Origin of the sequence: Roseibium aquae, from assembly GCF_008711285.1 — a bacterium.
Lineage (GTDB): Bacteria > Pseudomonadota > Alphaproteobacteria > Rhizobiales > Stappiaceae > Roseibium > Roseibium aquae.
The window spans coordinates 1-57,671 of record NZ_VXDC01000005.1 but is presented as its reverse complement, the minus strand read 5'-3'; the positions used below and the strand labels follow the sequence as shown (position 1 = coordinate 57,671).

Sequence of the window (57,671 nt, the reverse complement as noted above, 5' to 3'; positions counted from 1 at the left end):
CGGTATCCACGAACCGGATTTTGCGCTGCGCCGGAATATTCTCTCGTCACGGGTGGCGTTGGCCCAAGCGAACTATCCAAACTTTGCCGTGCCCGAAGAAGTCCTGGACTATATCGCCCGGCACGTCGCCTCCTCCGGAAGGGATCTGGAAGGGGCACTTAATCGATTGATTGCGCATAATCAGCTCACCAACCAGCCGATCACCCAGGACATGGCGGAACTCACCTTGCGCGACCTCGTTCGCTCGTCCGAGCCGCGCCGCGTCAAGATCGAAGACATCCAGCGGATTGTCTCCAAGCACTACAATGTCACCAAAGCCGATCTGCTGTCGGCTCGCCGGACACGCACGATCGTCCGCCCACGGCAGATTGCCATGTATCTCGCCAAAGTCATGACACCCCGCTCTTTGCCCGAAATCGGCCGGCGGTTCGGCAACCGCGATCACACGACGGTTCTCCACGCCGTTCGCAAGGTCGAGGAACTGGCGCGTGCCGATTATGCGCTGGCCCAGGAAATCGAACTGCTGAAGCGAATGCTGGACGCCTAACCCACGGTTTCACAACCAGGAAAAACTCAGGGGCGTCTGCCAGGGCGCCCCTTGCTTTTCTGCCCCATTAAGGGCAGTGTCAGGCCCCCGCTCCACGCCGGTGGAGCCCATGACGACAAACATCGCCGGCTTCGATTTTACCTTCCTGAAGCCCGGCCTCACGAGTGCGGATCTTGCGAATGAAAGCGACCCTCGAGCGGACAGATCTTCTCAAGTCCCTGACCCATGTTCACAGGGTGGTCGAACGTCGGAATACCATCCCGATCCTGTCGAACGTCCTTTTGCGTGCCCAGGGCGGGGACATTCAGCTCAAGGCCACCGACCTCGATCTCGAGATCGTCGAAACGGTTCCCGCGATGGTCGATGTGCCCGGGGCTACGACAGTCCCCGCGCACATGTTCTACGACATCGTCCGCAAGCTGCCCGATGGCTCCCAGGTCGTTCTGGAAACCACCAGCGACGAGGCGACACTCGAAATCCGGGCAGGCCGGTCGCGCTTCACCCTCCAGATGCTTCCAGAGTCGGACTTCCCCGACTTGACCGCAGGCGATTTCAGCCACGGTTTTTCGCTGACGGCGGGCGATATCCGGAAACTGATCGACACCACACAGTTCGCGATTTCAACCGAGGAGACCCGCTACTATCTGAACGGGATCTACCTGCACACGGTGGATACGCCGGGCGGAACAAAGTTCCGGGCAGTCGCGACGGACGGACATCGGCTGGCTCAAGCCGAAGTGCCCGCACCCAACGGCGCGCAGGGCATGCCGGGCATTATCGTGCCGCGCAAGACAGTGGGTGAACTCCAGAAACTGCTCGAAAACCCGGACAGCGAGGTCAAGATCGAGCTTTCGGAAACCAAGTTCCGGATCACAACCGGGCCGGTCATTCTCACGTCAAAGCTGATCGACGGAACTTTCCCCGACTACGGGCGCGTTATTCCAAAGGCGAACGACAAGGAAATGCGGGTCGACCGTGACGAGTTCAAGGAAGCCGTCGACCGCGTTTCGACGATATCCTCGGAGCGCGGCCGCGCGGTGAAATTGTCCCTCGCCGAAGGGCGGATGGTCCTGACCGTGAACAACCCGGATTCAGGCAGCGCGACCGAGGAAGTGGCCGTTGAATATGCGGCCGATGCCATGGATATCGGTTTCAATTCCCGCTACCTGCTCGATATCGCGAACCAGCTTTCAAGCGATACGGCATTGTTCCGGCTTGCGGATTCAGGGTCTCCGACGTTGATCCAGGACAACACCGTGGACGACTGCCTGTTCGTGCTGATGCCGATGCGGGTATGACCCGGGCTGGCCGCGCGACTGGGATGGCATGGCTTTGGTAAGAGCGTCCCGGATCGATCGGCTGACCCTGACGGGCTTTCGAAACTATGCCAGCCTGGACATTGGTTTTTTGAAGTCGCTCGTGGCGCTTGTCGGCAACAACGGGGCCGGCAAGACGAACATTCTGGAGGCCATTTCCTATCTGACCGCCGGGCGTGGTTTGCGCCGTGCGGCTTTGTCGGACATTGCGCGCCGCGGTGGGGATGGCAGCTGGGCCGTGACGGCTCGGACACGGCAGGATGGTGTGGACGTGGCTCTTGGCACCGGCTTTCAGCCCGGGGAGCCAGGGCGCCGCGTGCGGATCGACCGTGTCGAACAGCGCTCGTCGGAGCCTTTGCTCGACTACATCCGCATCCTATGGCTGATCCCGGCCATGGATGGGTTGTTCACCGGTCCAGGGTCCGACAGGCGCCGGTTTCTCGACCGGCTCACCCTCTCCCTCAATCCAGCCCATGGCCGGCATGTCAGCGCTTTTGAAAAGGCCTTGCGGCAAAGGAACCGGTTGCTTGAGCAAGGCGGAAATCCGGCATTTCTCGACGCTCTGGAAAGCCAGGTGGCCGAATTCGGGACGGCAGTGGCGCTCTCCCGGCGCGAAACGGTCAGCCTGCTGTCGCAAACCCTTGCCGATCAGGATGCTCTCGGCCTCCCCTTTCCGGCCGCCACCGTGGGATTGAGCGGTCCCTTCGAGGATGAAACCAGGCACCTGGCGGCGGCGGATCAAGAGGACCGGTTCCGCAAAGTTCTCAAAGACGGTCGGGGCCGTGACCGGGCGGCCGGACGGACCCTCGCCGGACCGCATCTTTCGGATATGGCCGTCCGCCATATCACCAAGGATATGCCGGCGGCCCAATCCTCGACGGGAGAGCAGAAAGCCCTTCTCATCGGACTGATCCTTGCCCATGCCAACCTTACCGCCTCGGTCACCGGCATGACGCCAATCCTCTTGCTCGACGAAGTGGCGGCTCATCTGGACCCCAACCGCAGAAGCGCCTTGTTTTCCCGGCTTCACGCGCTTGGATGCCAGGTGTTCATGACCGGCACCGACGAGGCGCTATTCGAAACCCTGCCCGCCACCGGCGAAATCTTTGCCATTGAAGAAAACGCGGCGCGGCCGATCCCGGCCGGCCACCCTTAAATTGGCCGGATTTCTATGGTTTTCCACCGATCAGGGTGGTTGGCGCCATCGGATGATCCAGCGCTGTTGAACGACCCAAACAACCCCGTATAACGGGGTATCTATTCTCAAGATGACCGGTGACTGATTCGCATGAGCGATACTCCAAATCCCGACGCTGTTTCCCCCGAAGCCCAAGGCCAGAATAGCGATTATGGAGCCGACTCCATCAAGGTGCTCAAGGGTCTAGACGCTGTCCGCAAACGGCCGGGAATGTATATCGGCGACACGGATGATGGGTCTGGCCTTCATCACATGGTCTATGAGGTGGTGGACAACGCGATCGACGAAGCGCTGGCGGGACACGCCGACCTGGTCACTGTCACATTGAACGCGGACGGATCCGTCACTGTCACAGACAACGGGCGCGGGATCCCGACCGATGTCCACCAGGAGGAAGGGGTGTCCGCCGCCGAGGTCATCATGACCCAGCTCCACGCTGGCGGCAAATTCGACCAGAACTCCTACAAGGTGTCCGGCGGTCTGCACGGCGTGGGCGTTTCGGTCGTGAATGCCCTGTCGACCCGGCTTGAACTGCGGATCTGGCGGAACAATCAGGAACACCGGATGGTCTTCGCCCATGGCGAAGCCCAGGCTCCGCTGGAAATTGTGGGGCCGGCGAACGGACGCAAGGGAACCGAGGTGACGTTCCTGCCCTCGCCGAAAACCTTCACGAAAACCGACTTCGATCTCCCGACGCTCGAGCACCGTCTTCGGGAGCTGGCCTTCCTGAACTCGGGTGTCCGGATCGTGCTGACCGACAAGCGCGGCGTCGAGGCCGTGGTTGAAGAACTGTTCTATGAAGGCGGCCTGGAAGCTTTCGTGCGCTATCTCGACCGGGCCAAACATCCTTTGATTGATGCGCCGATCACAGTTCGCGCCGAGCGCGACGGGATTACGGTCGAGGCATCGATGTGGTGGAACGACAGCTATCACGAAAACGTCCTTTGTTTCACCAACAACATTCCTCAACGTGACGGCGGAACCCATCTGGCCGGCTTTCGCGCAGCGCTGACCCGGCAGGTCACCGGCTATGCGGAAAGCGCCGGCCTTTTGAAGAAAGAAAAAGTGTCCCTGACCGGCGACGATTGCAGGGAGGGGCTGACCTGCGTGCTATCGGTGAAAGTTCCCGATCCGAAATTCTCGTCGCAGACAAAAGACAAGCTCGTCTCTTCCGAAGTTCGGCCGGTGGTTGAAAATCTCATTTCGCAAGCCCTGAACGACTGGCTGGAAGAAAACCCCACGCCGGCCCGCGCGGTCGTGTCCAAGGTTGTCGAGGCCGCTTCGGCCCGCGAAGCCGCTCGAAAAGCCCGCGAACTGACACGGCGGAAGGGCGCTCTCGACGTGGCATCCTTGCCAGGAAAGCTGGCCGACTGTCAGGAACGCGACGCCTCCAAAGCGGAATTGTTCCTGGTCGAGGGTGATTCCGCTGGCGGATCCGCCAAACAGGGCCGGCACCGAGAAAACCAGGCGGTTCTTCCCTTGCGCGGCAAGATCCTGAACGTGGAGCGCGCGCGTTTCGACAAGATGCTGTCCTCGAATGAAATCGGCACGCTGATCACAGCGCTGGGAACCGGGATCGGCAAGGAAGAGTTCAATATCGAAAAGCTGCGTTATCACAAAATCATCGTGATGACGGACGCCGATGTCGATGGTGCCCACATCCGGACCCTGCTTCTCACCTTCTTCTTCCGGCAGATGCCGGAGCTGATCGAGAAAGGATACATCTACATTGCCCAGCCGCCGCTTTATAAGGTCAAACGGGGACAATCCGAGCAGTATCTCAAGGATCAGGCAGCCCTTGAAAACTATCTCATCTCGACCGGGCTAGAGGACGCGTCCTTGACGCTGGCAAGCGGCGAAGTGCGCACCGGGCAGGACTTGAGAGCGGTCGCGGACACCGCGCAGACCATCTGCGCGATCTTCGACGGGCTGCACTCACGCTACAGCCGGGCCGTTGTGGAACAGGCCGCGATCGCGGGCGCGTTGAGCCCGGAAATCCTCGACGACCGCCAGAAGGCCGAGGACGCAGCCGCCTATATCGCCCGCCGGCTGGACATTCTGGCCGATGAGTTCGAACGCGGCTGGACCGGAGAGGCCCGTGATGACGGGAGCCTGATTTTCAAACGGACCGTGCGCGGGGTCGAAGAGGCCGCGATCATCGATGCGGCCCTTCTGAGCTCCTCGGATGCGCGCCGGCTCGATGCCTATAGCCCGCACCTGCAGGAAGTTTATGGCAAGGCGGCCATCTTGCGCCGGAAGGATACGCAGAGCGAAGTCCGCGGGCCTCGTGCGTTGCTCGAGCACATCTTCACCTTTGGCCACAAGGGCATTTCCATGCAACGCTACAAGGGGCTTGGCGAGATGAACCCCGAGCAGCTTTGGGAAACGACACTCGACCCCAACGCCAGGTCGCTTTTGCAGGTGAAAGTGCGCGAAGCGGACGATGCGGACGATATCTTCACGAAACTGATGGGCGATGAAGTCGAGCCGCGAAGGGAGTTCATTCAGGCCAACGCCCTGAGTGTCGCAAATCTGGATATCTGAACCGCGTTTCCGCCGCGAAGATCGGGGCGTCCACCATCCCTGGCCAGAGCTCGCAGATCCGGATTGTCTTTGTTCTATCTATCTTGGCGGGCCGGCGCGCACGGCCAGGCCTGAGGTCGGCCGTAATGATATCCTTGGGCCGCTGCGATCTTCATGGTCTTCAGCAGAGCCGCCGCGTCGGCCGATTCCACATGCTTGGCGATCACGCGACTGCCAAGGTCGTCAAGTGCGTTGGCAAGCACATCTAACAATTGCGCTTTCACCTCATCGGACTCAATGCCCCGCACAAGACCGGCATCAAGCTTGATCCAGTCCGGCCTGATACGGGCGACCCGGGCCAGCAAGGGCCAATTGCCGCTAAAATCATCGATCGCCGTTTGACATCCGAACCCCTTGATAAAATGAAAAAAAGACTCGACCGTAGATGGCTCTCGCAAGAAATCCCGTTCCGATATCTCCAAACAAAGGCGTGAGGCGAGCAGCGGGTTCATCCGGAGACGGTAGGCAAGCACGCGCCGGAATACCGGATCTGCCGCGGATAGCACCGAAACGTTGACGGTCAGCCATCGCCGGCCCGTTCGTTCGCTGGCCGCGTCCATGACCTGATCCAATGTCCAGCTGTCGACTTGGGCGATGTAACCATCCCGTTCGGCGGCAGACACAAGCGACCGCGCCGAATACTCCTCCTGCTCCTGCTCGCCGCCGATCCGCAGCAGGATTTCTTCGCCGCAGATATCGTTCCGCTTCAGGCACACAACGGGCAAACAATAAAGAGCCAGATCACCCGTTTGGAAGTGGGAAGATTCAATTGGCCGGTGGGTGACTTCCCGCGCCTGGTTGGGCAATTGCTGGCTGTCAACCGTGATGACATGCGCTGTGCGTCCGCCCAGACGTTTGCCTTTCAAACACGCGGCATCCGCAAGTTTGAGTATTTGAGCCAAGTCGACATTTTCGACCTCTTGCCGCCGGTCGAGATAGGCCGCTCCGACGGAGGCCCCGATGGTGAAAACGCGGCTTCCGACCTCAACCCGGATCCGGTCGAGCCCATCCAGGATCTCACTGGCCCTTCTGGTGACTTCGGCCTTGCTTTTGACCGAGAGCGCAAGTGCGAATTCATCGCCGCCAATCCGAGCCGCGATTTCCCCGGGGCCAGCTATGTGGCGCAGACAAGCCGCGACTTTCAACAGCATCGTATCGCCAGCTTCATGACCTCCGATGTCATTTACCTTCTTGAATTCATCCAGATCTATATAAAGAACCGCCAGATCCCGGCTGGACCTGGGGCGATCGGCGGAAGACAGCGCTCTTTTCAAGAACCGCAAAAAGGCCCTCCGGTTCGCAAGTTCCGTCAAGGAGTCGAGAGCGGCGAGACGACGGTTTTCCTCGATCTCGACCGGGCAAGGCACCTCTCCCCTGGCAATCGCCATGACGGGGCGCGGCTCTTCGCCCGGAGACCCGAAGGGAACGAGACGAACCTCCCAAACGAGCGTCGGGCCTTCTTCCATGTCCGTGTTCGGTTCGACGGGGGCCATGTGGAGGATCGCAAGATCGCCCGCCCGGCTGCGGATGAGGCACTGCTCCACCTCGGCGAAGGGCACGCGCCCTCCTGTCTCCCTCTGCAGCATTTTCCAAACCGTTTCGGCGCAATTTGTCCCGCCGATGAAAATTGCCTTGTCCGGGAAATGGCCAAGCCAAGCCGCTTCGTGGCCGCCAGGGGTTATCGCGGGCAGGCGCGGCGGCCGGTCTTCGACCGCACCATCAAACTGGATCAGAACATGAGCCTGCTCAGCGCCGTGAAAGCGAAGGGGCGTAAGGCTTGCCCCTTTGGCGAACAGGCAAACGCCTTCATGGAAAAGCGGCCTATCGAACGAAGATAGGACGCCAGCCCTGGCGGCCCTGAAGACCGGCTCGATTTCCTCCCAGCTTTTGCCGGCGAAAACGGATTTCAAGGGATCGCCCGGCCGCAGCGCACTTACCTGCGAAAACCTCGCGTTCATGACCTTGATGGAAGCGTCCGGCGCGACCAGGACCGCCGGCTCCGGCAAATGCTCGATCAAGGTCACATAGTAGTCCGGAACGGGTTGGCCCGGGCGGCATGCCACGCCTGCGTTCTCGTCAACATCACGCACTGACCGCTGACTGTTGCGCAACAGACCATCCCCTTCGTCAATTTGACCGATTTTCAAAGACGCCTAACGAAAACAGAAAACGTCCGGTGTACTGAGTAAGGGATAACACGGTATCTGCGTGAAATTTTCATTTGTGAATTCTACCCACAGCTCTTGAAAACTTTCTGGTTAACAAAGTCTTAATTGGAATATATAATTTTACTTAATACGTTTGTAGCTCTGCTTTTCGCTTTTCAATCAGCGCTGTAAACATGAGACGAGATCGGATCTTCGCATCGCAGGGTAACCGCACCGTTGAGAGCCAGGAAAACCATCAGCAGCTTGAACCACAGCCATCACACATTCGGCCGTCACATGCGCAGGCTGGCCGCGGCTATCTTGCTCATGGGCAGCACCCATCCGGCCAGCGCCGCAAGCGACGGCGCATTTCGCGAATGCGGGCTGGCGTCCTGGTACAATTTGCGCGGCGTCACGGCCAGCGGCACCCGCGCCGACCCGTCCACGCTGACGGCCGCGCACCGCAGCCTGCCCTTTGGAACCCGGGTTACGGTTCGGGACTTGGCCACCGACAAGACCGTCGTGGTCACAATCGATGACCGGGGCCCGTTCGTGCGCAATCGCATCATCGATGTCTCGGAAGCGGCGGCACGCGAGCTTGGCTTTCTGGCAAAAGGCGTGACCCGCGTCGAAATCTCGGCCGCCGGGGACACAGGCCGCACTGAAATCATGTTTCCATGCGAGGGCTGAGAAGGAGCCACAAAATTGGCGCTCAAACCAGGGCTGGACGCCTGCTTCGGGTTGCGCTGAAACTGATTTCACAATTCATTAAGCATGAAAACCGATCAGTCCACCTGTCGTGAATCACAAATTATAATATTTAACGGTAATGACAAATTCGAAATCGCGCAGTAGGATCCCGGCGTGGTCGATGGGGCCACGTGCACAGTAACTTATCCGCGCGATCCCAAAATGGGTCGCGCGTTTTTTTTGAGTTGCGAAAACGGTCACGTCGGACCGGGAACCGGCCAGCCAGGCTGTTTTTGATGCTGGGCGGTCCTTGCCGGGCTCTTTTCAACGTGATGTGTTTCACGCCCGCTCTTCGCCTAAGCCTCCCCCTTAGAACACCACCACCCCTACGGCCCCGCCTTGGAAACGCCCGCCCCACCGCGCTTGAAATCCCTTCCTGCCCGGCCTGCGGGTCCGGCCGCGGGATTACGGTAATCTCCCGCTGATTAACGATCGGAATAACCAGAGACTGGCGGCCAAGGGGTCACTTTTTCCGCCGCCCCGTGCGCTGACCGCGGCCCGGCCTTCAAACCCGCAGGCTGTTGTCGAGGCGCGTCAGAAAGGCCTCCGCGGTGCGAAGATACTCGGCTTGCCGCTCGCCCCCCATTTTCTCCCAGGTCCGGTAGACCTGCGCCAAGCGCGGATTGGCTCGCAGCTTGGTCGCGTTGCGGTCCAGAAAATGCCAGTAAAGGGAGTTGAACGGACAGGCGTCCGGTCCCGTCTTGGTTTTCACATCGTACCGGCAGGACGCACAGTAATCCGACATTTTGTGAATGTAGTTGCCGCCCGAGACATAGGGTTTGGAGCCCAGGAGGCCGCCATCGGCGAACTGGCTCATGCCGAGCGTATTCGGCAACTCGACCCATTCATAGGCATCGGCGTAAACGCTCAGATACCACTCGTGAACCGCCTTGGGGGCGATCCCGGCCAGTAAAGCGAAATTCCCCGTCACCATGAGCCGCTGGATATGATGGGCATAGGCTTCGTCCCGGGTCTGGCCGACCGCCTCCGCGAGGCAGAGCATGTCGCTTTCGCCAGTCCAATAGAAATCGGGAAGCGGACGGTCTGCTCCGAAAAAATTGCTCTCGGCGTAGTCCGGCATCTTGAGCCAGTAAATACCGCGCACATACTCCCGCCATCCGAGGATTTGGCGGATGAAACCCTCGACCGCGTTCAAGGGGGCATGGCCGCGGATATAGGCGTCCTCCGCTTTCCGGCACAGGTCCAATGGATCGAGCAGGCCGGCATTCAGATAAAGTGAAATGACCGAGTGATACAGAAATTTTTCGCCGCGCAGCATGGCGTCCTGATAGTCCCCGAAGCGCGGCAAAGCGGTCTTGCAAAAATGATCGAAAGCCATCCGGGCCTGGTCCGGCGTCACGGCGAACCAGAACGGCTGCAAATCGCCGAAATGACCTGAAAAGCGCGCCTCGACCAGATCCAGAACCGTCCGCGTAAGGGGATCCGGGTCGAAGCGCAGGGGGGCGGGCATGAAAAGATCGGCCCGTGCCGGTTTGCGGTTGTCCGCATCAAAGTTCCACTTGCCGCCAGCCGGTTGCCCGTCTTCCATCAAGAGGCCGGTCTTCTTCCGCATCTCCCGGTAAAAATACTCCATGCGCAGCTGTTTGCGGCCCTCCGCCCAGCTGGCGAATTCCGCGCGCGAACACACGAACCGTTTGTCCGGGCGGACCTCCAGAGGCCGGCCGAGCGCCGCGCGGGATGTGTTGATCACCTGCTGAACCCGCCATTCTCCCGGTTCGGTCATAATCACCTTGTCCGCTTTCAAGGCGTGACAGGCCCGCGCCAGTTCGCCGGACAAGGACCTGCTGTTTCCGGCGTCGTCCAGCTTGGAATAGGTGACCTCGAAGCCCTTGGCACGCAGCGCGTCCGCAAAATGACGCATGGCCGCGAACACAAACGCGATCTTCTTCTTGTGATGCGGCACATAGGTGGCCTCATCCGCCACCTCGGCCATCAGGATGTGATCCCGGTCCGGGTCCGCGCCCTCCAGGGACGTGATGCCGAAGGAAAGCTGGTCACCGAGAATGAAGATCAGATTGCGCAAGGGGACGGGTCCTTTTTGTCAAGTGGATGGCCCCTCTACGCAGGACACGGGGGGCGGTATCACATTCAAAGGACAAATTGGCCGGCGCAGGCCTGGCCCTGATCCAACGCTGCGGGAAAACGCCGCCGCGCGAAGCGCAAAACAACCCCGGGCCTCAAAAAGGCCATTGCCCGATCCCGTATGATCAGATATCAGGACGTCTTGACGCTGCTGCGCATCATTTGCGCGGCCCCGCACCCGTAGCTCAGCTGGATAGAGCGCTGCCCTCCGAAGGCAGAGGTCACAGGTTCGAATCCTGTCGGGTGCGCCATTTCATCTCGGTCCATTCTCGTCACATGGTTCACATTTGATGCCGGAGAGAAAGTTATCGGTTTCTCTGGATCGGGTGACGTGTTCCGCGAAAGCACCGCAGGTCACCCGCAGGTCGCGTTGCATCGGTGAGCCGGGGCGCTTCCCGTCGGGCGCATTCTGGCTTGGCTAGCTCAGAAGCTCGGGCAGAATGGTGCGCATGGCCGATTGAAACTCTCCCTGCCGTCCATTGCCCGGAAAGGGAACCACGTGCAGGCTGCAGGCCGTTCCGGAGACCGCGATCGCCGTTTGAACCGGGGCCGCGATGGCTTTCATGAAGGCGACCACGCGCGGCGCCTTGTAGTCTTTCAACCGCCGTGCGAGCGAGGGAATGCCGGCGGCATGGCTGGCCCGCCGCTCTGATCTGGATAGCCAGTTCACCGGGTCCAGCACCAGATCATCCAGATAGAACCCGGCTTGCCGGAACGCTTCGACAAAGGACGGACTTTCGCCGATATGCGGAGCGAGAGCTCGGCGAAGCTGGCTGTGAACCTGGCCGGTCTGCTTGTAAAAGAACGCACCCCCTGCCGGCGCGCTCTCCCCGAGAAAAAGCACCTTGATCATCGCCGGCCGATATCTTGCCCTCAATGGCTCGACGTCTTCCTGCGTCATGGCGTGCCCCATCCTTCCTGATGACACCTTAAACAAGCGCAGGACCGTCCGGGGGCCGGCGGCAGCGGGTCAAAACACCGCATGGTCGCGCAAATCGGCGGCTGTTTCCCCGCTGATCAACCGCCGATAATGATCCTCCAGGGTCCGGGACCCGAAGCCGGGTGTCAGATCCGCATCGTAACAGCCCCTCGCCTCGTTCCAAACAAGCATCGATTCGGTGGCGTAATAGAGCCCGATCCGGGCGAGTTCGGCCTTGGCCCGCAGGGCGCCATGGACCCGGCCCGCCGCGCCCAGACCGGCGCAAATCGTCCGCAGCAGCGCGACGGGAACCCGCCGGGTGGCCACCGGGCGGTCCAGCAGCGCAAACAGCATCTCGGCCTGCTCCAAGGGCGTGATCGCCGGGCCGGGCCCGCCGATGGGCAGGGTGCGGTTGTAGCGATCCGGATCCTCAAGGCAGTCGGCAAGATAAACAGCCAGATCCTCGTCGCCGATCGGCTTGCATGCCGTCAGCCGGCCATCGCCAAAGACAAGGAACGGCTTTCCCGCCTTGACGCGCTCCACCTGGCCCGAGAGGGATTTGAAAAATGCGGTGGGACGGACGATGGAATGGGTCACCTCCGACTGGCGCAAGTCCTGTTCAAAGGCCAGCTTGGCACGCTGAAAGGCAAGGCGCGGGCGCTGAACGCAAATTGCGGACAGAAGAACGAAATGTTCGACACCCAGGACCCCGGCTTGCATCAAAAGATCCCGGTGCACCTGATAGTCTATGGCCCAGGCATCGTCCGGCACACCCGTTCGCGAAGCAAGGCAGGACAGGATCGCATCGAACCGGAGCCCGGAAAGCTGGCGCTTGACCAGGCCATCGATGTCGAGCAGATCCGCGTAAACACACCGTAGCCGCCCGTCTCCTGCCGGACGCGGCGCACTGCCGTTTGGCGTGCCGGGGCGGACAAGCGCGGTCACGTCATATCCGCGGCTTATCAGTTCGCCCAGCGCGGCGCGGCCGATGGTACCGGTCGCCCCCAGCAGCAGGATGCGGCGGGGGGTGTCCGCTCGTTTTTCGATCCCGGGACCGGTTGCCATGGTCATCCGCCGTTCGGCCTCGCTTGTTGCAGCGTCAAGGGGGCAGTTGGCTGCCGCCCGCCCGGCGCCCAAACGCACGCCTTGAAGTCTATGACACTTTTTTGCCCTCTCACAACCGGATCGTGCCACCGGCAGCGGGGAGGATTTGTGATGGCCGCAAAACACCTTACGGTGTGATGCGTATTGTCAGGACTGGCGGTGTTCCCCAATCTCAAAGTCCCAATCGAACCAGGGGAACAGGCATGCCGAGCGAAATGAAAGCCGCCGTTGTGCGCGAATTTGGAAAGCCGTTGGATGTGTCGGCGGTGATCCGGCCAACCGTCGCGCCGGGGAAAATCGTCGTGAAAATCACGGCAAGCGGCGTCTGTCATACAGACCTGCACGCCGCGGAGGGCGATTGGCCGGTCAAGCCGAAACCGCCTTTCATCCCGGGCCACGAGGGCGTGGGCTTTGTGTGCGAAGTGGGTGAAGGCGTCACCTCCGTCAAGGAAGGGGACCGGGTCGGCATTCCCTGGCTTCACACCGCCTGTGGCCACTGCCGGCACTGCGTCGGAGGCTGGGAAACCCTGTGCCACGACCAGCAAAACACCGGCTACAGCGTCAACGGGGGGTTCGCCGAGTACGTTCTGGCCGATCCCAATTACGTCGGCCACCTTCCGGACAAACTGGATTTCGCACCGGCGGCGCCGATTCTGTGCGCCGGGGTAACCGTTTACAAGGGCTTGAAGGAAACCGACACGAAACCGGGCGACACCGTGGTGATTGTCGGAATCGGCGGACTTGGGCACCTTGCGGTTCAATACGCCAAGGCCATGGGGCGCCATGTCATTGCGGTGGACATATCGGAAAGCAAGCTCAATCTGGCGGCCAAGCTGGGCGCGGACATGACCATCAACGCCGCCGAGGTGGACCCTGTCGCCGAGGTCCAGAAGGGGGGCGGCGCGGAAGGCGCCCTTGTCACCGCGGTGTCCACCAAGTCCTTCTCGCAGGCCTTTGGCATGCTGGCCCGCCATGGAACCATGTCATTGGTCGGCCTGCCGCCGGGCGATTTTCCGCTGCCGATCTTCGAAACGGTGTTGACCCGCAAAACCATCCGTGGATCGATCGTCGGGACGCGCAACGATCTCAGCGAAGCCCTGCAATTTGCCGCGGACGGCGCAGTGGCATCCACCTACACGGAAGACAGTCTCGACAACATCAACGCGATCTTCGACAAGATGCGGGCCGGCGAGATCGACGGCCGGATTGTCATGTCCTTGTGACACAGACCTGTCCGGGCGGCGGTCCTCGCTGCCGCCCGTCCCGTCAATCCGTGATTTTGATGTCCGCCATGAGATCGCCCGCCGTTTCTTCAAGCGCGGCGCTCACGGCAGCGGCCGTCACACCTTCCGGCAGTCTCAATTCGGCCCGCGCCGTGAACAGTCGTTCGCCTTGCATGGAGCCCGCCGCGACAGAAGTCTCGAGCGTTTCAATGCTGATCCCAAGGCCGGTCAGAACCTGCGTAACGTCCCGCAAGATGCCCGGGTGGTCTTGGCAGACAACCTCAAGGCTTGCCGATATGCCGGCCACCTCTTCCGCGGCCTGAGGCTCCGAGCGCAGCGTGATCGCGATGCCGTCGGCAATGAGCCGGTCGAAATGCTGGTGCAAGTCGCCAAGGCGTCCGGCCGGTATCTCGATACTCACGATCCCGGCAAATTCACCTCCAAGGCGGGACATTGAACTGTCCACCCAATTCCCGCCCGATTCGGCAATTGCGTCTGCGAGCCGCTCAACCAGACCGGGACGATCGGTCGCAATCACGGTAAAAACCAGATGATGCTCACCCATCATGGCAGGCCCGCCTTGCCGGCTCCGGCGCACTTGGGGCGCGGGCCACCCTTGTCGATTGATCCCTTTTTAAAATCATTGGTCTAAGGCCTTTTTCTTGCTTCTTCAAAACACTATCCAACTTTTGCCTGGCCCAGAATTGCAATGCCGGTTCACAAATGCAAACGAATTGGCCCCGACCCCCAGCAAAACCGGACCGCTCGGCCGCGCTTGCCGCCACGGCCCGCCAGCGACGAAAAATGCGCGGTCAACGGTTGCCGTCTGATCTGGCATGACTATCCTGCCGCTCAAGCAGCAATCACGCCCGGATCATCCATGCTGAAAGCGACCGAGAACACGCCCACGAAACCTGCGTCTTGGAGCAAAGCCATCGAACGCCCCTGGGTGTTCGCTGGCGTCGTCGTACTTGGCCTTGCCCTTCTTCCGGTCGCGGTCTGGTTCGACCTGCGCACCATATCCGACGCGTCCTTGCGGGTTCAGGCCGAAGACCTGGACAAGGCACTCGCGGAAATCCGGGACTACTATGCGCGCAACGTGGTCGGCCGCGCCCTCGCCGCCGACGGCACCGTGACCGCGACGCACGCCTATATGGAAACCGAAGGGGGCATTCCCATCCCGGCCACCTTGTCGATCGAATTGGGGGACGTGATCGGAAGTCAATCCGGATCGCTGAATTACCGCTTTGTCTCGGATTACCCCTTCACAAACCGGGCGTCGCATAATCTGAGCGCGTTCGAGAAAAACGCGCTGGCCGATTTTCGAGCGTCTCCCGACGAAAACAGCATCAAAACCTCATATGAAGGGTCGATTTTTGATCGCAGGATTGAAATCGCATCTCCGGTCCTGATGGGCGAGGCCTGTGTCGCATGCCACAACACCCACCCCGAAAGCCCGAAGACGGATTGGTCCGCAGGGGATGTCCGGGGCCTTCAGACCATCACCGTTTCCCAGCCGATTTCCAACAACCTCTTCGCCTTCAAATACCTCATGCTGTATTTCGCGGGCGCTGGTGCCTTCGGGGCCACATTTGCCGGGCTTCAGTGGCGCCAGGCCCGCCGGTTCGCTGTGATGAATTCGGATCTGGAAAAAGCCAACGGCGAGATTGTCCACCTGAACCGCCAGCTGGCTTCGGAAAACCTGCGGCTGGGCGCGGAGATCGAAGTGGCCCGCCAGATCCAGATGATGGTTCTTCCGACCAAGGATGAATTGGGCGGCCTGCAGCATCTGGAAATCGCAGCTTTCATGGAACCGGCCGATGAGGTGGGCGGTGACTATTACGACGTCCTGCAGCTCAACGGCCGGGTCAAGGTGGGTATCGGCGACGTGACGGGCCATGGCCTGGAAAGCGGTGTCTTGATGCTCATGGTGCAATCCGTCGCAACGGCCTTGCAGGAGCAGGGAATAAATGATCCGAAACAATTCCTGATCGCGTTGAACGGCGCCATTTGCCGCAACATCCGGCGCACAGGAACCGACAAGCATCTGACCTTGTCGTTCCTGGATTTCGATGCAGACAAAATCACGCTTTCAGGGCAGCACGAAGACTTGATTGTTCTGCGCTCCGACGGTGGCTGCGAGATTGTCGACACGATGGATCTCGGGCTTCCGATCGGCCTCGAAGCCGACATCGAGACCTTCGTTGCAACGCATTCCATCGCCTTTGGAACAGGCGATATGGTGGTTCTGTATACGGATGGCGTGACGGAAGCCGAAAGCCCGGCGGGTGACCTTTACGGTCTGGAGCGGCTGGTCGAAAGCGCCAAACGTCGTCGCGCTCATGAGGTCTCAGTCATGCTCGAGCATATGCTGACGGACTTGAAAACGCATATCGGCACGCAAACCATCCATGACGACATCACGCTTCTTGTCATCCGGCACCGTTGACCAATCGGCACCATTCGTCCCCGGGGCCGCGTTGCCACTGACGTCTGTCAAGGGCGCAGCTTCACCGAAAACGCATCGTTAGGTGCGCAACGCTGCGAAGGATCGAAAAAACGCAGCAGGGTTTAAAGAAAGGCCAACGATCCTTCGAGACGGTCCTGCAACCTTCTCCCGATGAGGTGTAAACTGGCTTTGCCATCAGGGCGCGGCCGAAGGCCGCGTCCCGACGGTCGCAATGCGGGGTCAAGCGAACGCTTTGCGCAAAAGCGGGACCCGTTTCACGATGAGATAGTCCATGGTCAGAACAGTTAGCAAGGTGATCCCCACCAGAGGGAATGCCAGCGACAGGAGGAGCATGACGATCATCGCGCCGCGCCAATGCGGAAGGTGCTCCGGGGTCTTCGGCGCGAAGACGCGCAAGGCGCCGCCCTTGGGCCGGCGGAGCCACCACATCACCAGACCGCTGACACTCAAGAAGATCACCCCGAGGCAGACGATGGTGTTGAGAACCAGGTTCCAAAGGCCCATCAGCCCCATGTGGAACGGGATGCCCACGGCCATGGATTTGCCGGCAAGCGAGTAGTCCGCGAACCGGACATCCGCCAGGATCTGGCCCGAGAACCGGTCAATATGGACGGTGCGGTCGCCGAATGGGTTTTCGGCGTCCGAACTCATTGTGTCCTGATTGATGGTCCAAACACCGGTTTGCCCACGTGGATACGCGATCCGGTAACGCCCATCTAGACCAAGACGAACCGCGAGATCAGCGACCGCGTCAATGGTGACCGGAACGCCGGGTTGCGTGCCGGCGGCGCCTGCCGACGAGCCGGATGCCGGCATCGGCGTTTGTTCCAGCGCCCACGGGACATCCGACAGGTTTCCATGGTTCATGCTGGCATGGGTGTCGTCTGACAATGGAACGTTGTCCCACTTCTCTGCTGGAAAGGTGCTCCAGGCCTGAACCAGCTTCGCGCCCCAGACCCCCGTCCAGGCCATCCCCGTGATCAGGAACAGGACAAGAAAGACCGACAGCCAGACCCCAACGGACATATGCAGGCTTTTCCAGAATTGGCGGCCGGATGCCGCAAGGTCCGGAACGAGAACGGACAGGGCGCCTCGATCGCGGGGCCACCAAAGGTAAAGCCCTGTCACCAAGAGGATGAAGCCGAACCCGGCCGCGATTTCGAGCAAGCGATCTCCGGTCGTGCCGATCAACAGGTCGCTATGAAGACCGTCGGCAAAATCGTACCAGCCGCTTCTGCGAATCCAGGTGTCGACAACGGCACCCGTATACGGGTCGACCGCCACCATTGTTTGCGTGTCGCCGTTGCGGATCCGAAACACGGATACGTTGTCGTCGGCCCGTGGCTTGAGCCATTCGACTATGGCCCCGCCGGGGACGGCCCCCACGGCGGCATCTGCCTGGACCGAAACGGGCAGGACTTGAGCATTCTGGGCGACGGGAATGGTGATCTTCTCGCCGTCCCTGCCACCGAAATATCCGATGAACATCATCATCATGCCGGTTACGGCCAGAAGGATGAAAAACGGAGCGACAAAAAGCCCGGCATAAAAGTGCCAGCGCCACGCGGCGCGGTAAAACTGATCGGTTGCGGTGACCTTTGGTGGTGCACCGGCGACTTGCTGCGTCATGATTCTCTCCAAACGCGTCACGACCGAACCAGGGTGGTTCGGCAAGGTGTGTCGTTTTCAACAAATGTGCGGATGTCAGGAGAAAGGAGGTGGCCCGCGGGCGTTTCGCAGTCCGAGTTGGCCCGGAGTCAGCGCATGGTCGAACCTGGCCGTCCAGAGCTCAGGTCCCCTTAGCGGATGCACGACCGCCGTTTGCACCCAAAGCTGCACATAGGCGGCGGTGAAAGCAAATGCACAAACGTTGGACGCGCGCTCGTTTTCCGGCAGCGGGTCATCGGGAAGGTGCTTGCCCTCGGCATCGTAGCGAATGACCTGGGGACCGTCCGCGGTACAGATGGTGATCGTCCAGGTTCCATCGGCATGAACCGCCGGCATGAAGCCGGATGGAATCAAGGCGGCGAACAACATGGCCGGCAGCAGAATTGCCGCAACCATCCGCCTGATTTGAGCTTTTTTCAAAGACACCAATCGCCCGCCCCCATTGTTAAAAGCACCTATCTTTTTCCCGAGGCGGAGGCAATTCTTATCTTTCGATTTCCCGGCTTGCCCTTCGTCCGGCTTCCGCCAATGCGAGGAGCGGGCCGAAGCTTCCAGGCGAATTCGGCCCCGCAAGCAGAGCCGTAGGCACGCATTTTCCGCCGTTTCAAGCGGTTTGGCTCCTGCCGTTTCACGCCTTCGATCATGTCGCTTTCAGGCTTGATCCGCTTATCCCGCTCTTCTACGGTGCGCCGACTTGGACGGCGTCCCAACAGGGGACTGAAAGCGATTCCGGCAAGCGGTCGACCCAAACCGGGGATGCGCGCCGGAGCTGTCATTGGTTTTTCTGGCGCGCTTCACTCTATCGCCGGACGGCCCGCTTTCATTCCTTTCGGGCCGCCCTTTTTGGACACGTTCAACCTGTTTGAAGGGGGAGAGACCTTTGAAATATCCAATTCAGATTGCGGCCATCGGCACGGGATTTCTGCCCGGTGCCGCCCTTGCCCATCCGGGCCACCTGGGTGAATTGGCCGGGCATTCCCATTGGCTTGGCGCGGCCGCGTTGTTCGGTGCCGCCGCTGTGGCCGGGGTCCTGGCCATGAAGCGCCGCAAGAAAACAAGAAATCCGTCCTCTCCGGAAGAACAGCCGGAAACCCGCGTCGAGGATCAAAAGACCGGGGCAGCCATATGAGCGAAAAACTCGGTCTGATGATCTGCGGCCATGGCAGCCGCAACCGCGGCGCCGTCAAGCAGTTCGCCCAACTCGCAGAAGGCCTGCGGTCCCGCTTTCCGGACTGGCCGGTGGAATATGGCTATCTCGAGTTCGCCAACCCGGTGATCAAGGACGGACTGGACAAACTCCGCGACCAGGGCTGCACCCATGTGCTGGCCGTTCCCGGAATGCTGTTCGCGGCCGGCCATGCGAAGAATGACATTCCCTCGGTTCTCAACACCTACCAGGCGCAGAACCCGGGCATGAAGATTTCCTACGGCCGGGAACTTGCCGTCGACATGCGCATGGTGCGCGCGGCGGCCGCCCGCATTCAGGAAGCGATTGACGCTGCCGAAACGGAGGTGCCAGCGCATGAAACGCTTCTGATGGTCGTCGGCCGCGGTGCGTCGGACCCGGACGCCAATTCGAACGTGACCAAGATCATGCGCCTTCTTTGGGAAGGCTTCGGTTTCGGCTGGGCAGAGACGTCGTATTCGGGCGTCACCTTCCCGCTGGTTGCCCCGGGTCTCGAGCATGCGGCCAAGCTTGGCTACAAGCGCATCATCGTTTTTCCCTATTTCCTCTTCACCGGCGTTCTCGTCCAGCGGATCTACACGGCAACCGACACGGTGGCCGAGGCCCATCCGGAGATCGAGTTCCTGAAAGCCGGCTATCTGAACGACCATCCGCAGGTCATCGACACGATGGCCGACCGGGTGCAGGAAATCCTTCAGGGCCAGAACCTGATGAACTGCCAGATGTGCAAGTACCGGGAACAGGTGCTTGGCTTCGAGGCGGAAGTCGGGCTCGCCCAGGAAAGCCATCACCATCATGTGGAGGGCCTCGGCGCGGAAGCAGAATGCAAACTCTGTGACGAGATTTGCACGGGCGCCTGCGAGAAGGAGATCCGCAAGAAGGCTCACCACCACCATGATCATGACCACAGTCATGATCATGGGCACGGGCACGGCCACGGGCATCACCACCACGGCGAGGATCACGGCCATAGCCACGATCATCACCACCATCCCTACCCGCATGCGGATCACCCGCTCGGGCCGAAATCGATGGATAAAGCCGGGTGAGCGAACAGGCTCCGGCCGCCCCGTCCTTTGGCTATGAAAAGGATCCGGCGGCCATTTACCGCCAGTCCTTTGCGATTGTCCGCGCCGAAGCTGATCTCGACCGGCTTCCTGAAAGCCTGCACCCGGTCGCGATCCGGCTCATCCACGCGTGCGGAATGACCGACATCACTCAGGATCTCGTCTGGTCGGAAACCATCCGGGACGAAGCGCACGCGGCATTATCCTCTGGCGCGCCCGTCCTGTGCGATGTCGAGATGGTTGCCCATGGCATTATCCGGCGGCACTTGCCCGCGCAGAACGAGGTGATCTGCACGTTGAACGATCCCGCCGTTCCGGGTTTGGCCGCAGAGCTTGGCACAACCCGGTCCGCCGCAGCCGTCGAACTTTGGCGGCACCATCTGGGGGGAAGCGTTGTTGCCATCGGCAATGCGCCGACAGCGCTCTTCCACCTCCTGGAGATGATCGCAGCGGGCGCGCCGAAACCGGCGGCGATTCTCGGCTTTCCGGTCGGTTTCGTCGGTGCGGCAGAATCCAAGGAGGCGCTGGCCGCAAACGGTCTTGGCCTTCCTTACCTTGCTCTCACCGGGCGGCGCGGCGGGTCTGCGCTCGCTGCCGCCGCCGTGAACGGTCTTGCGGCGGGCCTGCCGGAGGAGGCCGGCAATGACTAAAGACAAGGAAACCCGGCGCTCCACTGGTGGCAGCAAACCAATGAAATCCTATGGCTTCCTGTCGCATGGCGGGCCTGTGGCAAAGGAGGCGGGAACAGATCCTCGCGCGCACCACAAATCGCGCGGCGCGCAATCCGCCAAGCCCACGCATGATGGCAAGCCGGAACCGCTCGGGACCAAACCGGCAATTGGCCGCTACAGGCAGGACAAACCAACATGACACATGCGCCCTGGCTGTCCCTCATCGGCATCGGTGAAGACGGTGTTCTGACGGCCGCCGCCCGAAGCTTTCTGGATGGGGCCGAAGTCGTCTATGGCGGCGAGCGGCATTTCAGCCTTGTTCCGGTTGAGGCAGCAAAGCGGCGGACATGGCCGAGCCCGTTTTCGCACGTCTTTGCGGACCTCAATGCCCTGAAAGGCAAACGCGTGGCTGTTCTTGCAACCGGCGATCCGCAGTGGTTCGGCATCGGGTCGAGCCTTGCCAAGCATTTCGATGCCGGGGACATGGCCGTCATCCCGGCGCTCTCCGCCTTTCAATTGGCCGCCAGCCGCCTCGGCTGGGCCGTGCAGGAGACCGAGTGCCTCTCCCTTCACGGACGGCCGGTCGAAACGCTGCGCACGGCGCTCTATCCCGGGGCCCGCGTCCTGGCGCTGACCAGCGACCGCGAAACGCCGCGGCGCGTCGCCGATCTTCTGGCAGACGACGGCTTCGGGTCGACGCGCATGCATGTGCTGGAACATATCGGCGGACCGCAAGAAGCCCATAAAAGCGCCCTCGCCGAGGATTGGAACGACGACGTCGCCGACTTCCACACGCTGGCGCTGGAAGTCGCGCTCGACCCCGGTGCACGCTTCCGTCCAAACACGCCGGGTCTGCCCGACGATGCTTTCCATCATGACGGCAAAATGACGAAACAGGAGGTTCGGGCGGTGACGCTTGCAGCGCTTGCGCCTCACCCCGGCGGCGTCCTGTGGGATATTGGGGCAGGCTGCGGCTCCATCGGGATCGAGTGGCTGCGCGCCTCGCCCCGTGGGCAGGCGATCGGCCTGGAGCCGCACGACGAACGGCGCGCCATGGCGGATCTGAATGCGCTGACCTTGGGCGTCCCGCATTTCGATCTGCGCAAAGCCCCGGCACCGGACGGGCTGGACGGATTGCCGGAGCCGGATGCGATCTTCATCGGCGGCGGTCTTTCCGTCAAAGGGCTATTCAAGCGCTGCCTCGACGCCTTGAAGCCCGGCGGACGGCTTGTCGCCAATTCCATCACGCTTGAGAGCGAAAGCGTTCTTCTGGGGGCCTGGCACACCCACGGGGGCGATCTGACCCGCCTTGCCATCCAGCGCGCCAAACCGGTCGGCGGCATGACCGGCTGGCGGCCCTTGATGCCCGTCACGCAATGGAGCATCGTCAAATCATGAAAGGTACTCTTTATGGCGTCGGGCTGGGCCCGGGTGATCCGGAGTTGATGACGCTCAAAGCCCATCGCCTGATCTCGCAAGCCGAAGTCATTGCTTATCCGGCCCCCGATTCAGGTCAAAGCTTCGCGCGTTCCATCGCGGCAAAGGCCATTCCCCCAGACGCCCGGGAGATCCCGATTGTCGTGCCGATGCGGGTTGACCGTTTTCCTGCGAAGGAAATCTATGACACGGCCGCCGGCGAAATCGCTTCCGTCCTGGAGGCGGGCACGGATGTCGTCACACTGTGCGAGGGGGATCCCTTCTTCTACGGGTCGTTCATGTACCTGTTCGAGCGTTTGTCGGACCGTTTTCCTTGCGAAATCGTGCCGGGCGTGACCTCGCTGACGGCCTGCGCATCCCGGCTGCTGCGGCCCCTGACCAGCCGCACCGACGTTCTCACCGTGTTGCCCGGCCCGCTTGACGATGAAGCGCTGCGTCCGAAGATCGAGGCGGCTCAGGCGATCGCGATCATGAAGGTCGGACGGCATCTGGACCGGCTCAAGGCGCTTTTGACGGACATGGGCTTGCTGGACACAGCAGGCTATGTGGAACGCGCCAGCCTGCCCGACCAAAAGGTCTTCCGTCTTGCGGATGTTCCAGCGGGCAGCGCGCCGTATTTTTCAATGATCCTCATTTACAAGGGAGACGAAGCGTGGACGCTTCCCCCATCCTTCTCGTCCTGACCCCGCGCGGGCTGACGACTGCACAAGATATCGCGGCCGGTCTGGATGGCTGCCAGATCCATGGTCTGTCCGGGCGGGTTCCAGGTGCGAACCACGCCTTCACCGACACAATCGCCCATATCCGGTCTTTGTGGTCCGATGGCCATCCGGTGATCGGGATCTGCGCCAGCGGCATCCTCATCCGGGCGCTGGCGCCGCTCCTGACTGACAAACACGCGGAAGCGCCGGTCTTGGCCGTTTCCGAAGACGGGGCCAGCGTTGTCCCGCTGCTCGGCGGGCATTATGGGGCCAATGATCTGGCCCGAACCATCGCCGGTCATCTGGAGGGACACGCCGCGATCACCACCGCTGGCGACACGGCCTTCGGCCTCGCGCTCGACCGGCCCCCTGCCGGCTATCGACTGGCAAACCCGAAAGATGCCAAGCCGGTGATGGCGGCGCTCCTGTCCGGCGCGTCCGTGCGGATTGACGGCGACGCGCCCTGGCTGACCGAAAGCGATCTGCCAAGGGCAAGCGATGCCGCGCTCACGCTCACGGTGACCGACAAGGCCATGGCCGGCTCGGAAAACCAGCTTGTCTATCACCCAAAGACACTGGCTGTCGGGGTCGGCTGCGCGCGGGGCTGCGACCCGCAGGAACTGATCGATCTGCTGGAGACCCAGCTTGCAGCCAGCGGTCTTTCCAAAGGCGCGGTTGCCTGCGTCACCAGCCTCGATCTGAAGGCCGACGAGGTGGCCATGAACGCGCTGGCGCACCATCTGGCCGTTCCTTTCCGGGTGTTTTCGGCGGATCGACTAGAAGCGGAAACGCCGCGGCTCAAAAATCCATCGGAAGTCGTTTTTGGGGAGGTCGGTTGCCATGGCGTGAGCGAAGGGTCCGCCCTTGCGGCCGCCGGTCCGGATGGCGTCTTGGCCGTTGAAAAGCATAAGACAGCCAATGCCACCGTTGCCATAGCCCGCGCGCCGTCGCCGATTGACGCAGCGGCGGTTGGCCGGGCACGGGGGCACCTGTCGGTCATTGGCATCGGACCGGGCGCGGATGACTGGCGCACGCCGGAAGCGACCCGCTTGCTGGCCGCCGCTGAAGATGTGGTCGGCTATTCGCTTTATCTCGACATTGTTGCCCCGCACATCACCGGCAAGACCCATCACAATTTCCCGCTTGGCGCGGAGGAGGACCGGGTCCGGTTTGCGCTGGAAGAGGCCGGCAAGGGCAAGAACGTGGCTCTGATCTCTTCCGGCGACGCGGGCATTTACGCCATGGGCGCATTGGTCTTCGAATTGCTGGACCGGGATCCGGACAACGGCGGTGTCTCGGATGCCGCGCGCCGGATTACCGTGACGAACGCGCCGGGCATCTCCGCGCTGCAAGCCGCCTCCGCCCGCATCGGCGCGCCGCTGGGGCATGATTTTTGCGCAATCTCGCTGTCCGACCTTCTCACCCCCTGGGAGGCGATTGAAAAACGTCTTCATGCAGCGGCCGAGGGCGACTTCGTGATCGCCTTCTACAACCCCGTTTCCATGCGCCGCCGCACGCAGCTTGCCACCGCGCGCGAGATCCTGCTGAAGCACCGGCCAGCCGACACGCCGGTCGTGCTCGGCGTCAATCTGGGCCGCCCCGAAGAAGTCATGCGGGTAACCACGCTGGACGCGCTGACCGTGGATGAGGTCGACATGCTGACAACCGTGCTTGTGGGGTCTTCGAACTCGCGCGCCGTGCAAAAAAGCGATGGCAGCACCTTCGTCTACACCCCGCGTGGCTATGCCAAGCGGATCGATGCCCCCAAAGATCAAAAACAAGGAGATGCGGCATGACCGTTCATTTCATCGGTGCCGGTCCCGGCGATCCGGACCTGATCACGGTCCGCGGCCTCAAGCTGATCCAGTCCTGCCCGGTCTGCCTTTATGCCGGTTCGCTCGTCCCGGAGGAGATCGTGAAGGCCGCTCCGGAGGGTGCACGCGTCATCGACACGGCTTCAATGACGCTCGATGAGATCATCGGCGAAATCAAGCAAGCTCATGAAGCGGGGCTCGATGTGGCGCGCGTCCATTCCGGCGATCCGGCCATCTATGGCGCGACCGCGGAACAAATGCGCCGGCTGGATGCGCTGGGGATCGACTACGATGTGACACCCGGTGTCCCGGCCTTTGCGGCGGCCGCCGCAGCGCTCAAGAGCGAGCTGACCATTCCGGAAGTGGCCCAGACCGTGATTGTCACGCGCACGGCGATGAAAAGCTCGGCCATGCCGAACAACGAGGATCTGGATACGCTTGGCCGCAGCGGGGCGACACTTGCGATCCATCTCTCGATCCGGAACCTTCGCGAAATCGAGCGGCAACTGACCCCGCATTACGGCGCGGACTGCCCGGTGATTGTCGCCTACCGGGTGGGGTGGCCGGACGAGAGTTTCATCCACGGCACGCTGTCCACCATCGCGGAAAAAGTGCGCGCCGCGAAAATCACCCGCACGGCGCTGATTTTTGTCGGCCACGCGCTCAAGAAGGATCAGGATTTCCGGGACAGCGCGCTCTACGACGCCGATCACGTCCACGTGCTGCGCCCGAAGAGGAAGGTCGCCAAAGCCTGACACGAGTCTGATCCTGCCCCCCCTGAACTGGCAACCTGAACTGGCAACCGGCAGTGCAACCGGGTTCGTCAAGCCAGCCTGTCATTGTCGGTGTGGGGTGACTCACGCGGGTCCATAGGCTGCGATAACATGGGCAAACGAGCCCATGGTGTTGCCGACACGCAAACCCATGTCGCCCAGCGGTTGGTTCTCGGCGTCCTTGGCTGTGAAGAGGCGCGGAGCATCGCCTTCCCGCAAGATGCTGGCATAGTGAAATTCGTGCGCCGACAAAGGTCCGGAGAACGGCGCGCCATTGAGCGGTTCGAGAACCCGGTAACCGAGATGCCGCTTGCGATCCGCGAAGCTGGTTTCCAGCGGCAGCAGCCCCAGCATTTCGTGACGCGCCCCTGTGGCATCCACCAAGCCCTCACCAAGGGCCATATAGCCGCCGCACTCCCCATAAATCAGCGTCCCGGCCTCATGCGCGGCCCGCAGCGCAGCCTTGAATGAACGTGCGGCTGCCAGCCGCCCGGCATGCAATTCCGGATAGCCGCCAGGCAGGAAGATTGCCTCGGCATCCCTGCAAGGCCCCTCATCGGCGAGCGGTGAAAAGAAGCTCAGCTCCGCACCGGCCGCCTGCCAGCCAGCAACAAGGTGCGGGTAGGAAAAGGCAAAACCCACATCCCGCGCGATCGCCATGCGCTGGCCGAGTGGCGGCAGAACAGCGTGTCCAGCGGGCGAACAGGGCGCGAGCGGACTGGCCAATTCCAAAAGCCGGGCAAGGTCGATGTGACCTGCGCAGATATTCGCCGCCCGGTCCAGAAACCCCTGAAGGTCCGGATGTTCAAATGCCTGCACCAGTCCCAGATGGCGTTCGGGCAGGACCAGATCCACCGAGCGCGGCAATGCGCCGAGCACAGGAATACCGAGCGGCGCCAGGGCCTGGCGCAACATCGCCTCATGCCGCGCACTGCCAACGCGGTTCAAGATCACGCCCGCAATCCGCACATCCGCGCGGAAGGACGCAAAGCCGTGGACGAGAGCGGCGACGGACTGGGCCTGCTTGGCGCAATCCACCACCAGACAAACGGGAACATCAAGCACGGTTGCCAGGTCGGCAGCCGACCCCCGGCCAGTGGCGGCTCCGTCGAACAAGCCCATCGCCCCCTCGATCAGGAGGAGGTCCCGGCCTGCCGAATGGCTTGCGGCGTGACAGCGGATGGCGCCCGGGCCCATGGCCCAGGCGTCCAGATTGATACAAACCTTGCCGGTGGCCGCTTCATGGAATTTCGGATCAATGTAATCCGGACCGGATTTGGCGGAAACAACGTCTTGTCCTGACGCTTTCAGGGCCCGAAGGAGCGCCAGGGTCACGGTGGTCTTGCCCGCGCCCGAACCGGGTGCGGCGATTAGGAGCCCTTTCGCCGGATCGTGTTTCATGCGCTGGAGCGGGCGGTGCCTTGGCTGTGTGCCAGACCGAGAGGATCGGGGTCGAGCACCCGGCCGGACAGGGCCCCCAACCAGTCAAGGCCGGCGCGCAGCCGGACAATCTCGCCCACACAGACAATCGCCGGCGGCTCCACCGCCGCCTCCCGCGCCTCCTGCGCGCAGCGGCCGAGCGTTGTTTCCAGGACAACCTGTGAAGAAAGCGACGCATTGCACACGATAGCCACAGGCTCATCCACCGGCCGTCCACCGGCCATCAACTTGTCCGCTATGATGTGCAGGTGTTTCATGGCCATGTACATGACGATCGCCGGAGATCCCTTGGCAACGCTATCCCAATTGACAGCATCCGGGGTCAGGCCCGTCTGGTCGTGGCCGGTCAGGAAGGTGACCGCCTGATTGCAATCGCGGTGGGTCGCAGGGATGCCCGCGTAACTCAGACCGCCAATTCCGGCCGTGATGCCGGGAATGACCCGGAAGGGCACCTTCGCGGCCACCAGCCCCAGAGCTTCTTCCCCGCCCCGGCCGAAGACAAAGGGATCGCCGCCTTTCAGCCGCAGCACACGTTTCCCGGCACGGGCGTATTCGATCAGCTTCAAGGTGATGTCGCGTTGTTTGGGGCTGGGTTTTCCACCACGCTTGCCCGCATAGTCCACAACCGCTCCCGGTTTCACCCAATCGAGAATGCTGTTGTCCACAAGCGCGTCATACACAACCACGTCCGCCTGTCTGAGACCGTTCAACGCGTGAAGCGTGAGCAATCCGGGATCCCCCGGTCCGGCTCCGGCGAGCCACACCCATCCGGGCTCGAACGCGGGCAAAGCCTCAAGTGTGTTGGCGCGTTTGAATAAGTCGACCATATCTTCTTTTAGCCGGTTCGCTGGCCGCCGCAAAGGTTTGACCGCCGTTCAACTGGTTCAAATCCGACGCATTGCGCATTGGGGACGGTGACCGTGGATTTTTCTACGCTATAACGGCGCCATGACCGGACACAAGCCAGCAGATCTGAAGCGGGGATGGACCACCGGGGCCTGTGCCACAGCCGGCGCCAAAGCGGCCTTTCATGCTCTGGCCACAGGCGAATTTTCCGACCCGGTCGAGATTTCCCTGCCCAAGGGCGGAACCACTGATTTCATACTCACGAGCCATGAGTTGGGGCCGGATTGGGCCTCAGCCACGATCACCAAGGATGCAGGCGATGACCCGGATGTCACCCATGGCGCGCTGATCACAACAACCGTGCGGCTGAAGGCTGACGGAAAAGGCATCCGGTTCAAGGCGGGGCGCGGCGTCGGCACCGTCACCCGGCCGGGGCTTCCGATCCCGCCAGGGGAGCCGGCGATCAATCCCGTGCCCCGGCAGATGATCGAGACCGCCATCCGGGAGGTCACCACCGAAACGGGGCTGGCGGGCGATGTCGAAGTGGAGATCGCCATCGAGGGCGGCGAAGAGCTTGCGCTCAAGACGCTCAACCCGCGCCTTGGAATCGTCGGCGGGCTCTCCGTGCTGGGAACGACCGGGATCGTGCGCCCGTTTTCCTGCGCGGCATGGATCGCATCCATCCACCGCGGCATCGACGTGGCCCGTGCAATCCATCTCACCCACGTGGTCGGCGCGACCGGGGCAAGCTCGGAGGATGCGGTGCGCGCCCGGTATGCCGATCTTCCGGACGCGGCCTATCTGGACATGGGCGATTTCGCGGGAGGCATGCTGAAATATCTGCGCGCGCACCCGGTTCAGCGCCTCACGATGGCGGGCGGGTTCGCCAAGTTCACGAAGCTTGCCCAAGGCGCGCTCGATCTGCACTCCGCGCGAAGCCAGGTCGATTTTCAGTTCCTGGCCGGCCTGCTGGCCGAAGCCGGAGCGCCGGAGAGCCTTCAGGAGCGCGCCCTTTGCGCCAACACGGCAAAGGAAGTTCTCGATACGGCCGCGGCGGAGAAGGTTGATCTGGCCGGCCTCCTTGCCGCGAAAACCAAGACCGCGGTCAGAACCATTCTCCGGACCGCGCCCATAGATCTGGAAGTGCTGATCGTCGACCGCGGCGGCACGGCAATTGGGGTCGCCGGCTTCGATGACTGAGCGGACCCACATCTTGATTCTTGCCGGCACTTTCGAGGCCCGCCTGCTTGCCAAAGCCGCCTGTGCCGCGTTTCCGGACGTGACCGTTGTTTTATCCTTTGCCGGTGTCGTGTCCGACCTGCCGGACACAGGCGTGCCCACGCGGATTGGTGGATTCGGCGGTGCTGATGGCCTGGCCCGCTATCTCAAGAACCACGAGACCCGCATCCTGATCGATGCCACCCACCCCTTTGCCAGCCAGATGAGCTGGAACGCCTATCATGCGGCGAAGCAGGCCGATGTTGCGCTCATGCGTCTGGACCGGCCGCCCTGGGCGCCGGGACCCGAAGACAATTGGACCTTCGTGCCCGATATGGCGTCGGCTGCCGCTGGTCTCGACACCGGGTCACGGGTGTTCTTGGCCGTGGGGCGGAAGGAGATCTCCACCTTTCTCGACCGCATCGACCTCTTTGCGCTCACACGCATGATTGAGCCGCCAGCAGATCCTCTTCCCGATCACTGGCGCTTGGAGCTCGCCCGGCCTGCCCAGTCCATGGAAGCTGAACGCGCGCTTTTGACGACACACCGGATCGAGCGGATCGTGTGCAAGAACAGCGGCGGCACCCGCTCCTTTGCGAAACTGGCCGCCGCGCGGGCTCTGGGCGTGCCGGTGACGATGATCGAGCGCCCCGCGCTGCCCCGGGTCCTTGCCGCCGAGACACCGGAACACATTCTCCGGCAGTTGGCGCATTATCTCTAGAATACCTTCTCACAAAATTGACCAGCGTCGCGATCAATCGACCCGGAAAGACGCTCCAAGACTTCGAGAGTGCCAGCTATTTCCCGGCCATCGGAAACGCCTATCTCGTTCGCCGCCGCTGCGCCCGTTTAAGGCGGGCAATATGGAAGAAAAACTTCGGGATCCCGATCACGTAGCGCCCGAACAGCCGCCGTGGTTCGCGGCTCAGCCGGAACAGCCACTCCAGACCCCAAATCCGCATCCAACCGGGCGCGCGCACGGCCTTGCCCGACAAAAAATCAAACAGGGCGCCGACGCCGATGGTTACGGTGGCATCCAGAAAAGGCCGGTTTTGAACAATAAACCGTTCCTGCTTCGGATTTCCCATGGCAACAAGAAGCAGGTCGGGCCGCAGTGCCGAGATTTCGGCGCAGATCCGGTCGCTTTCGGTACTGGAAAAATAGCCATCGCAACTGCCAACAATTCTATGATCGGGAAACCTTTCGCCAATGGCGGCTCGAGCTTCCGCCAGTGCCGCGGGCGCCGCGCCAAGCAAATAGATGCGCAACGGCAGGCCGATCTCTTCCAGCAAGGCGGGGATCAGGTCTGTTCCGTTGAGATTTTCCGGAAACCGGGTCCCATGCAGAAAACGGGCGGCCAGGTCGGCACCTATTCCGTCATTTAACAACACCATCTTGTTCAAGGTTTGCGCGTAGTCCGGATCCTCGAACGCCGTTACCAGCGTATGAGCGTTGCAGATGGCAATGTCGGTTTTCAAACCGCGCGAGATCGCAGACCTGATCAGGCCGATCGCGGCCTCGCGCTTCAGGCACAGAATGTCCAACGAGCCGATCGCCAGGCGGCCGGCACAAGCTTCGGGCGCGGTGTCAGCGCAGTCATGAACCATTTGGTCGCGGCCGTCTTTCCGTGCGATGAGAAGCGTATGCGCATGTTTAATATTCGCCGCGATATAACCGCAACCTATGCCTCTCCTCAAGCGGAACTCCTTCCCATGAGTAATGCGCCCGTGAAGAGATCCGAAAAACGCTGGAAATGACGAAACCTGTTCTCCTTCATCTGGCAGCCGATTACCCGGATCCGTCGCGCACGTGGAATACCCACGCCGTGAAGCGTCTGCTGGATGGCACGCCGGACCTCCACCACGTGGTTATGTCGCTCGAGCGGATCTCGTTGCCGAGCCGAGAAACCATTCAGGATCTCGGACATGACGGGCCGCTGCGCCTGTTTCATCTTCGCTATTTCGCACCGCCCCTTGGAATAGGGCTGGCCCCGATGATGCGGCGCCTGGGCAATCGGATTGCATGTCTGGCCCGCGAACACGGGATCGAACCGGACGTCATTCACGCGCACAAGTATTGCTTTGAAGGCATCGCGGCGGCTCATATCGTCGATCATCATTTCCCTCGGGCCCGGCTGTTCGTCTCCATCAGGGGCGAGGCCGAGTCCAAGGTTTTGCGGGTTAAGCCTCACTATCTGCCGCTGCTCCGGCGGATCGCACAAAAGGCCGAACGCGTCTATGCCGTCTCCGCTTGGTACCGCCCGGTCATGGAGCGCAGGATTCCGGAAATTTCCGCAAAATGCCGAAACCTTCCCAATATCGTCAGCAATGCCCGGCCGCTCATCGAGATCCATCCGCCGGAGCGAAAATTCGTTTCAATCATGAATCTCGATATGAGGCGCCGAAAAGGGCTGTCCGGCCTGCTTCGCGGCTTTGCCGCGTTTCGCGCCAAACACCCGGATATCGAACTTGACCTGGTCGGGGGAGGATCGGAGGCATCGGTTCAAGCGGTCGAGAGCCTTATCGCCAGAATGAACCTCCAAGGCGCGGTTCGTCTCAAAGGCAAGGTCGACAACGCGCGGCTGCTGGACATCCTGCCAAACTATCTCGCGATGGCCTTGCCGAGCTTCAATGAAACTTTTGGCATGGTCTACACGGAAGCCCTGTTTGCCGGCGTGCCGATCCTTTATGGGGGCAACACGGGCATTGACGGCTATCTGGACGGCTTGGACGTCGGTGTCGCGGTTCCCCCTGGCGACGCCGCGCGCATCGAGGCCGGGCTAGAGCGCCTTTTTCTGGAAAACGCGCGGTACAGGGCGATGATCAGCGAAAACCAAAACCGGCTGTACGAGATTTTCAGCCCGGCCGCCGTTTCTGAGGGTTATCGACAAGACATCCTGACGCGCCATAATGAAGCCCGGCGCGATGGTTGACGGACCGGTCACGGGACCCGGGCGGCCAGGCGGGACATTAGCCACGGAGTTGAGCGGACCTTGACCGAGCTTTCTCACACGTTTGAAACGGCGCGCGGAACGATCGGCCCACTCGAACGTGTCTTGAGCGCGATTCCGGCGATCGTGCTGTTCTACGTCATATTGCTCAATCCGCTCCTGACCGAAGGGGCAACTGTTGGCAGCGCAGAAAACAATATCGCTGCGGCCGAGCCAAACAGACTGAACCAGCTTTTCTGGCTCGGCCTGTTCGGACTGACCCTGTTTTCAGCGGGCAATCGCATCTTTGTGATCTTTGACCGCCTCAAGAACCCGGCGGTCTTGTTCATCGCCGCCTATCTTGTGCTGGCCTTTGCAAGCGTCACCTGGTCTCCAGTGCCCGGCATCGCCCTCAGACGTATTCTGCTGCAGACCATCTTCGTTCTGGTCCTGGCCATCCCCATACTCGTCTCGCGCGACACCGGCCGGGTGATTTCCGGCCTGCTTGCCGTGCTTGCTCTCGCTGTGTGGATCAATGTGATCGCCGTTATCATCGTACCGCCCAGTCCCATTGGACACGTTGGTCTCTATGCCCAAAAAAACGCGCTAGGGGCCACCATGGCCGGGGCTTTCCTTTTCATGATGTTCGGATTTTTCACGCGGCGGGGCGCCATGCGCTGGGTCTATCTGGCAACCGCGTTCGCCGCCTTAGCGCTCGTGGTCATGAGCCAATCCAAGACTTCGCTGGCGCTGGGGATCGCCGCGCCAGCCGCCGCCTTTGGCCTGATCGCTATATCCCGCGGCCTGAATATAGGCCTGACCGGGCTCTTTCTGTTTTCCGCGGTTTTCGGACTGGCTTGCTGGTTTTTCTTTTCCCAAGCCGCCCAATTCGCCTTTTCCGATCTCTCGATGCTGCTGTTCGATGACGAGACATTCACCGGCCGGACAACGATCTGGGCCTTTTCGCTGGAGGCCATTGAACGCTCTCCAGTGCTCGGGCATGGCTACGCATCATTTTGGGCGACAGGCACCGATTCCAGCGTTTTCCGGGAGGCTCCGGGCTTTGTTGCCTCGCTGCTTCAATCCCACAGCGGTTATCTGGATGTGTTGATCGAGACCGGGGCGGTGGGCTTCAGCCTTCTCGTCCTGCTCCTCGTTTTCACCCTGACGCAAATTGCCCGCCTTGCCCGGCACATGCCGGGGCTTGCATGGCTTTGCCTCACGATCCTGATATTCGCGATGGTCCACAATTCCATGGAAAGCAGCTGGTTCCGCGGTTTTTCCTTTCTGTGGCTGCAGTTTCTGCTGGCCGCGCTGCTGCCTGCGAGCCAGCGACCGGCCAAACCGGACTTCGCGGCCGGAAGGCCTTAGGGTCTTGCTAACCATGTTTTGATAAGCCGTCAGATCTGGATCTTCAATTGGGACCTCAATCGGACGTGAGCGATATTCGCCAGGACACGGATCAGGGCCAGCAGGCCTTCTTGGGCCTCGTCGAGATGATCAAGGCGTTGCGAGCCCGTTTCTGGCTGGTCGCCCTGTGCGGCTTCCTGTTCGCCGGTATAACCGCCGCTGTTTCGCTGACGTTGACACCGGTCTATCAGGCCACGGCGCGGATCCTGATCGACCCCTCGGTGCGTCAGCCCTTTGAGGACCGGGCAATTCCCAGCCGCGTGATGACAGATGCCTTCGGCGTCGACAGCCAGGTCGAGGTCATCCGGTCCTCCACCATTCTGGAGCAGGTGGTTCTTTCCCAAAACCTGATCGAGGATCCTGAATTCGGGATCAATGCGCAGCCGACCGGACTAAGTGCACTTCTGGCGCCTTTTTTGGGGTCATCCGATGAAACCAGCAATCAGGACGCGACCAGCAAGACCATCGATGCGCTGCGAAAGGCGCTGGATGTCAAACGCGCCGGCCAGACCTTTGTGATCAACGTATCGGTGCAGTCCCGGTCCGCTGAAAAGGCCGCCATCCTGGCGAATGCGATCGCCGAGAGCTACACTGCGGACCAGGAGCGGCGGAACAGCACGCAGGGGCTGCGAGTGCAGGAGCAGGTCGTGGACCGGCTTTCGAGCATAAGACAACGCTTGCGGGAGGCAGAAGACGAGGTCGAGCGCTACAAGGCGGCGAACAATCTTCAGGCGACCAGCGACAACGCGACCGTCAGCAGTCAGGAACTCGCCATCGTCGCCGAGCGGCTTTCCCAGGAAAGGGCCACGCTGGCCGCTGCGGAGGCGAAGGCTCAGGAAATCGAGCGTCTGATCGATGCCGGCGCATCGCCGGATATCTCGGGCGATGCGACCAGTTCCAGCGCCATCACCGCGCTCCGGGAGCAATTCACCCTGGCTGCGCGGAACGAGGCGAACCTGGCCGCCAACCTGTTACCCTCCCACCCCAGCCTCGTCGAAGCCCGGGCCCAGGTTCAACAGGTCCGCCGGTTGATCGAAGAAGAAGTGCAACGGATTGCAGCCTCCGCCCGCCTGGAAGCGGATGTCGCGCGCGACCGGGTGTTGAAGGTCGAAAACGAACTCGACCGCGCGCGGGCCATGGCCAACGAAGCCTCCCGCTCGCGCGTCGAATTGCAGGAACTGGAAATCGAGGCCGAGGCGATCCGGGGACTGTATCAAACCCTTCTCACGCGAACCAAGGAAGTCGCGGAAGCCGAACAGATCACGCTTCCCGTTGCGCGAATCATCTCGGCCGCTCAGGTGCCCGAATCGCCGATATGGCCCAAGCGGAAACTGCTGGTGGTTCTGGGCGGTATTCTGGGGGGCATGGTCGGCGGGGCGATCGTCGTCGGACGAACCGCCCTGTCCCTGGTGATCCATCACTTCACCCCGCCCATGGCGTCGCAGCCTCGATCCGGTCTGATCACAAGCCCGACTCCCCCGCCCTTGCTCGCCGCTTCCGGGCCTGTGGCGCAGCGCCGGGACATGGCAAGCCATCCAGCCGCCGTCAACCTCCACCGGCTTTCACGGCGGTTCGTTCCCGGTTTGCAAAAGGTGGGGGGAGAGGTCATGGCGGGTCTGTTGCGCTCACTCCGCCGCTACGAGACGGGCATCCAGGACCGCAACACCCGATATTGGCGGGACATCGAAACGATCCTGGACCGGGTGAACTTTACCCGCCGGAGGGCGGAGGGCGCGGTCATCAAGATTGCCTGCGGCCGCGACCCCGAGCAGGTGGTGCCCTTGTCGTTTGCAATCATGGCTTCGCGGCTCGATGAGCGGGTCCTGCTGCTGGACCTCAGGGAGCAAGCTGGCGCTTCCGGCGGCACGCCGCCGCACAGGGCCGGGCGCAGATCGGACAATCAGGACGTGTTGTCAGCGCTCAACATCGAATTCGTGGCGCCGCGCGGCGATCGGAGAAAGTACTCTGTGTCGAAACTCTTGGACGAGGAGGATCTGGAAAGCTACCGCGGCGAGTTTGATCTGGTCATCGTGGGCGTCCAGGGCACACCGGACAGCCGGAGCGAGCTGCTCGATACCCATGTCGTCCTGTGTGGCGAGCGTCACTGATCACTTTGCGGCGAACGCGACAAGGTGCGCGAAAACCGCTTGGCGGGCCGGCAAGGGCGTCAGATTGTGATCGGCATCGGCAATGTCGGCGATGGTGAGGTTGGGATAGCGCTGTTTGACCTGATCCGTCCGGCCCAGCCATTTTTCCACTTCTCCACGCCCCCGGTCCCCGACGCTGTAGACAAGCTGGACTGGCACTTTGCGTTCGAAAAGCGCGGAAAAACGGATCTTCGCCTGCCGGGCCTGACGGTAGTGGGCGGACCGGGACCGGAGAATTGGGGCGCTCAACGGCGCCAGCGCCACCGCCGCCGCCTGCGTCAGCCGGCTGATCACCCGGGCCACAGGCAGATCGCCCGTGAACACCCGCCTGAGAACGGCCCCGTCGACAAGTTTTCGCCGATAGGTGTCCAGGGTCTGAATCGGCTCCCGGATCGCCTGATCGACATCCTCATGGCTGTCCCAGACGAGCCGCCGCGCATTCACGGCAAAAACCTTGGCCACCCGCCGGTCCTGTTCCGCCGCCGCCAATGCGAGGTATCCGCCGCTGCACCGGCCGTAAAGAATGACGGCCGCGTCTGGATACCGGAGGACCACCTCGCCCAAGGCAGAGTGGACATCTTCCAGCTGCTTTGGTGAATACAGCACCTGATCGGGCTGATCCGGCCAGAAGGCGCTTTCCCCGATGCCGGCAAGATCGAAACGCAAACTCGGAATGCCGCGTCCGGCAAGCGCGCGCGACTGCTCGACCTGGGCGCGGCCCCAGCCGATCGAGTGATCGTATCCGGCGTTCAGGAACACGATGACGGTATCGGGCGCCTCACCGTCCGAAGGATCGCACAGAACACCGCAGAACTGGCCCTGTTCGCCGAACCGGATGACCGTTTCCCGGTATCCCGGTCCGGCCATGGAGGTGGACAGGGGGACGGCAGGGCGGAGCCCGGACGGCGGCTCCGTCGGAAAGGTATCCGTCATCCAATCGACGATGGAATGAAACGCGGCGACAGGGAATTCGGACAGCGTCGGGTTGGAGGCATAGGCCTCGAACCGGGAAAACGGCCTGCGGGACACGGGCCCGAGCGCGCCCAGTGTGCGCACAAGACCTTCGTCGCCCGGGTGGTCCGGCCGCTCCACGACGAGGATTTCGGGCGCGAGCGGCGCGCCATGATCGTTTCCGGGCCGCTTCATCAGATTGAATGTCTGGATCTCCTCGGTCTGCTCCTTGGTCAGACCGAAGCCGCCCGCGAATATCCCGCCGTTGGGCCCCTCCGAAGAGCCGGCCAGGAATGTTGGCTTTGTCATGGCCGCAAAGGCCTGCACTTCGCGAAGATAGGCACGCCCCGATGGTGCCGGAGCCAGGAGCACCAGCCCCTTGGGGCCGGCATGCCGCGCCAGTTCTGCGGCCACAAGCCCTCCGAAGCCCTGACCCAGCAGGACAATCTCCGAGGCGGATGTGAGGCGGCGGAGCTCCTGAAGGGCCCTGCGCGCCGACGCCAGAAAGCCGGACGCAGAAGCCGGACCGGGCGGATCGCTCGATTGGCCGGTCGACCAGTAGTCGAACCGCAGCACCGGAAAGCCTCGAGCCGCCAGCTTTTCGGCCAGCACCCGATAGAATTTCCGGGCGGCCAGCTCTTCGTATCCCCACGGGGGAAGGAAAAGCACGGCCGTTGAACCGGCCGCGCGATGAAGCCAGCCCCCGAGCCCGTCCACATAAAACGGCTCTCCCCGGGAGAGGCCGGTCTCCAGGCTACTCACCGGACAAGGTGCCCGCGGACCGGTTTCCGGGGTTGCGGTACTCAACAGGCTTGTAGACTTTGAGATTTTTTCACCCTCGCGTTCAGCAATGTTTGATAATTGATGCAGGGCGGTGCATGCAAGGCCGCGCGGGCCGGATTCTCGCTCTGGATGACACCGGCCACCCATGAAGACAAGACCATGACCAAGGTTTCAATTGCCATCGCCAGCATGGGCCGGGACAGCCTGGCGGATACGTTGCGGTCTTTTACGCGCCTGCATAGCCGGAATGCGTTCGAGCTCGACGTCGTTATTGCGGACGACTCCCGCGACGGCGCCGCCGGCAGACTGGTGCGCAGCCTGACCGGGGGCAGCCTGCCAGCGGACGGACTGGCAGGGGACGGACTGGCAGAACAAGGACTGACGGGGACCGATCTGCCCGTGCGGGTGCTCCCGGTTCATGCCGGCAACATTTCCAAGGCGCGCAATGCGCTGCTCGATGCGGTTGGCGGCGACTGGCTGGTTTTCGTCGACGATGACGAATGGGTGGAACCCGACTGGCTGGAGCAGCTTTTTGCCTGCGCCCGGATGTTTCACGCCGATGTTGTGGTGGGGCCCGTCATTCCGCACTATCCGGACGGAACGCCGGATTGGCTGGTGAAAGCCAATCCGCTTTATGCGGATTGGGGTGCGCAGGGGCAGACGCTGACGACGGGCCGGGGCGGAAACACGCTGGTGCGGATGGCGCCGGTTCGGGATCTTGGCCTGCGCTTCCGGCCGGAGTTCGGCACCACTGGCGGGGAGGACACCGATTTTTTCGGCCGCGCGGCCGCCCAGGGCCTCAAGATCGTGGCCTGCGATACGGCCATTGCCCGCGAACACGTCCCGGCGGAACGGCTTGATTCACGTTACATCATGACCCGGGCCATACGCGCGGGACAGTCCTATGGGTTGCATCAAATGGCCGCACGGCCGGCACCCGGTTTTCGGCTGCTGTTCTGCGCCAGCGCGCTGGCAAAGACCGCGGCCGCCATGGCGCTAGCCCTCGCGGCGGCGCCCGTCTCGAAAGCGCGCGCGTTCCGCTACCGGCAAAAGGCCGCGCTCAATTGCGGCAAGCTGCGCGCCTGCGCCGGATTGCCGCTGGCCGAGCTCTACAAGGCTCCGTAGCGGTACCGGACCGGTCGCAGGGCCGCGAACACCGCTGCTTTGATCTTTTGGGACAGGGCCAGCCTGCGCGGCAGGTCGCGGGCCGGATCGAACGCCCGCGTCGGCGACCAGCGGGGCTGGAACCACGCGGCCCGATAGGCCAGTCCCGACGTGCTGGTGAACACCTTTGCGTAGTTTTCGGCCTTCAGGCTGCGCAAGACCCCCGCGTCGAACCGGCCAAAGGGCACCGCCGCTTTCGTGACCGGAGCCCCTGTCACGTCCTCCAGAGCCTTTCGCGCATCGACAAATTCGCGCTGCCGTGCGGCCGCGTCGAGGGTCCGCCAGTCCACATGGTCCCAGCCATGTGTCCCGATCTCCATGCCATGATCATGCATTTCCCGGACCTGCCGGCGGGTGAGATAGCCATCCTGGTCGAGGCGTCCGGCCAGAACGAAGAAGGCCCCCGTCCGTCCAGCGGCGATCAAACCCGGGAACCCGGTCCGGTAATCGGACGCATTGCCATCGTCGAAGGACAACTCGATCGTCACCCCATGGGCTTTCTCCAGGACGGGCAGCAGGTCGAGCGCCTTGGAAAAGACGTCCTCACCGACAAAGTACTGCTCCTCGCCGGGCTGCAATGGCGCGATGGGGGCGCCGATGCCGTGGAATGTCAGGAGACATGTCTGTGGAAGCATGAGGGAAGCGGACCTTGGTGAACGGGTTGCAAAGGGTGGGGCGGAGCGGATGGCCTTGCGGCGCAAAGGGGTGCGGCCCGTTGGAGTGGGATGGAAATGCGGTTCTAGGGCCCCGCAAACTATCAGGCGCAGGTCAAATTCACCACACCAGCGCATCGGGCGTTTTGGGTGAAACGTCCAGAGAAGTGCGGCCACTCAGGAAGCGATCAGATTGCAGCGTAGCTCGTCAAGCCGACCGGGGATGGCTCTATGGTTTTCCCGCCCCGGGGCTCCCGGCGCCAAGCACCTCGCGGTAAAGATCCTCATAGGCGGCACTGGCCTGGCGCCAATCATGCTGGCGCGCGGACCGCATGGCCTCGTCCCGCAAGGACGGTTGCCCGGACAAGGCCCCGAACACCCGAGTGATCGCGGCCGCAGCCTCCTGCGGGCATGAATAGTCCACGAGATGCATCGCGTCATGGCGGCGCGCAAGATCGCTGAAGGACGCGTTCGGATGCACCACCGTTGGCAATCCCGCGCTGAGCGCCTCGATTGCCGCCAGTCCGAACCCTTCGTATTCCGATGCGCTTGCAAACACCGAAACCCGCGACAGCAGATCCCGGACATGCTCCGTCGATGCCCCGGCGTGGACCGACACATGGTTCGCCAGCTCCCGGGCGGCGATTTCCCGGTGCAGATCCGCGGCAGTCAGATCCGCCGGGGCCCCCACGATGTGCAGATGCCAGTCCGGATCCTGCGCGGTCAGGCAAGCCATCGCGTCGAGCAACCGGTCGAGCCGCTTGTTGACGGAAAACCTCCCGATCGAGACGATGCCCTTGACCGGCTTTTCCGGGGAAGCCCCGGCGAACTTGGCGATGTCCACCCCGTTTTCGATCAAGCGGCACCGGCTGCCCGCGATGGGCTGGAAGATCTTAAAATCATTCGCGCCGCAACAGGCGATCACGCCATACTGGCGGATGGAGAGGCGGGTGAGCGTGTTCAGCCACAGCAGCTTCAGCCGCCGGAAGGTCTGGGTATGGAAGAAGCCGCCATGGGTGGTTGCAACGAGCGGCTTGCCGTGAAGGCCGCGGCCCAGCGCGAGCGCGTCGAAGAAAAAGTCCACACCGTGTACATGCACAAGGTCGGCTTCGGCCAGGTGCCGGAACACTTGAGGTGCAAACGGATAACGCGAGAGGCCGGAATAGGGAATCCGCGTTACGGCGATCCCGTCGATCGTTTCGCGGGCCGGAAGACGCCGGTCTGGCATCGTGAACAGCCGGTCCAGGGTCACGACCTCAACGCTCGCGAAGCGGCCGAGTTGGGACCGGGCGAGGTTCCGGACCATGTCCTCCAGGCCGCCGACACGGGGCGCGAATTGCCGCACCACATGAACGATCCGCATTCCGTCAAAGGCCTCGCTCATGGCATTCTGATCCGTTTTGTCCGATCCGGGCCAACGTGCCCTCGATGGCAAACCTGCTCCGGATCCCGAAGACCCCGGCACGCGGTCCTGATCCTGGCTCAAACCCGGCTTCTGACGGATATATAGACCGGTCACCCTGGTCCGGACCATATCGCTTTTTACGCGACACCGGGACCAGGTTTCAACTCTGCCGCACATACGGGAACAGGGACCTGAAAACCGGGACATAAAAACGGCAAGGGGGACTTGTGCGCGCGTTCTTCTTCGCGGCACTGTGCCGCGTGAAACAGGCGGCCGGGTTTTGGGCGTGGCCCCGGCCGCAATCCGGCGGCAGGGTCGCAGCCGGCACGGCCACGGACTGCGGACAGTCCTGGTCGATAGAAAGACATGATCGGCAGAAAAACATGATCGCCAGAAAAACATGGTCGCCAGAAAAACATGGTCCACGGAGAAACATGGTCTACAGATATTTCATGATGCTGCTGCATATCGGCCTCATGACCATGCCCGCCGCCGCCGCCATGACCTATCATCAGTGCCTGCGCGGCGCGAATGTCGCTGGCGGAGAGTTTGGCGAAAAGCATCTTCCCGGTGTTTACGGCCGCAGCCACAAGTTTCCCTCTGGCGCCACATTCGCCGCGCTGGCGGAGCGCAACATCAATGTGGTCCGCTTGCCGTTCCGGTGGGAACGGGTTCAGCAAGACCTGTTCGGCCCGCTGGACGAGACGGAATTCGGACATCTCGATGAGGCTGTGCGTCAGGCAACCAGCCATGGGCTGACCGTTATCCTGGATCCGCACAATTACGGCGGATACCATGACGGCAAGATCGGAACCCCTGCGGTTCCCATCGAGGCGCTGGCCGACCTGTGGCGCCGGCTGGCGCCCCGCTACGCGGATCGGGAGGACGTGATATTCCTGCTGAACAACGAACCCGAAGGCCTCACCGCGGCCACATGGCTTGCCGCCGCAAACGCGGCCATCGCCGCGATCCGGGAGACCGGGGCAAACAACCTCATCATGGTGCCGGGCACGATCTGGACCGGCGCGTCCCACTGGTTCGCCAGCCAGGAGGGCGGATCGAACGCGCAGGTGATGACCGGGGTCGCCGATCCGCTTGGCTATTTCGTGTTCGACTTTCATCAGTATCTGGACCGGAACTTCTCCGGGAAGGACACCACCTGCCCCCGGACGGACGACGCGATCGCGGCGCTGGACAAGGTGACCGGCTGGCTGGTGGACCATGGTTTCCAGGGGTTTCTCGGGGAATTCGGCGGATCGGACTCCCCTGATTGCCTGGAAGGGCTGAAGCAGGTGACCGCCTATGTAGATGGACGCGGCGATGCCTGGATCGGCTGGGCCGCCTGGGCCGCCGGGGAATGGTGGACCGGCTACCCCCTGTCCATCCAGCCGCAGGACCCGGATGGCCCCGAGGGCCCGCGCGGGCTTGAAGACACCCCGCAGATGCGCGCGCTGCTTCCCTCCTTCAGGGCCAACAGCGGGCTTGCCTGTGCCGTCCAATGAGTGTGCCAACAGCGTCCGCCGGATTTCATCTCTTCGGCGGCGCGGCCGCGGGGGGCCGCTGACATGAAAAGCCTTCTCGGGTCCGCCGTCTTCAGCACCCTGGCGGCGGCCGCTTCCCTGATCTCGGGGTTCGCCAGCAGCGTCATCGTCGCCCGCCTGCTCGGGCCCGAAGGCGCGGGCGTCGTCGCCTTTGCCATCTGGCTGACGATGACAGGCAGCATGGTTGTCAATTTCGGCTCCAGCGCGGTTTTGCTGCGCTACAGCAAGCGGTTCGACGAGGACGGCTGTCCCGGCGGCGGCCTGGCGCGGACGGCGGCCTGGCGGTTCACTCCACCCTTGATCCTGTTCTGCGCGGGCCTTCTGGCCTACGGCCTGCTGCCGCAAGAGGCGCCCGATGCCTATCCGGCCAGTTTCTGGGCCGTGACCGCCGCCCTTGCCGCCGCCTTTACCCTCGCCGCCCAGGCCATGGCCGCCGCCCGCGGCCTGGACCGGTTCAAGGAGACGACGAAACTGGCCTTCTGGGGCTGCCTGCTCCAGTTGCCGCTGGTCGCGCTTGGCGCATGGACCTTCGGCGCCGCCGGCGCGCTCCTGGGCTATGTCGCCCGGCATGTCCCCCAGGCGCTGCGGTTCTGGCATTATGCGCGCGGGCGCAAGGGCCAGAGGCCTCCGGTCATGACCGAGAAAATGAAGACCCACGCCCGCAACAGCTGGATCTCCGAAGTGATCGGTGCCCTCGTCTGGGGCCGGATCGAAATCCTGTTCCTGAGCCTGTTTTTCACTGCCACCGTGACCGGATACTATGCCGTCGGCCTGTCCCTGGCCGCCCTGGTCGTCCAGTTGCCCTCGCAGATGGTGGCCGGGCTCACACCGCATATCGGCTTTCACCGGGACCGCGGTAACATGGACCAGATCCGGGCCACCTACAGCCGCGTGTTCCGCTGGATGAGCATGCTGATCCTGCCGATCTGCCTCGGCGGCTTCGCCGTCATGCCGGCCCTGCTGCCGCTCCTGTTCGGGACGCAGTTTCAGCCCGCGGTCGGCCCGGCCGGCATCGTGCTTCTGGCCTCGATCCTGACGGCCCTTTCGGTGATCCCCTCGCACATCATCAATGCATTCGAACGCACGGACATGTATCTTCTGGCCTCGCCGGTGACGGCGGCCGTTTCGATCGCACTGCTGCTCGTGCTGGTGCCCTTCCACGAGACGGAGGGAGCCGCCGTCGCCCGCCTGCTGGTCCATTTCATGTGGTTTGCCTGGCTGCTGGCATTTTGCTGGACCGCGCTCAAGATCGCGCCGCCCCTTGCAAGCCTGGCGCGGATCCTGGCCGCCGGCCTGTGCTGCGCGCTGGCGGCCGCGCTGACCCTGCACCAGATCGATCAGACATGGACCGGCCTGACCGGTGCCATCGCCGCGGGCGGGGCGGTCTATCTCGCCGCACTGCGCCTGTTCGGCTGTATCGAGCGCGCGGAGATCGACGGGATCGCGGCGAACGTGTCGGGCGTCCTGCCGCAGCGCATCGCCCGGCCCGGGATCGCCCTCCTGCGGCTGCTCGCCCGCTGATCCCGCGCATCGGGCGTTTTGGAAAACACCCAAAGCCGGCAACTCAAGAACCGATCCGTTTTGGGAAGAAACCGCGCCAGGCGGATCGCCGGCTGATCTAGAGCATTTCTCGTGAAAGCTGAATCACTTGAAATGCTCTATGTTCCTGTTTTTACGCAATTTCGCGAGCGTAAAAGTCTCCAACTTTTACTGAAATTGCTCTAGGCGGCTTGAACGGTCAATTGATCAAAATCGGAATCGCTTAAGGGCACGTCGAACTGAACGGCGACATCGTCCTCCGTCTGCCGGACAACCTTGCAGGTGACCTTCTGGTAATTCGACAATTCGAGAACCAGCGCCTGACCTGCTGCCAGCGAACTCACGTTTTTCAGGCGCGCGCCCGTTTTGCTGATGTTGACGAACTGGGCGTTCTGACGCGCTCCGCCGGCGTTGACGATGGCCACTTCACTCAAGGCAATTCTGAGCGCATTCCGGCGCTGGGTGACATCTTCAGAGACCTTCTTCAGGAACGTATCAACCTCATCCGCCATGTTGCGGGTCGCCGTCGTCAAGACGCTCGCCGCGTTTCGGACCGTATTGGCTTCCTCATTGGTCGTGGTGATCGCGCCGGTCACGGACTGGACACTTGTCAGCACGGTTGCGGCCCCGGCCGAGGCGGAAGAAACCGATTCCGCGATCTCCCTCGTGGCGTTTTTTTGCTGCTCGATCGCTTCGGCGATCCCGATGGTCAGCTGCTGGATATCCTCGACAGCGTGCGAGACTTCCTCGATCGAGGCCACCGTGGTGTGGGTCGAGGTCTGGATATCCGCGATTTGAGAACTGATTTCATCGGTCGCGCGCGCGGTCTGGCTGGCCAGCGCCTTGACTTCGTTGGCCACAACGGCGAACCCGCGGCCGGCTTCCCCGGCCCGGGCAGCCTCGATCGTTGCATTGAGCGCCAGAAGGTTGGTTTGTTGGGCGATATCGCTGATCAGCTTGACCACGGCCCCGATGCGATCGACCGAGCTGGTCAGGAGTCTGACCTGCTCATTGGACGCCTGGGACCGCAAGGCGGCCGACCGCATCCGGTCCTGGGCCTTTTGCGTCTGATCGGCGATCCCGGTGATCGAGATGGCAAGCTGTTCGGCAGCGGCGGCCGCCGTTTCAACACCGGAGGCCGCCGACCCGGTCGCCTGATCGGCATTGACGGCATGGCCCGTCGCGGTCTCGGCGGCCGTGTTGAGTCGCTTGGACGTATCCAGCAGGGCGTGCGCCTGCTCGCTCACCTGCCCGGTCGCGGTTTCCAGTGATCCGGAAAAGTTCCGGATCACGTGTTCCATATGGGTTTGCCGCTGGCGTTCGCGGTCGCGTTCCTCGACGGCGCGCCGTTCCAGGGCGACCCGTTCAAGGGCGTTGGTCTTGAAGACATGAAAGGCGCGGGCCATGTCGCCGATCTCGTCGCGCCGGTTCTGATCCCCACTGTCGATCTGGGTATCGCCGGAGGCGAGCCGCCGCATTTGCTCCGCAAGGCGGGACAGACGGCCGGAGACCTGAACCTGACTGAAATACAACTGCCAACCGCACACCATCACGACAAGCACCAGCAAGCCGGAAAAGGCGATCAAGCGGGTCCAGAAACTCCGATTGTACTCATCCAGGAACGCCTTTGTCTGGTCTCCGGCCTGGATCGAAAGATCGACAGCCAGATCGAGGGCAGAGGTGGACCGTGAAAAGAAGTCCTCAAACGAGACCGGGTAGGGCCCCTCGCTTGTGTCGTGGTTCAAGAGGGCTTCCCGAAGCGCCCGGTAGTCCTGAAAGTACCCCGTCTCCAGATCTGCAATTTGACTTTTTACCGTTTCACTCAGACCGTCGAACTGCCCGAGCGCCTTCAGCCGGAGCATGGACGTCGCCGCACGATTGTGAAGCTGCTTCATTTCGCTGCGCCTTGCGGCGGACATCGGTTCGCCACTGGCTGTCGCGATGGCCAGATAGGTCCGCTCCTGACCGCCGAATTCGCGCACCGCCCAGGCCTGGGCCTGAATGTCCAACAGGGTTTGCAAGCGGCTGGAAACGCGCATGCCATCGCTGCGGAGCAACGAGGGAACAGCCGACAATTCAACGATGGCGCCCTTAAGGGCGTTTGGCAGGGCTTCGATGTCCTCCGGATTTCGCTCGTCCCGCGGGCGGGCCAGAAGGGCGTCCGCGCGGCGGCGGATGTCGGCAATCTCCTGCTCCGCCGCGCTCAGCGCCCCGAGGGCGGACGTGACGGTTTCAGGATCGATGTCGATGCTGGCCAGAAGGGTACGGGTTTGCGCAAGACTGTCCGCAAAGACAGACCGCTGTTGCTCGATCAGGGCCCGAAACGGGGGAGCAATCGGATCGGGCAGGTTCAAGGTCACCTGCATCACCGACCGCTCCAGGGACAGCTCGATGGTGCCCTGGTTCAGGACGCTGCCTGTCTCCACGATACCGGCGGTGGCCTGTTGCTGGCCTTTTTCACGAAGCAGAACGGTGAACTCATAGGCGACCAGGCCGACAAAGAGGAACGCCAAAGACAAAGACGTTGCCAAATTGGTTTGACGGATATTCATGCAATCCCCACAAGCTCGCGCAGCGGCATCCCAATATATTTTCAGAATTACGAAGTTGGACTAATGCCAGGTTAATGTACGTACTGAACCGCAAGGGGGTTATGACCATGTCAGATTTGGCGGTGAGGGTCTTGGTTCAAGGCCTTTTGTCAGGGTCACGTGACCGCTCTCTTGTGAGCACCATGGCGCCCCGGCGCGGACCGCCCCTGGCAACGCATCGGCCGCAAACCATCCATCAGCAGATCCGGATGCATTGCCGTTGCGCCCGTGCTGTGGGATACGGAACCATGTCACACACTTGGTTCCACGCAGGCGTTGTCGGCCCTTGATTTTGCGCGATTTTCTCAGTTCGACCCTGGACCACATCCGGGGCCGGCCCAAACGGGCGCTTCCCACGATGTACCACTATGTCGGTGTGCTCACGGACGACCTCAGCGAGCTTGGCGTGACGGTCCGGCGGGCGGGCAAGCACATTTTGAAACTCAGCCATGGCGAGACAGGGCACACGGCCTTTCTGGTCGTTCGCTACACCACCGACACGGACTTGACCCTGCTGCAAGAGGTGGCGGGTCGGGGACATCGCATCGGGTATCTGATCGATGACGACATGTGGGCCATGGTTGCAGACACGGATCTGAGCGAGGATTACCGGAACCGGGTCCGCCATTTCCTCGACACGCACGTGACCCGTCTGATGCCGCTGATCGGCACGGTCTATGCCCCGAGCCATCAGATCCTTGCACGCATGAGCGATAAGGCCTGCGTGAAACTCGATCCCGCACACCTGTCACCGGTCTCGGATCTCGACCATTTCGCGAAGCCAGACCCCGTGAGGATAGTGTTTTTGGGCACCAGCACCCACCGCTCCGATTTCCGGGGCGTTCTGCCCGGCGTGCGCGCGGCGCTGGAGGCCGATCAGGCCCTGCACCTCACCACGCTTCTGGGAAAATCCGGTGAGGCGCTGATCCCCTCCGGTCCCCAGGTCCGGCATATCGGGGATATGTTTTTCCCCCGCTTTCAGACTTGGCTGTCGAGGCAGAGATTTCACATTGGCCTCGCCCCTTATGCCCCCAACCCGGTCAATGACGGCCGGTCCAACCTCAAGTTCCACCAGCATGCCATGGTCGGGGCTGCGGGGATCTACACCCGCACGGCGCCCTTTGTCGAGGCGGTGCGGCATGAGGCGACCGGACTGCTGGTCGATCACGCGCCGGAGGCCGTGCAGGCGGCGATCGCGAGCCTGGCCGCCGACCGGAACCGGATGCGCGATCTGGCGAAAGCGCAGATCAGCCGCAGCCGGGAACTGGGCGACCATGCCACCCTGGCGCGGCTCTTGTGCGGCACGCTGGGCCTCCTGCAGGAGTGACGATGACCGGTCAGGTGGTGCGGGTCCAAGATTGGGGTGATAGGTGGCTAGATTTGATTCCACCAGGTACGCGGACCGGGAATGCCTGAATGTTGGCGAAGTCGAAAACGCCCAGGACGCTTGCTGAGCCAAGGGCTATAGGCAGGGTCTTCAAAAACCTCTGTATTGTGCAGTCGCTTCAAAGCCTCTTTCTCCCGACCGAATTGGAGCCTTCGTTCCCGGCTTCGGTCCTTTCGGCGGCTGACAGATTCGTGATGAATGATTTCCGCATAAGGTGTCCAGACGGCGCGAAATCCGGCGCGATAGGCACGCATGCAATAGTCGACGTCGTTATAGGCTACGGCAAAGTTCTCCTCGTCCATCAGTCCGACTGTCTGTCTGCAAGCCTCAGAAATCAGCATCACCGCTCCGGTCACGCAAACCATCGAATTGCGTGCCTTCAACCGGTCGAAATGGCCACCTGTGTCGCGCGGAAGCTTGTAGTACCAGTGGCTCGCAAGCTGCCCCATGCCGACAATCACACCTGCGTGCTGCAAACGCTCGTCCGGGTAGAGCAGTTTGGCTCCGACTATGCCCACGCCGTCATAGGAAAGGCAGGCGACCATTTCTTTCAGCCAATCAGGCTCGATCACCTCGATGTCGTTGTTAAGTAGAAGCACATGCCCGTTCGGAAGGGCTGAGAGACCCCGATTGACCGAGCGAGAGAAGTTGAAGGGCTCCATCTTGACCGAGTAGGTGAAATTCGAGAACCGATAGGACATCTCTTTGTAAAGATCGAGAACCTTTGCGTCGTCCGAGCCGTTGTCAACCACGTGGACGCGAAGCGCGGGGTAATCGGTTTTCTCAAACACGCCGGTCAAGGTCCTCCGGATGAGTTCGTATCCGTTACGGCTGGGAATGATCACATTGACCGGCGGCGCCAACCCGTCTCTTTTCGAACTCGCCTTTGCCCGAGGTGTCCGCCGGACAGGTCCTGCGCGCGTTGCAATCAGCGGATAGGGCAAATGCAAGATCCTGTACTCGTCAATCCTCTCGCAATAACCATCCAGAACGGCCCTGAAAGATGCAGCTTCGTCGTCGAACTCTTTTTCCAGTTGCTCGAGAAGGCGTTCCCGGCGAAACACGGCAAAGTCACCAATGTAGTCGATTTCAGCAAAAAGCACCGGGTCGAAGGCTGGCTTGAGCAGTGGCTTGCTCGGTCGCCCGGCATCATCAACGAGGAGCGCATCCCCATAGACGAGGTCGGCGCCAGCAGCGGGACCCAGGAGCACCCGGAGCAGAACACAGATGTTTTCCGGAGAAAGTCGATCGCCGGCGCGCAGGCGGGCGACAAAGCGACCTTTGGCCCGTGCAACGAAGTGCCATGTCAGGTCGGCATCTGCCAGCACTTCTACCTGCGGGTGCGAAACCGGTTGCGGTCTTCCGTTTTCGCAAAGGAGGGTGAGAACAACTGGCGACAAGGCTTGCTGCTGCGTTGCAATATCGCCGGGAGCAATGGCATGGGCGAGCGCCTGTGCGCGCTTCAGGAAGGAACGTGCCGACCAGGCCCTGCAAAACCGGTTCATGGAAGGTACACTCGGGATGCCGTCATTCCGTCGCTCCTCTCGGAACTGCGAAATGGTCTTTCAGATGGGAATAAACCTTGTTGCAGGCGGGAGGTCGCGGTAATTGATGCGCGGTGCGGTAATTTCCGGACCAGCCGGCAAAAATCGAGCCCCAGTTTGTTCATGCGATATCTGACACTTCCAGGATTCAAGAAAAAGAAATCACCTCTGCTCAGACGGGTAGCCCATCTGCGCAGCTTTGTCAGGTACGAGAAAGCCGGCATTGCGCCCCCCTGCGCAAGCATTGATTTCGACCAGCTGCGCATCACTTTCGTCATTCCCGACTTCAAACCGGGCGCCGGCGGGCACATGACGATCTTCCGCATCGCCCGTTATCTGGAAGAATTCGGCCACAGTGTCTCGTTCCTGATCCAGAATCCCTCCGAACACAAAAGTGGGGAGGCGGCGCGCGTAACGATCAACACCCATTTCCAGCCCTTCAATGGCAAGGTTGAGCTCTTTTCGGGCGAAACACCGGAAGCAAGCGGCGACGCGCTGATCGCGACCGACCGGTTCACCTGCTATCCGGTTGAGGCGATGGGGGGATTTTTCCGCAAGTTCTATTTCGTGCAGGATTTTGAACCCTCCTTCTATCCCGTCGGGTCCGAATATCTCCTGAGCGAGGCAACCTATCATTTCGATTTCGATTGCCTTTGTGCCGGCGAATGGCTGAACCGGATGATGCGCGAGCGCTACCGGCGCTGGTCCGTCTCCTGGCCGCTTGCCTATGACGCATCGGTCTACGGCCCCGGGGACGGAACCGTCAAACGGAGCGACGGGCGGATTGCGCTCTATGCCCGCTATGTGACCTCGCGGCGGGCCGTGGAACTGGCATTGATGGCGCTCGATATCCTTCAGGAACGCTGCGTCGCTTTCGAAGTCGATTTCTTCGGCTGGGATCTCGGTCACCTGGACGTTTCATACGGTTACCGCGACCACGGCGTGCTGGATGGCCCGCAACTCGCCGCGCTCTACCGGCAGGCTGCGGTCGGCGTTGTCTTTTCGGCCACAAACCACTCGCTGGTCAACAAGGAGATGATGGCCTGCGGCCTGCCCGTGGTCGATCTCGACCTCGAAACGGTGCGGGCGATCTTTCCTGAAGGCTGCATGGCCTTTGCCCAACCCACGCCGGAAGGTATTGCGGACAGGCTGCAAAGCCTGCTCGAGCAGCCGCAGCAGCGCGATGCGCTAAGAACCGCCGGCGAAGCCTTTGTCAATGATTTGTCCTGGGAGAAATCGGCGCGGATTGTCGAGGCCGCGCTGCGCGAGCGCGTCAGCCTCGCATCATCGCAGAAGGCGGCTCCATGACAGCTTTTCACTGCGCGGTTGTCATCCCGACAAAAAATGCCCTGCCAGGCTTGCGGCGGGTTCTTTCCAAGGTGCTCGCTCAGAAGACGCCTTGGCCCTATGAGGTTATCGTCATCGATTCCGGATCGCGGGACGGAACAGCGGAGTATCTACGCAAGCTTGACCGGGTGCGGCTGATTGAGATCCCGCCGGACGCTTTTGGCCACGGCAAGACCCGGAACCTCGGGGTCGAGATGGCGGATGCCAAATTCGTGGCCTTTCTGACCCATGACGCGGAGCCCGTGGAGGAAACATGGCTCGCCCGTCTGGTGGCGGCCGCAGAACAGGACGACCAGATTGCAGGAGTGTTCGGCCGACACATTGCCTATGCCACCGCCTCGCCCTTCACCAAGGACGATCTTGACCGGCACTTCGCCGGCTTTCTCGCCCATCCGCTGGTGGTGCACCGCGATCTCGATCCGGAGCGCTACGAACGGGATGTCGGCTGGCGGCAGTTCCTCCATTTTTATTCCGACAACAACTCGCTTCTGCGCAAGACGGTGTGGGACCAAATCCCCTATCCCGATGTGGAATTCGCCGAGGACCAGCTCTGGGCCCGGACCGTCATCGAGGCGGGCTATGCAAAGGCATATGCGCCGGACGCGGCGGTCTACCACTCCCATGATTTCAGCCCGCTCGAACAGTTGCGCCGGGCCTTTGACGAATCCCGGAACTTCAAGAAATATTTTGGCTATGATCTGTCGCCTGGCATCCTCCAAGCCCTGGCTTCGATTGTAAAACAATCCAGCCAAGCACTTAGTCAAACGCCAAACCCAGATCGATATGGGCGAACAACACTGCAAACAAGAAGCCTACGGGTTGCGCAGGGCGCAGCGCTGATCTTCGGACATTTTTTAGGGACCAATCATGACAAAATCCCCAAAAATTTCTCAGACAAGATTTCTTTAGATAGAAAGCTTTATAAATCATAACTCTACTTTTATAGATATCTCTTCAACGGTATAGTAGTGCAGACTTTAGGTTGATGTCGAAAACATAAACGCGCGTTTAGAAAATGAACTTCTGTGTATATAAAGATACAGGCGATGAAATTCATGGCTACTTTGTACCTGATGGGTTTTCGACAAAACCGATCGTCAGTGTACGGCTAAACGAGGATAATCAAGTATCTGAAATTCCTTGCTGGATATATGTGGAAGGGGCGAAAGCACAAGGCCTGCATGACACCGGAAATGTAGGGTTTGTTTTATCCGACGAAAACGTACCGGGCTTAAGTCTAGCGCATAACCTCGAAGTCTCTGACCCACATACAGGGCTCGTTTTTTATCGTCGCGCTCAACCTGGACAGTATATCCCACGGAAAATACTCAGATTGGAAACAGCTTATGTCCCTAATAGTGAAATCGATATCAGTCTAAAGCCGTTCTTTCAGTTTTTCGATCACAAAATCGAACACCACGGCTTCGAGACTATCCGCCAGATGCTTGAAATTTTGCATCAACCCTCGGTCTACGTTTCCGGGCGAATTCTACTGAAAAACTTCCGGGTATACATAGATTATAATATCGATAACACAATGATATCTCTACGGGATCCGTTCTACGAACTCGCGATGCGACTGTTCGTGTTTAGTCGGTATAACAAGTACAAATTCCAATTCGTAGCTCCGCGCGACCGCGTACTGTTCCAGCCGGTTATGGATTGGTTCGAAAACCTTTCTTTTGAAGACGAACAAGTCGTGACTAGGGTAATTCGGAATGCACCGAAAGATATCTTAACAAAACTAGCCTCCCCCTTCACTCAGCAACTTGTGGCCACAAATCCGAATGACCCACCGGAACTTGACCAGGTAACACTTGCTCTTGATCTTTTATCTCAGTTCACAATATTCGATGACGGTCAGGAGGATGGCCTGTATGCTCGAAAAATAGAAACGTTCCTTGATCTGCCACACGGGACCGTGCAACAGAAAGGTCGGCTCGAACCTGTTGATCAGTTGGCGACAATATTGCGAAGGATCGACCGGGTTCATCACCTTCTCGAGGCAGATTTAGTTCTACATCATTTCATCGAGAAAGCCGCGAAGCGGGCCAGTTGAAGCGAGCGGGATACAAGACCCCCAAAAGCTTATGAGGAAGAGTCAATGCTGTTCAAGTCGATGCAAAATATTGTCAAAAAAAACAGCCTTCTGTGGGGAGAAGAGGTCGCCGAGACTTACCATGCCGCTGCCGCACGCTGCATGCAGGAAAACTGGGACGCCATAATATTTCCATTACTGCAGAAACATAGCATCGATTATAGTGATGTCGTTGATTTTGCTTGCGGCTATGGCCGAAACACAGATATGCTCCTTAACCACGCCAGGTCCATAACGATGGTGGACGTGAATGAACATAATCTAGATTATTGTAGAAATAAATATGCAGACCATCAAAGTGTCTCTATTGTCGGATGTAATGGATATACATTAGAGGAATTATCGGAAAATCGATTTTCTTTTTTTTACACCTTCGACAGTGTTGTACACTTTCCGCCGGAAATCGTGAGATCCTATCTTCCGGAAATGCATCGGGTTCTCAAGAATGGGGGTTATGCCTTCGTTCATCACTCGAATTACACCGCAGGCGGAAAAGACAAAGACTTCCGCAAAAATCCACATTGGCGCAATTATATGTCGGCGGAGCTCTTCGCTGACTATGCAAAAGGCGCAGGATTTAATGTGATTGAGCAGTCACTCATAGACTGGGAGGTTGTAAATCTTGATTGCTGTACGATCCTCCAGAAGCCTTGAAGATATTGGGGCCAAAACCCGTTGATGGAATGGATTTGAATTAGCAAATCAGACTCAAGTTTCCAAATCAGTGATTTGGAGGCTTTTATGGGACACCTGTTTTGGCTGTCGGATGAGCAATGGGCGGCCATTGAGCGGTAGTCATCACCGAAAACCATTGGGTTGAAAATTGGACTTCTCCGGCCTTTGATGTGCTCTGAACCCCGAAAACTGGATTGTTTTTGATTGGAGCTTTCCGCGCTAGGATCCCGGCTGGCAGAAGGAGCGGAATTTATGAAGGCATCGAAGTTTTCGGACGCGCAGAAGGCGTTCATTCTGAAACAGGGCGATGATGGCGTACCGGTTGCAGAGATCTGCCGGAAGGCAGGGATCAGCCAGGCGACATATTTCAGCTGTAAAAAGAAGTATGCGGGTCTGTTGCCTGACGAGATGCGTCGGTTGAAGCAACTCGAGGATGAGAACAATCGGCTCAAGAAGATCGTTGCGGACCTGGGTAGTGTCAACATGAAGAAGACACGCAGAATTTACAATGAGTTGGGGCTTCAGCTCAGGAACAAGCACCCCAAGCGAAGGGTAAAAGCGAAGCTGCGTGAAGACCGCCAGGAAGCGGTTGCGCCGAATGAAGTCTGGGCGATGGATTTTGTCCACGACCAGTTGGCGACAGGCAGGAAGCTGCGCATCCTGACCATCGTCGATACCCATTCACGGCTCTGTCCGGCGACCGATCCACGCTTTACCTATCGCGGCGAGGATGTGGTGCAAACCCTGGAACGGGTTTGCGGCCTGATTGGCTATCCGAAGACGATCCGGGTGGACAATGGCAGCGAATTCATCTCCCGTGATCTTGACCTGTGGGCCTATGCAAATGACGCCACGCTCGACTTTTCTCGGCCCGGAAAGCCGACTGATAATGGCTTCATCGAAGCCTTCAACAGCAAGTTCCGGGCGGAATGTCTGAACACGCATTGGTTCCTGACGCTTGCGGACGCCCGCGAAAAGATGGAGGATTGGCGTAGACACTACAATGAGGATCGGCCTCATTCGGCGATCGGGTACAACGTCCCGATCGCGCTGCATAATCACGGTGGCATCCCCAGCCCGTCACCGTGAAACAAGCCGGAAAACTCCAACCTACGGCGATCCAGGGTTGGGTCTCAGTGCAGAAGCCGGAAAACTCTAGCCCACCTCGAGGGCACGTTGGGTAGCACTCCAAACGCCTCAAGGACTTCCGGCGCGTCGCAACCCGTTACGACAAACTCGCCAGTAACTTTCTGTCCGCTGTCGCCCTCGCAACACTCGTCGCATTCTGGCTATGATTGAGCCTGAACCCTAGGCTAGATGTAAAAAGTTCTTACAAATAGTCTCAATACGAAGGGCTGCTTTTCCGTCACCATATGGAGAAGCCCCAGATGCCATCGAGTCGTAAAGAATATTATCGTCTAGTAATTGATATACCCATTTTTTTATTTTTATTCGATCTGAACCGACTAATACTGCAACATTTGCTTCAATCGCTTCGGGGCGTTCGGTTTCGTTGCGAAGAACTAGAACGGGTTTACCTAGTGCTGGAGCTTCTTCCTGTATTCCACCGCTATCTGTCAACACAAGTCTCGATTTTTTTATCAGTGTGACTAACTCCTCATAATTAGCCGGAGGAATTAAATAAACTCTTTCTAGAGAACCAAGATAGCTTTGAGCCACACTTTTCACATTGGGATTTGGATGCACCGGATAGACAAACTCAAGATCTTTTCGTTCATCGTGCAATTCACGAATTGCTCTACAGATATTCTTGATAGGCTCGCCGAAATTTTCACGTCTATGAGCGGTCACAAGTACGAGGTCATTTTTATCAGAGGTAGGGTATTGACAGTGAAGATCACGCGCGGATACCTCCAACAATGCATCAATGACAGTATTACCGGTAAGATATACAGAATGTCGCGTTTTTCCTTCTTTCAGCAAGTTATCGAATGCTCTTTTCGTTGGCGCGAAATGAAGGGAAGAAACAATTCCAGCCACGATACGATTGAATTCTTCAGGAAACGGGCTTTTGATATCTCCGGTTCTCAAACCTGCCTCCACGTGGGCGATTGGTATTTGAAGATAAAAACTCGCTATAGCGGCTACCATGACGGAAGTTGTATCACCTTGAACAATCACCAGATCCGGATTGAGTGTTTCAAATACCGTTTCGATACCCTCGAAGATTCTGCTGCTCAATCCGCATAGCGTTTGACCGTGCTGCATAACGTCTAAGTCAATATCAACATTCAATTCAAAAATACTCAGAGTCTGAGCTACCAACTCTCTATGTTGACCAGTACTTACAACATAGACTTTCGCCCAATCGGAGTTAGCGAAAGATTTTATGACGGGCGCCATTTTGATGCATTCGGGTCGGGTGCCCACTATACAAACAATATTCTTCATCATTCATCCTACAACAAATCGAAAAACTGTATATCACAGATATAATTCAGAGTGAGTGACTATTCTATCCACTGCCATTTAGTTTTTGCAATACTTCAAAAATACTCTGCTCAACTGAAGATATACGATCTTCAATCTGAGACCCAGATATGATATTATCAAGCTCATACACACGGATTTTATCTAATCGTAAATCAGATATATCATTGTCACTGCCTACTGATACCTCATATAAAGCAGCTTCCTTAACGTCCGCCACAAGAGATGAACTTGTGTGGTGTTTGAGCCAGTTCACTCGCGTCTCATAAACGCACTCAACCTGTCCTGAAGTGATGTTAGTTAATTTTATCCATCCAATTTCCGTCGATTCACTGGCTAAGTCACATTCTAGTACATAGCGTCCGGGCCATAATTTAATCGTGGCGCGGCCAATTTTTGTGCAGAGATGGAGTTTTTGGTAGCTGTATTTCTTCTGAAGTCTTGGGGGTATAGCCAACACATTCGCCACCCCTTTCCGCTCATCATAAAACGAGCGATCCACATGCTCGTAAAGCGCTGCATCGTACAGTCTGTAACCGTTTCGCACTAAAATATCTATAGGATCCCGTTTAGCCCTCACATTGCCAATATCTTCGTATACCACTACAGGTTGGACTTCCTGTAGTGTTTTCTCTGCACCAACCAAAACATCATATTCAGCACCCTCAACGTCAATTTTAATTGCTGTCGGATTTATCTGTTTCTCGCTACAAAAATCATCTATAGAAATCGTTTTGACTGCAACTCCAACACTGTCTGCTTGACGCTCAATCAAACTCGAGCCGTGGCCATAGTAGCTTGGCTCACAAAAAAACTCTATTGACATGTCAGTTTGCGAATAAACGGCACGTTCATCAAGAACGACATTCTCTGCATTATTTACTTCTATAGTTCGACGGCACCATTCAGCAAGACGAGGATTGCATTCAAAAGCATACACCATCCCAGTTTTGCCTACCATGCGAGAAAGCGCAATGGAGACACCTCCTAAATTAGCGCCAATGTCCAAAACGGTGCAGCCATCCATGCAGAAGTCTTTTAAAGCAATTTGTACAGTACGCTCCCATAAAATAAGTTCTGAATATTTTTCGATTGTGCCGATTGGCCCTAGGTCGAATTCATCATATTCTGTCATGCCGCGTATCTTCTGTGAATTAACGAATATTTAGTTTTGCTAGCCACCCTCAGGATATAAAAGTCCTCTACATTCATTTGGCTGTGGAAGGATGCCTAATCTTGTCTCATGTGATAGATTGCATTTTAGCTTTCACTTGTCCATTGCCAATTGAACTCGATTGCTACAGCCTAAAGTATCCGTTTTGGTCAAGGAAGAGATGGGGCCCATTTACGTCCGTCTCTGATGAGTGCATTTGCAAGGATCATGAGCTTTCTAATGATTGCGGCTATGGCCTGTTTGGGGGGCTTTCCAGCGTCGAATTTAAACCGCGCCGGGTTTGCCGAAGGCTGTTTGGGCTAAGTTATACGGCCACGGCCTCTTGATCCAGCGTGGCGTAGTACTGTTCCTCCGCTTCAGCCGGAGGGATGTTTCCTATCGGCTCCAGAAGACGCCGGTGGTTGGGGTAATCATCCCCGAAAACCATTGGGTTGAAAATTGGACTTCTCCGGCCTTTGATGCGCTTGGAGAACGACATGAAGAAATCGAGATTCACAGAAAGCCAGATCCTTGCGATTTTGAAGCAGGGTGAAAGCGGCGTGCCAGTTGCCGATCTTTGCCGGGAACACGGGAGCAGCAACGCGACCTGCTACAACTGGCGGTCCAAGTATGGCGGCATGGATGCGTCCTTGATGGCGGAAATGAAGGCCATGGCCGAGGAGAACCGCCGCTTGAAGAAGATGTACGCCGAGATGGCGATG

46 protein-coding genes, 1 tRNA gene and 3 pseudogenes (1 of these 50 running past the window's edge) are annotated in these 57,671 nt (G+C 60.3%); 33 read left to right on the top strand and 17 right to left on the bottom strand.

The genetic code is table 11. From position 1 onward, the window contains the following. The 4 genes from dnaA to gyrB all read left to right on the top strand — a co-directional run. Nucleotides 1–547, top strand: partial view of a chromosomal replication initiator protein DnaA gene (gene dnaA, locus F0184_RS09125; protein ID WP_150495876.1) — the 3' portion only. The gene continues 935 nt to the left of window position 1, outside the view; the window shows 547 of its 1,482 coding nt (coding positions 936–1,482); the start codon falls outside the window, past its left edge; it ends in the stop codon at nt 545–547. A gap of 179 nt (nt 548–726) precedes the next feature. Next, on the top strand, nt 727–1,845 hold the full coding sequence (gene dnaN / locus F0184_RS09120) for a DNA polymerase III subunit beta (RefSeq protein WP_150495875.1): 1,119 nt from the start codon (nt 727–729) through the stop codon (nt 1,843–1,845). A 28-nt stretch (nt 1,846–1,873) separates the two neighbouring features. Further along, nucleotides 1,874–3,019 (top strand): DNA replication/repair protein RecF, encoded by a 1,146-nt coding sequence (recF, locus tag F0184_RS09115; protein ID WP_150495874.1) that lies wholly within the window; start codon nt 1,874–1,876, stop codon nt 3,017–3,019. 132 nt (nt 3,020–3,151) lie between these two features. Then, nucleotides 3,152–5,605, top strand: coding sequence for a DNA topoisomerase (ATP-hydrolyzing) subunit B (gyrB, locus tag F0184_RS09110; RefSeq protein ID WP_150495873.1), 2,454 nt, complete (start codon nt 3,152–3,154; stop codon nt 5,603–5,605). Between the two features lie 74 nt (nt 5,606–5,679). Here gyrB and F0184_RS09105 read toward each other — a convergent pair whose 3' ends face one another. After that, entirely contained in the window at nt 5,680–7,707 is a 2,028-nt protein-coding gene (locus F0184_RS09105) for a bifunctional diguanylate cyclase/phosphodiesterase (RefSeq protein ID WP_150495872.1), read from the bottom strand. Nucleotides 7,708–8,055: 348 nt separating this feature from the next. Here F0184_RS09105 and F0184_RS09100 point away from each other — a divergent pair, with 348 nt between their 5' ends. After that, the gene (locus F0184_RS09100) at nt 8,056–8,481 is read left to right on the top strand and encodes a septal ring lytic transglycosylase RlpA family protein (protein WP_244299090.1); all 426 of its coding nucleotides are present in this window, start codon (nt 8,056–8,058) and stop codon (nt 8,479–8,481) included. Between the two features lie 565 nt (nt 8,482–9,046). Here F0184_RS09100 and F0184_RS09095 read toward each other — a convergent pair. Continuing rightward, nucleotides 9,047–10,585, bottom strand: a complete 1,539-nt coding sequence (locus F0184_RS09095) for a cryptochrome/photolyase family protein (RefSeq protein WP_150495871.1) — start codon at nt 10,583–10,585, stop codon at nt 9,047–9,049. A gap of 233 nt (nt 10,586–10,818) precedes the next feature. On the opposite strand from F0184_RS09095, the gene F0184_RS09090 reads away from it, so the two are divergent. After that, a tRNA-Arg gene (locus F0184_RS09090) sits at nt 10,819–10,895 on the top strand. A gap of 167 nt (nt 10,896–11,062) precedes the next feature. On the opposite strand, the gene F0184_RS09085 is transcribed toward F0184_RS09090, so the two are convergent. Together F0184_RS09085 and F0184_RS09080 are read right to left on the bottom strand one after the other, a co-directional pair. Then, on the bottom strand, nt 11,063–11,545 hold the full coding sequence (locus F0184_RS09085) for a hypothetical protein (RefSeq protein ID WP_150495870.1): 483 nt from the start codon (nt 11,543–11,545) through the stop codon (nt 11,063–11,065). A 69-nt stretch (nt 11,546–11,614) separates the two neighbouring features. Then, the gene (locus F0184_RS09080) at nt 11,615–12,574 is read right to left on the bottom strand and encodes an NAD(P)H-binding protein (RefSeq protein WP_280176940.1); all 960 of its coding nucleotides are present in this window, start codon (nt 12,572–12,574) and stop codon (nt 11,615–11,617) included. A gap of 296 nt (nt 12,575–12,870) precedes the next feature. Here F0184_RS09080 and adhP point away from each other — a divergent pair, with 296 nt between their 5' ends. Beyond that, a complete protein-coding gene (gene adhP / locus F0184_RS09075; RefSeq protein WP_150495868.1) occupies nt 12,871–13,890 on the top strand; it encodes an alcohol dehydrogenase AdhP in 1,020 nt (339 codons plus the stop codon). A gap of 43 nt (nt 13,891–13,933) precedes the next feature. Here the strand turns inward: adhP and F0184_RS09070 are convergent, their stop codons facing one another. Beyond that, the gene (locus F0184_RS09070; protein ID WP_208998402.1) at nt 13,934–14,458 is read right to left on the bottom strand and encodes a glycine cleavage system transcriptional repressor; all 525 of its coding nucleotides are present in this window, start codon (nt 14,456–14,458) and stop codon (nt 13,934–13,936) included. A gap of 141 nt (nt 14,459–14,599) precedes the next feature. Here F0184_RS09070 and F0184_RS21030 point away from each other — a divergent pair. After that, a pseudogene (locus F0184_RS21030) lies at nt 14,600–15,388 on the top strand (Tll0287-like domain-containing protein); the annotation flags it as partial. 144 nt (nt 15,389–15,532) lie between these two features. Further along, nucleotides 15,533–16,339, top strand: a pseudogene (locus F0184_RS09065) (PP2C family protein-serine/threonine phosphatase); the annotation flags it as partial. Between the two features lie 240 nt (nt 16,340–16,579). Here F0184_RS09065 and F0184_RS09060 read toward each other — a convergent pair. Both F0184_RS09060 and F0184_RS09055 read right to left on the bottom strand, forming a co-directional pair. Next, complete coding sequence (locus tag F0184_RS09060) at nt 16,580–17,989, bottom strand: PepSY-associated TM helix domain-containing protein (protein WP_150495867.1); 1,410 nt, start codon at nt 17,987–17,989, stop codon at nt 16,580–16,582. A gap of 75 nt (nt 17,990–18,064) precedes the next feature. Then, a complete protein-coding gene (locus F0184_RS09055; RefSeq protein WP_150495866.1) occupies nt 18,065–18,424 on the bottom strand; it encodes a DUF2946 family protein in 360 nt (119 codons plus the stop codon). A gap of 484 nt (nt 18,425–18,908) precedes the next feature. On the opposite strand from F0184_RS09055, the gene F0184_RS09050 reads away from it, so the two are divergent. The 8 genes from F0184_RS09050 to cobM are packed head-to-tail and all read left to right on the top strand — an operon-like array spanning nt 18,909 to nt 25,659. Next, a complete protein-coding gene (locus F0184_RS09050; protein WP_208998401.1) occupies nt 18,909–19,157 on the top strand; it encodes a DUF6732 family protein in 249 nt (82 codons plus the stop codon). Continuing rightward, on the top strand, nt 19,154–20,263 hold the full coding sequence (locus F0184_RS09045; protein WP_150495865.1) for a sirohydrochlorin chelatase: 1,110 nt from the start codon (nt 19,154–19,156) through the stop codon (nt 20,261–20,263). The genes F0184_RS09050 and F0184_RS09045 overlap by 4 nt, the downstream gene beginning before the upstream one ends. Continuing rightward, nucleotides 20,260–20,931 (top strand): precorrin-8X methylmutase, encoded by a 672-nt coding sequence (locus F0184_RS09040; RefSeq protein WP_150495864.1) that lies wholly within the window; start codon nt 20,260–20,262, stop codon nt 20,929–20,931. The genes F0184_RS09045 and F0184_RS09040 overlap by 4 nt, the downstream gene beginning before the upstream one ends. Further along, nucleotides 20,924–21,151: a hypothetical protein gene (locus F0184_RS09035; protein WP_150495863.1), complete on the top strand. Its 228-nt coding sequence runs from the start codon at nt 20,924–20,926 to the stop codon at nt 21,149–21,151. Before F0184_RS09040 ends, F0184_RS09035 begins: the two co-directional genes overlap by 8 nt. Continuing rightward, nucleotides 21,148–22,350 carry a precorrin-6y C5,15-methyltransferase (decarboxylating) subunit CbiE gene (cbiE, locus tag F0184_RS09030; RefSeq protein WP_150495862.1) on the top strand — a complete coding sequence of 401 codons (1,203 nt, stop codon included), beginning with the start codon at nt 21,148–21,150 and terminating at the stop codon, nt 22,348–22,350. Before F0184_RS09035 ends, cbiE begins: the two co-directional genes overlap by 4 nt. After that, nucleotides 22,347–23,072, top strand: coding sequence for a precorrin-2 C(20)-methyltransferase (cobI, locus tag F0184_RS09025; protein ID WP_172972060.1), 726 nt, complete (start codon nt 22,347–22,349; stop codon nt 23,070–23,072). The genes cbiE and cobI overlap by 4 nt, the downstream gene beginning before the upstream one ends. Then, entirely contained in the window at nt 23,042–24,886 is a 1,845-nt protein-coding gene (cobJ, locus tag F0184_RS09020) for a precorrin-3B C(17)-methyltransferase (protein ID WP_150495860.1), read from the top strand. The genes cobI and cobJ overlap by 31 nt, the downstream gene beginning before the upstream one ends. Continuing rightward, nucleotides 24,883–25,659: a precorrin-4 C(11)-methyltransferase gene (gene cobM, locus F0184_RS09015; RefSeq protein ID WP_150495859.1), complete on the top strand. Its 777-nt coding sequence runs from the start codon at nt 24,883–24,885 to the stop codon at nt 25,657–25,659. Before cobJ ends, cobM begins: the two co-directional genes overlap by 4 nt. 102 nt (nt 25,660–25,761) lie before the next feature. On the opposite strand, the gene F0184_RS09010 is transcribed toward cobM, so the two are convergent. Both F0184_RS09010 and cobA read right to left on the bottom strand, forming a co-directional pair. Beyond that, the gene (locus F0184_RS09010; protein ID WP_150495858.1) at nt 25,762–27,078 is read right to left on the bottom strand and encodes a cobyrinic acid a,c-diamide synthase CobB; all 1,317 of its coding nucleotides are present in this window, start codon (nt 27,076–27,078) and stop codon (nt 25,762–25,764) included. Then, nucleotides 27,075–27,944 carry a uroporphyrinogen-III C-methyltransferase gene (gene cobA / locus F0184_RS09005; protein ID WP_150495857.1) on the bottom strand — a complete coding sequence of 290 codons (870 nt, stop codon included), beginning with the start codon at nt 27,942–27,944 and terminating at the stop codon, nt 27,075–27,077. Before cobA ends, F0184_RS09010 begins: the two co-directional genes overlap by 4 nt. Nucleotides 27,945–28,065: 121 nt before the next feature. Between cobA and F0184_RS09000 the strand changes: the two genes are divergently transcribed. Both F0184_RS09000 and F0184_RS08995 read left to right on the top strand, forming a co-directional pair. Further along, nucleotides 28,066–29,163, top strand: coding sequence for a cobalt-precorrin-5B (C(1))-methyltransferase (locus F0184_RS09000; protein WP_150495856.1), 1,098 nt, complete (start codon nt 28,066–28,068; stop codon nt 29,161–29,163). Then, nucleotides 29,156–29,902: a cobalt-precorrin-6A reductase gene (locus F0184_RS08995; RefSeq protein WP_150495855.1), complete on the top strand. Its 747-nt coding sequence runs from the start codon at nt 29,156–29,158 to the stop codon at nt 29,900–29,902. Before F0184_RS09000 ends, F0184_RS08995 begins: the two co-directional genes overlap by 8 nt. 100 nt (nt 29,903–30,002) lie before the next feature. On the opposite strand, the gene F0184_RS08990 is transcribed toward F0184_RS08995, so the two are convergent. Next, nucleotides 30,003–30,788 (bottom strand): WecB/TagA/CpsF family glycosyltransferase, encoded by a 786-nt coding sequence (locus F0184_RS08990; protein WP_208998400.1) that lies wholly within the window; start codon nt 30,786–30,788, stop codon nt 30,003–30,005. A 146-nt stretch (nt 30,789–30,934) separates the two neighbouring features. On the opposite strand from F0184_RS08990, the gene F0184_RS08985 reads away from it, so the two are divergent. From F0184_RS08985 to F0184_RS08975, 3 genes are all read left to right on the top strand, one after another. Further along, nucleotides 30,935–32,113: a glycosyltransferase gene (locus F0184_RS08985; RefSeq protein WP_150495854.1), complete on the top strand. Its 1,179-nt coding sequence runs from the start codon at nt 30,935–30,937 to the stop codon at nt 32,111–32,113. Between the two features lie 60 nt (nt 32,114–32,173). Further along, on the top strand, nt 32,174–33,481 hold the full coding sequence (locus F0184_RS08980) for an O-antigen ligase family protein (protein ID WP_150495853.1): 1,308 nt from the start codon (nt 32,174–32,176) through the stop codon (nt 33,479–33,481). A 65-nt stretch (nt 33,482–33,546) separates the two neighbouring features. Next, nucleotides 33,547–35,628 (top strand): GumC family protein, encoded by a 2,082-nt coding sequence (locus F0184_RS08975; RefSeq protein WP_150495852.1) that lies wholly within the window; start codon nt 33,547–33,549, stop codon nt 35,626–35,628. Here F0184_RS08975 and F0184_RS08970 read toward each other — a convergent pair whose 3' ends face one another. Then, the gene (locus F0184_RS08970; protein WP_172972059.1) at nt 35,629–37,380 is read right to left on the bottom strand and encodes an alpha/beta hydrolase; all 1,752 of its coding nucleotides are present in this window, start codon (nt 37,378–37,380) and stop codon (nt 35,629–35,631) included. A gap of 102 nt (nt 37,381–37,482) precedes the next feature. On the opposite strand from F0184_RS08970, the gene F0184_RS08965 reads away from it, so the two are divergent. Beyond that, nucleotides 37,483–38,526 (top strand): glycosyltransferase family 2 protein, encoded by a 1,044-nt coding sequence (locus tag F0184_RS08965; RefSeq protein WP_150495850.1) that lies wholly within the window; start codon nt 37,483–37,485, stop codon nt 38,524–38,526. On the opposite strand, the gene F0184_RS08960 is transcribed toward F0184_RS08965, so the two are convergent. Both F0184_RS08960 and F0184_RS08955 read right to left on the bottom strand, forming a co-directional pair. Further along, nucleotides 38,511–39,200, bottom strand: a complete 690-nt coding sequence (locus F0184_RS08960; protein WP_172972058.1) for a polysaccharide deacetylase family protein — start codon at nt 39,198–39,200, stop codon at nt 38,511–38,513. The genes F0184_RS08965 and F0184_RS08960 overlap by 16 nt on opposite strands. 247 nt (nt 39,201–39,447) lie before the next feature. After that, complete coding sequence (locus F0184_RS08955; RefSeq protein ID WP_150495848.1) at nt 39,448–40,602, bottom strand: glycosyltransferase family 4 protein; 1,155 nt, start codon at nt 40,600–40,602, stop codon at nt 39,448–39,450. A gap of 455 nt (nt 40,603–41,057) precedes the next feature. Here F0184_RS08955 and F0184_RS08950 point away from each other — a divergent pair, with 455 nt between their 5' ends. Both F0184_RS08950 and F0184_RS08945 read left to right on the top strand, forming a co-directional pair. After that, nucleotides 41,058–42,125 (top strand): glycoside hydrolase family 5 protein, encoded by a 1,068-nt coding sequence (locus tag F0184_RS08950; protein WP_150495847.1) that lies wholly within the window; start codon nt 41,058–41,060, stop codon nt 42,123–42,125. A gap of 63 nt (nt 42,126–42,188) precedes the next feature. Further along, nucleotides 42,189–43,685: a lipopolysaccharide biosynthesis protein gene (locus F0184_RS08945; RefSeq protein ID WP_150495846.1), complete on the top strand. Its 1,497-nt coding sequence runs from the start codon at nt 42,189–42,191 to the stop codon at nt 43,683–43,685. Between the two features lie 200 nt (nt 43,686–43,885). On the opposite strand, the gene F0184_RS08940 is transcribed toward F0184_RS08945, so the two are convergent. Beyond that, the gene (locus F0184_RS08940) at nt 43,886–46,255 is read right to left on the bottom strand and encodes a methyl-accepting chemotaxis protein (RefSeq protein ID WP_150495845.1); all 2,370 of its coding nucleotides are present in this window, start codon (nt 46,253–46,255) and stop codon (nt 43,886–43,888) included. 331 nt (nt 46,256–46,586) lie between these two features. Here F0184_RS08940 and F0184_RS08935 point away from each other — a divergent pair, with 331 nt between their 5' ends. Continuing rightward, nucleotides 46,587–47,621, top strand: a complete 1,035-nt coding sequence (locus F0184_RS08935; protein ID WP_150495844.1) for a glycosyltransferase family protein — start codon at nt 46,587–46,589, stop codon at nt 47,619–47,621. A gap of 47 nt (nt 47,622–47,668) precedes the next feature. Here F0184_RS08935 and F0184_RS08930 read toward each other — a convergent pair whose 3' ends face one another. Continuing rightward, complete coding sequence (locus F0184_RS08930; RefSeq protein WP_150496114.1) at nt 47,669–49,186, bottom strand: glycosyltransferase; 1,518 nt, start codon at nt 49,184–49,186, stop codon at nt 47,669–47,671. 162 nt (nt 49,187–49,348) lie between these two features. Here F0184_RS08930 and F0184_RS20515 point away from each other — a divergent pair, with 162 nt between their 5' ends. The 6 genes and pseudogenes from F0184_RS20515 to F0184_RS08895 all read left to right on the top strand — a co-directional run. Then, a complete protein-coding gene (locus F0184_RS20515) occupies nt 49,349–50,533 on the top strand; it encodes a glycosyltransferase family 4 protein (RefSeq protein ID WP_172972057.1) in 1,185 nt (394 codons plus the stop codon). Then, the gene (locus F0184_RS08920; RefSeq protein ID WP_150495842.1) at nt 50,530–51,504 is read left to right on the top strand and encodes a glycosyltransferase family 2 protein; all 975 of its coding nucleotides are present in this window, start codon (nt 50,530–50,532) and stop codon (nt 51,502–51,504) included. The genes F0184_RS20515 and F0184_RS08920 overlap by 4 nt, the downstream gene beginning before the upstream one ends. Nucleotides 51,505–51,587: 83 nt before the next feature. Then, a complete protein-coding gene (locus F0184_RS08915) occupies nt 51,588–52,631 on the top strand; it encodes a hypothetical protein (protein WP_150495841.1) in 1,044 nt (347 codons plus the stop codon). 45 nt (nt 52,632–52,676) lie between these two features. After that, nucleotides 52,677–53,324: a class I SAM-dependent methyltransferase gene (locus tag F0184_RS08910; protein WP_150495840.1), complete on the top strand. Its 648-nt coding sequence runs from the start codon at nt 52,677–52,679 to the stop codon at nt 53,322–53,324. Nucleotides 53,325–53,597: 273 nt separating this feature from the next. Next, the gene (locus F0184_RS08900; protein ID WP_150495838.1) at nt 53,598–54,434 is read left to right on the top strand and encodes an IS3 family transposase; all 837 of its coding nucleotides are present in this window, start codon (nt 53,598–53,600) and stop codon (nt 54,432–54,434) included. 104 nt (nt 54,435–54,538) lie between these two features. After that, a pseudogene (locus F0184_RS08895) lies at nt 54,539–54,640 on the top strand (IS5/IS1182 family transposase); the annotation flags it as partial. Nucleotides 54,641–54,653: 13 nt separating this feature from the next. Here F0184_RS08895 and wecB read toward each other — a convergent pair. Both wecB and F0184_RS08885 read right to left on the bottom strand, forming a co-directional pair. Further along, nucleotides 54,654–55,757, bottom strand: coding sequence for a non-hydrolyzing UDP-N-acetylglucosamine 2-epimerase (gene wecB / locus F0184_RS08890; protein WP_206668326.1), 1,104 nt, complete (start codon nt 55,755–55,757; stop codon nt 54,654–54,656). 64 nt (nt 55,758–55,821) lie between these two features. Further along, complete coding sequence (locus F0184_RS08885; protein ID WP_150495836.1) at nt 55,822–56,931, bottom strand: FkbM family methyltransferase; 1,110 nt, start codon at nt 56,929–56,931, stop codon at nt 55,822–55,824. A gap of 515 nt (nt 56,932–57,446) precedes the next feature. Here F0184_RS08885 and F0184_RS08875 point away from each other — a divergent pair. Beyond that, nucleotides 57,447–57,671, top strand: a 225-nt coding sequence (locus tag F0184_RS08875; protein ID WP_150495835.1) for a transposase, incomplete at its 3' end; no start/stop codon positions are given.

Excerpts from the sequence above, each read along its gene's own strand:
- dnaN (WP_150495875.1), top strand. The coding sequence starts at position 727 with ATGAAAGCGACCCTCGAGCGGACAGATCTTCTCAAGTCCCTGACCCAT.
- recF (WP_150495874.1), top strand. The coding sequence starts at position 1,874 with ATGGCTTTGGTAAGAGCGTCCCGGATCGATCGGCTGACCCTGACGGGC.
- gyrB (WP_150495873.1), top strand. The coding sequence starts at position 3,152 with ATGAGCGATACTCCAAATCCCGACGCTGTTTCCCCCGAAGCCCAAGGC.
- F0184_RS09085 (WP_150495870.1), bottom strand. The coding sequence starts at position 11,545 with ATGACGCAGGAAGACGTCGAGCCATTGAGGGCAAGATATCGGCCGGCG.
- adhP (WP_150495868.1), top strand. The coding sequence starts at position 12,871 with ATGCCGAGCGAAATGAAAGCCGCCGTTGTGCGCGAATTTGGAAAGCCG.
- F0184_RS09070 (WP_208998402.1), bottom strand. The coding sequence starts at position 14,458 with ATGATGGGTGAGCATCATCTGGTTTTTACCGTGATTGCGACCGATCGT.
- F0184_RS09060 (WP_150495867.1), bottom strand. The coding sequence starts at position 17,989 with ATGACGCAGCAAGTCGCCGGTGCACCACCAAAGGTCACCGCAACCGAT.
- F0184_RS09055 (WP_150495866.1), bottom strand. The coding sequence starts at position 18,424 with ATGGTTGCGGCAATTCTGCTGCCGGCCATGTTGTTCGCCGCCTTGATT.
- F0184_RS09045 (WP_150495865.1), top strand. The coding sequence starts at position 19,154 with ATGAGCGAAAAACTCGGTCTGATGATCTGCGGCCATGGCAGCCGCAAC.
- F0184_RS09035 (WP_150495863.1), top strand. The coding sequence starts at position 20,924 with ATGACTAAAGACAAGGAAACCCGGCGCTCCACTGGTGGCAGCAAACCA.
- cbiE (WP_150495862.1), top strand. The coding sequence starts at position 21,148 with ATGACACATGCGCCCTGGCTGTCCCTCATCGGCATCGGTGAAGACGGT.
- cobI (WP_172972060.1), top strand. The coding sequence starts at position 22,347 with ATGAAAGGTACTCTTTATGGCGTCGGGCTGGGCCCGGGTGATCCGGAG.
- cobM (WP_150495859.1), top strand. The coding sequence starts at position 24,883 with ATGACCGTTCATTTCATCGGTGCCGGTCCCGGCGATCCGGACCTGATC.
- F0184_RS09010 (WP_150495858.1), bottom strand. The coding sequence starts at position 27,078 with ATGAAACACGATCCGGCGAAAGGGCTCCTAATCGCCGCACCCGGTTCG.
- cobA (WP_150495857.1), bottom strand. The coding sequence starts at position 27,944 with ATGGTCGACTTATTCAAACGCGCCAACACACTTGAGGCTTTGCCCGCG.
- F0184_RS09000 (WP_150495856.1), top strand. The coding sequence starts at position 28,066 with ATGACCGGACACAAGCCAGCAGATCTGAAGCGGGGATGGACCACCGGG.
- F0184_RS08995 (WP_150495855.1), top strand. The coding sequence starts at position 29,156 with ATGACTGAGCGGACCCACATCTTGATTCTTGCCGGCACTTTCGAGGCC.
- F0184_RS08990 (WP_208998400.1), bottom strand. The coding sequence starts at position 30,788 with ATGGTTCATGACTGCGCTGACACCGCGCCCGAAGCTTGTGCCGGCCGC.
- F0184_RS08985 (WP_150495854.1), top strand. The coding sequence starts at position 30,935 with ATGACGAAACCTGTTCTCCTTCATCTGGCAGCCGATTACCCGGATCCG.
- F0184_RS08965 (WP_150495850.1), top strand. The coding sequence starts at position 37,483 with ATGCAGGGCGGTGCATGCAAGGCCGCGCGGGCCGGATTCTCGCTCTGG.
- F0184_RS08960 (WP_172972058.1), bottom strand. The coding sequence starts at position 39,200 with ATGCTTCCACAGACATGTCTCCTGACATTCCACGGCATCGGCGCCCCC.
- F0184_RS08955 (WP_150495848.1), bottom strand. The coding sequence starts at position 40,602 with ATGAGCGAGGCCTTTGACGGAATGCGGATCGTTCATGTGGTGCGGCAA.
- F0184_RS08950 (WP_150495847.1), top strand. The coding sequence starts at position 41,058 with ATGGTCTACAGATATTTCATGATGCTGCTGCATATCGGCCTCATGACC.
- F0184_RS08945 (WP_150495846.1), top strand. The coding sequence starts at position 42,189 with ATGAAAAGCCTTCTCGGGTCCGCCGTCTTCAGCACCCTGGCGGCGGCC.
- F0184_RS08940 (WP_150495845.1), bottom strand. The coding sequence starts at position 46,255 with ATGAATATCCGTCAAACCAATTTGGCAACGTCTTTGTCTTTGGCGTTC.
- F0184_RS08930 (WP_150496114.1), bottom strand. The coding sequence starts at position 49,186 with ATGAACCGGTTTTGCAGGGCCTGGTCGGCACGTTCCTTCCTGAAGCGC.
- F0184_RS20515 (WP_172972057.1), top strand. The coding sequence starts at position 49,349 with ATGCGATATCTGACACTTCCAGGATTCAAGAAAAAGAAATCACCTCTG.
- F0184_RS08920 (WP_150495842.1), top strand. The coding sequence starts at position 50,530 with ATGACAGCTTTTCACTGCGCGGTTGTCATCCCGACAAAAAATGCCCTG.
- F0184_RS08915 (WP_150495841.1), top strand. The coding sequence starts at position 51,588 with ATGAACTTCTGTGTATATAAAGATACAGGCGATGAAATTCATGGCTAC.
- F0184_RS08910 (WP_150495840.1), top strand. The coding sequence starts at position 52,677 with ATGCTGTTCAAGTCGATGCAAAATATTGTCAAAAAAAACAGCCTTCTG.
- F0184_RS08900 (WP_150495838.1), top strand. The coding sequence starts at position 53,598 with ATGAAGGCATCGAAGTTTTCGGACGCGCAGAAGGCGTTCATTCTGAAA.
- wecB (WP_206668326.1), bottom strand. The coding sequence starts at position 55,757 with ATGAAGAATATTGTTTGTATAGTGGGCACCCGACCCGAATGCATCAAA.
- F0184_RS08885 (WP_150495836.1), bottom strand. The coding sequence starts at position 56,931 with ATGACAGAATATGATGAATTCGACCTAGGGCCAATCGGCACAATCGAA.